The organism is Burkholderia anthinoferrum (genome assembly GCF_002925705.1).
GTDB lineage: Bacteria > Pseudomonadota > Gammaproteobacteria > Burkholderiales > Burkholderiaceae > Burkholderia > Burkholderia semiarida.
This window is the reverse complement of sequence record NZ_LFZP01000045.1, coordinates 115,344-170,586: the sequence shown is the minus strand read 5'-3', so window position 1 is coordinate 170,586 and position 55,243 is coordinate 115,344. Positions and strand designations below refer to the sequence as shown.

General features: G+C 66.5%; 58 protein-coding genes, 1 tRNA gene, 1 pseudogene and 1 riboswitch (2 of these 61 only partly in view). Of the genes and pseudogenes, 45 read left to right on the top strand and 15 right to left on the bottom strand.

The genetic code is table 11. The features are described from left to right. The 3 genes in view from ugpE to ugpQ are tightly spaced (at most 32 nt apart) and all read left to right on the top strand, a layout consistent with a single transcriptional unit that may run on beyond the window. On the top strand, window positions 1–751 hold the 3' portion of the coding sequence (gene ugpE / locus C5F75_RS17310) for a sn-glycerol-3-phosphate ABC transporter permease UgpE (RefSeq protein WP_059577311.1). The gene continues 95 nt to the left of window position 1, outside the view; the window shows 751 of its 846 coding nt (coding positions 96–846); its start codon lies off the left edge, out of view; its stop codon occupies window positions 749–751. Window positions 752–783: 32 nt separating this feature from the next. Further along, window positions 784–1,869, top strand: coding sequence for a sn-glycerol-3-phosphate import ATP-binding protein UgpC (locus tag C5F75_RS17305; protein WP_059640200.1), 1,086 nt, complete (start codon window positions 784–786; stop codon window positions 1,867–1,869). A 27-nt stretch (window positions 1,870–1,896) separates the two neighbouring features. Next, a complete protein-coding gene (gene ugpQ / locus C5F75_RS17300) occupies window positions 1,897–2,667 on the top strand; it encodes a glycerophosphodiester phosphodiesterase (RefSeq protein ID WP_104012482.1) in 771 nt (256 codons plus the stop codon). A gap of 176 nt (window positions 2,668–2,843) precedes the next feature. Here ugpQ and C5F75_RS17295 read toward each other — a convergent pair whose 3' ends face one another. Further along, entirely contained in the window at window positions 2,844–3,575 is a 732-nt protein-coding gene (locus C5F75_RS17295; protein WP_059577302.1) for an OmpW/AlkL family protein, read from the bottom strand. A 193-nt stretch (window positions 3,576–3,768) separates the two neighbouring features. Here C5F75_RS17295 and C5F75_RS17290 point away from each other — a divergent pair, with 193 nt between their 5' ends. From C5F75_RS17290 to thpR, 5 genes are all read left to right on the top strand, one after another. Beyond that, window positions 3,769–4,482, top strand: a complete 714-nt coding sequence (locus tag C5F75_RS17290; protein WP_027783329.1) for a transposase — start codon at window positions 3,769–3,771, stop codon at window positions 4,480–4,482. Window positions 4,483–4,770: 288 nt separating this feature from the next. Further along, window positions 4,771–9,474, top strand: coding sequence for a glutamate synthase-related protein (locus C5F75_RS17280; RefSeq protein ID WP_104012481.1), 4,704 nt, complete (start codon window positions 4,771–4,773; stop codon window positions 9,472–9,474). Window positions 9,475–9,559: 85 nt separating this feature from the next. Continuing rightward, window positions 9,560–11,026 carry a glutamate synthase subunit beta gene (locus C5F75_RS17275; protein ID WP_104012480.1) on the top strand — a complete coding sequence of 489 codons (1,467 nt, stop codon included), beginning with the start codon at window positions 9,560–9,562 and terminating at the stop codon, window positions 11,024–11,026. Between the two features lie 308 nt (window positions 11,027–11,334). Continuing rightward, entirely contained in the window at window positions 11,335–12,825 is a 1,491-nt protein-coding gene (locus tag C5F75_RS17270) for an alanine/glycine:cation symporter family protein (protein ID WP_059577291.1), read from the top strand. Beyond that, a complete protein-coding gene (thpR, locus tag C5F75_RS17265) occupies window positions 12,822–13,388 on the top strand; it encodes an RNA 2',3'-cyclic phosphodiesterase (RefSeq protein WP_059577289.1) in 567 nt (188 codons plus the stop codon). Before C5F75_RS17270 ends, thpR begins: the two co-directional genes overlap by 4 nt. A gap of 100 nt (window positions 13,389–13,488) precedes the next feature. Here the strand turns inward: thpR and C5F75_RS17260 are convergent. The 4 genes and pseudogenes from C5F75_RS17260 to C5F75_RS17245 all read right to left on the bottom strand — a co-directional run bounded on the left by C5F75_RS17260 (window position 13,489) and on the right by C5F75_RS17245 (window position 18,729). After that, window positions 13,489–14,772 (bottom strand): annotated as a pseudogene (locus C5F75_RS17260) (D-amino acid dehydrogenase). A gap of 25 nt (window positions 14,773–14,797) precedes the next feature. Further along, window positions 14,798–16,060: an MFS transporter gene (locus C5F75_RS17255; RefSeq protein ID WP_104012479.1), complete on the bottom strand. Its 1,263-nt coding sequence runs from the start codon at window positions 16,058–16,060 to the stop codon at window positions 14,798–14,800. Window positions 16,061–16,186: 126 nt separating this feature from the next. Beyond that, a complete protein-coding gene (locus C5F75_RS17250; protein ID WP_104012478.1) occupies window positions 16,187–16,963 on the bottom strand; it encodes an SDR family NAD(P)-dependent oxidoreductase in 777 nt (258 codons plus the stop codon). Beyond that, window positions 16,960–18,729: an ABC transporter ATP-binding protein/permease gene (locus C5F75_RS17245; protein WP_059577278.1), complete on the bottom strand. Its 1,770-nt coding sequence runs from the start codon at window positions 18,727–18,729 to the stop codon at window positions 16,960–16,962. The genes C5F75_RS17250 and C5F75_RS17245 overlap by 4 nt, the downstream gene beginning before the upstream one ends. A gap of 271 nt (window positions 18,730–19,000) precedes the next feature. After that, window positions 19,001–19,124, top strand: a riboswitch (TPP riboswitch). 225 nt (window positions 19,125–19,349) lie between these two features. Between C5F75_RS17245 and C5F75_RS17235 the strand changes: the two genes are divergently transcribed. The 29 genes from C5F75_RS17235 to tatC all read left to right on the top strand — a co-directional run bounded on the left by C5F75_RS17235 (window position 19,350) and on the right by tatC (window position 40,891). Then, window positions 19,350–20,486: an FAD-dependent oxidoreductase gene (locus C5F75_RS17235; protein ID WP_104012477.1), complete on the top strand. Its 1,137-nt coding sequence runs from the start codon at window positions 19,350–19,352 to the stop codon at window positions 20,484–20,486. 32 nt (window positions 20,487–20,518) lie between these two features. Beyond that, the gene (gene thiS / locus C5F75_RS17230) at window positions 20,519–20,716 is read left to right on the top strand and encodes a sulfur carrier protein ThiS (RefSeq protein ID WP_027783340.1); all 198 of its coding nucleotides are present in this window, start codon (window positions 20,519–20,521) and stop codon (window positions 20,714–20,716) included. 38 nt (window positions 20,717–20,754) lie between these two features. Continuing rightward, window positions 20,755–21,570: a thiazole synthase gene (locus tag C5F75_RS17225; RefSeq protein WP_059577272.1), complete on the top strand. Its 816-nt coding sequence runs from the start codon at window positions 20,755–20,757 to the stop codon at window positions 21,568–21,570. Continuing rightward, on the top strand, window positions 21,567–22,694 hold the full coding sequence (gene thiE / locus C5F75_RS17220) for a thiamine phosphate synthase (protein ID WP_104012476.1): 1,128 nt from the start codon (window positions 21,567–21,569) through the stop codon (window positions 22,692–22,694). Before C5F75_RS17225 ends, thiE begins: the two co-directional genes overlap by 4 nt. Before the next feature lie 84 nt (window positions 22,695–22,778). Beyond that, window positions 22,779–23,600 (top strand): ABC transporter ATP-binding protein, encoded by an 822-nt coding sequence (locus C5F75_RS17215; RefSeq protein WP_006477138.1) that lies wholly within the window; start codon window positions 22,779–22,781, stop codon window positions 23,598–23,600. Then, the gene (mlaE, locus tag C5F75_RS17210; RefSeq protein ID WP_050013133.1) at window positions 23,597–24,364 is read left to right on the top strand and encodes a lipid asymmetry maintenance ABC transporter permease subunit MlaE; all 768 of its coding nucleotides are present in this window, start codon (window positions 23,597–23,599) and stop codon (window positions 24,362–24,364) included. The genes C5F75_RS17215 and mlaE overlap by 4 nt, the downstream gene beginning before the upstream one ends. Before the next feature lie 24 nt (window positions 24,365–24,388). Continuing rightward, window positions 24,389–24,949 (top strand): outer membrane lipid asymmetry maintenance protein MlaD, encoded by a 561-nt coding sequence (mlaD, locus tag C5F75_RS17205; protein ID WP_059577270.1) that lies wholly within the window; start codon window positions 24,389–24,391, stop codon window positions 24,947–24,949. A gap of 32 nt (window positions 24,950–24,981) precedes the next feature. Beyond that, the gene (locus tag C5F75_RS17200) at window positions 24,982–25,944 is read left to right on the top strand and encodes an MlaA family lipoprotein (RefSeq protein WP_059640236.1); all 963 of its coding nucleotides are present in this window, start codon (window positions 24,982–24,984) and stop codon (window positions 25,942–25,944) included. A 111-nt stretch (window positions 25,945–26,055) separates the two neighbouring features. After that, entirely contained in the window at window positions 26,056–26,685 is a 630-nt protein-coding gene (locus C5F75_RS17195) for an MlaC/ttg2D family ABC transporter substrate-binding protein (protein WP_059577402.1), read from the top strand. Further along, window positions 26,682–26,957 (top strand): STAS domain-containing protein, encoded by a 276-nt coding sequence (locus C5F75_RS17190; RefSeq protein ID WP_099316008.1) that lies wholly within the window; start codon window positions 26,682–26,684, stop codon window positions 26,955–26,957. Before C5F75_RS17195 ends, C5F75_RS17190 begins: the two co-directional genes overlap by 4 nt. Window positions 26,958–27,149: 192 nt before the next feature. Next, window positions 27,150–28,076, top strand: a complete 927-nt coding sequence (locus C5F75_RS17185) for an ABC transporter ATP-binding protein (RefSeq protein WP_011694114.1) — start codon at window positions 27,150–27,152, stop codon at window positions 28,074–28,076. After that, window positions 28,073–28,894, top strand: a complete 822-nt coding sequence (locus tag C5F75_RS17180; RefSeq protein ID WP_226094291.1) for an ABC transporter permease — start codon at window positions 28,073–28,075, stop codon at window positions 28,892–28,894. Before C5F75_RS17185 ends, C5F75_RS17180 begins: the two co-directional genes overlap by 4 nt. A gap of 56 nt (window positions 28,895–28,950) precedes the next feature. Continuing rightward, complete coding sequence (locus C5F75_RS17175; RefSeq protein WP_006477131.1) at window positions 28,951–29,190, top strand: BolA family protein; 240 nt, start codon at window positions 28,951–28,953, stop codon at window positions 29,188–29,190. 14 nt (window positions 29,191–29,204) lie between these two features. Further along, the gene (murA, locus tag C5F75_RS17170; RefSeq protein ID WP_059640178.1) at window positions 29,205–30,554 is read left to right on the top strand and encodes a UDP-N-acetylglucosamine 1-carboxyvinyltransferase; all 1,350 of its coding nucleotides are present in this window, start codon (window positions 29,205–29,207) and stop codon (window positions 30,552–30,554) included. After that, complete coding sequence (gene hisG / locus C5F75_RS17165) at window positions 30,551–31,204, top strand: ATP phosphoribosyltransferase (RefSeq protein ID WP_034209773.1); 654 nt, start codon at window positions 30,551–30,553, stop codon at window positions 31,202–31,204. Before murA ends, hisG begins: the two co-directional genes overlap by 4 nt. 24 nt (window positions 31,205–31,228) lie before the next feature. Continuing rightward, a complete protein-coding gene (hisD, locus tag C5F75_RS17160; RefSeq protein WP_104012475.1) occupies window positions 31,229–32,545 on the top strand; it encodes a histidinol dehydrogenase in 1,317 nt (438 codons plus the stop codon). Window positions 32,546–32,686: 141 nt separating this feature from the next. After that, on the top strand, window positions 32,687–33,760 hold the full coding sequence (hisC, locus tag C5F75_RS17155) for a histidinol-phosphate transaminase (protein ID WP_059577259.1): 1,074 nt from the start codon (window positions 32,687–32,689) through the stop codon (window positions 33,758–33,760). 65 nt (window positions 33,761–33,825) lie between these two features. After that, complete coding sequence (gene hisB, locus C5F75_RS17150) at window positions 33,826–34,413, top strand: imidazoleglycerol-phosphate dehydratase HisB (protein ID WP_006477126.1); 588 nt, start codon at window positions 33,826–33,828, stop codon at window positions 34,411–34,413. Window positions 34,414–34,474: 61 nt separating this feature from the next. Next, the gene (locus C5F75_RS17145; RefSeq protein ID WP_060315496.1) at window positions 34,475–35,095 is read left to right on the top strand and encodes a MarC family protein; all 621 of its coding nucleotides are present in this window, start codon (window positions 34,475–34,477) and stop codon (window positions 35,093–35,095) included. Next, complete coding sequence (gene hisH / locus C5F75_RS17140) at window positions 35,092–35,733, top strand: imidazole glycerol phosphate synthase subunit HisH (RefSeq protein WP_059577249.1); 642 nt, start codon at window positions 35,092–35,094, stop codon at window positions 35,731–35,733. The genes C5F75_RS17145 and hisH overlap by 4 nt, the downstream gene beginning before the upstream one ends. 164 nt (window positions 35,734–35,897) lie before the next feature. Further along, window positions 35,898–36,653 carry a 1-(5-phosphoribosyl)-5-[(5-phosphoribosylamino)methylideneamino]imidazole-4-carboxamide isomerase gene (gene hisA, locus C5F75_RS17135; protein WP_059577248.1) on the top strand — a complete coding sequence of 252 codons (756 nt, stop codon included), beginning with the start codon at window positions 35,898–35,900 and terminating at the stop codon, window positions 36,651–36,653. A 105-nt stretch (window positions 36,654–36,758) separates the two neighbouring features. Further along, window positions 36,759–37,532: an imidazole glycerol phosphate synthase subunit HisF gene (gene hisF / locus C5F75_RS17130; protein ID WP_039366643.1), complete on the top strand. Its 774-nt coding sequence runs from the start codon at window positions 36,759–36,761 to the stop codon at window positions 37,530–37,532. Then, window positions 37,532–37,948 (top strand): phosphoribosyl-AMP cyclohydrolase, encoded by a 417-nt coding sequence (hisI, locus tag C5F75_RS17125; protein ID WP_059577245.1) that lies wholly within the window; start codon window positions 37,532–37,534, stop codon window positions 37,946–37,948. Before hisF ends, hisI begins: the two co-directional genes overlap by 1 nt. After that, window positions 37,945–38,310 carry a phosphoribosyl-ATP diphosphatase gene (locus C5F75_RS17120; RefSeq protein ID WP_027783358.1) on the top strand — a complete coding sequence of 122 codons (366 nt, stop codon included), beginning with the start codon at window positions 37,945–37,947 and terminating at the stop codon, window positions 38,308–38,310. Before hisI ends, C5F75_RS17120 begins: the two co-directional genes overlap by 4 nt. A gap of 70 nt (window positions 38,311–38,380) precedes the next feature. After that, complete coding sequence (locus tag C5F75_RS17115) at window positions 38,381–38,773, top strand: DUF4870 family protein (RefSeq protein ID WP_059236499.1); 393 nt, start codon at window positions 38,381–38,383, stop codon at window positions 38,771–38,773. Between the two features lie 31 nt (window positions 38,774–38,804). Continuing rightward, window positions 38,805–39,170, top strand: coding sequence for a histidine triad nucleotide-binding protein (locus tag C5F75_RS17110; protein ID WP_027783360.1), 366 nt, complete (start codon window positions 38,805–38,807; stop codon window positions 39,168–39,170). A gap of 94 nt (window positions 39,171–39,264) precedes the next feature. Then, the gene (gene tatA, locus C5F75_RS17105; RefSeq protein ID WP_006477115.1) at window positions 39,265–39,495 is read left to right on the top strand and encodes a Sec-independent protein translocase subunit TatA; all 231 of its coding nucleotides are present in this window, start codon (window positions 39,265–39,267) and stop codon (window positions 39,493–39,495) included. A 26-nt stretch (window positions 39,496–39,521) separates the two neighbouring features. Continuing rightward, window positions 39,522–40,061 carry a Sec-independent protein translocase protein TatB gene (tatB, locus tag C5F75_RS17100; RefSeq protein ID WP_059577243.1) on the top strand — a complete coding sequence of 180 codons (540 nt, stop codon included), beginning with the start codon at window positions 39,522–39,524 and terminating at the stop codon, window positions 40,059–40,061. Window positions 40,062–40,102: 41 nt separating this feature from the next. Next, a complete protein-coding gene (gene tatC, locus C5F75_RS17095) occupies window positions 40,103–40,891 on the top strand; it encodes a twin-arginine translocase subunit TatC (protein ID WP_059577240.1) in 789 nt (262 codons plus the stop codon). A gap of 194 nt (window positions 40,892–41,085) precedes the next feature. Here tatC and C5F75_RS17090 read toward each other — a convergent pair whose 3' ends face one another. Beyond that, window positions 41,086–42,291 carry a S1C family serine protease gene (locus C5F75_RS17090; protein ID WP_059577237.1) on the bottom strand — a complete coding sequence of 402 codons (1,206 nt, stop codon included), beginning with the start codon at window positions 42,289–42,291 and terminating at the stop codon, window positions 41,086–41,088. Between the two features lie 21 nt (window positions 42,292–42,312). On the opposite strand from C5F75_RS17090, the gene C5F75_RS17085 reads away from it, so the two are divergent. From C5F75_RS17085 to C5F75_RS17045, 8 genes are all read left to right on the top strand, one after another. Then, window positions 42,313–43,059, top strand: coding sequence for a Nif3-like dinuclear metal center hexameric protein (locus tag C5F75_RS17085; protein ID WP_104012474.1), 747 nt, complete (start codon window positions 42,313–42,315; stop codon window positions 43,057–43,059). A 218-nt stretch (window positions 43,060–43,277) separates the two neighbouring features. Next, window positions 43,278–43,898, top strand: coding sequence for a ubiquinol-cytochrome c reductase iron-sulfur subunit (petA, locus tag C5F75_RS17080; protein WP_006491868.1), 621 nt, complete (start codon window positions 43,278–43,280; stop codon window positions 43,896–43,898). After that, window positions 43,898–45,280, top strand: coding sequence for a cytochrome b (locus C5F75_RS17075; protein WP_059577232.1), 1,383 nt, complete (start codon window positions 43,898–43,900; stop codon window positions 45,278–45,280). The genes petA and C5F75_RS17075 overlap by 1 nt, the downstream gene beginning before the upstream one ends. A 21-nt stretch (window positions 45,281–45,301) precedes the next feature. Then, entirely contained in the window at window positions 45,302–46,060 is a 759-nt protein-coding gene (locus C5F75_RS17070; protein WP_060009428.1) for a cytochrome c1, read from the top strand. Between the two features lie 94 nt (window positions 46,061–46,154). Next, the gene (locus C5F75_RS17065) at window positions 46,155–46,766 is read left to right on the top strand and encodes a glutathione S-transferase N-terminal domain-containing protein (RefSeq protein ID WP_006400565.1); all 612 of its coding nucleotides are present in this window, start codon (window positions 46,155–46,157) and stop codon (window positions 46,764–46,766) included. A 70-nt stretch (window positions 46,767–46,836) separates the two neighbouring features. Further along, entirely contained in the window at window positions 46,837–47,358 is a 522-nt protein-coding gene (locus C5F75_RS17060) for a ClpXP protease specificity-enhancing factor (RefSeq protein WP_059640166.1), read from the top strand. Window positions 47,359–47,376: 18 nt separating this feature from the next. Further along, window positions 47,377–47,452 (top strand) — tRNA-Thr (locus C5F75_RS17055). A gap of 174 nt (window positions 47,453–47,626) precedes the next feature. Continuing rightward, window positions 47,627–48,844: a tyrosine-type recombinase/integrase gene (locus C5F75_RS17045; protein ID WP_104012473.1), complete on the top strand. Its 1,218-nt coding sequence runs from the start codon at window positions 47,627–47,629 to the stop codon at window positions 48,842–48,844. Between the two features lie 615 nt (window positions 48,845–49,459). Here the strand turns inward: C5F75_RS17045 and C5F75_RS17035 are convergent. From C5F75_RS17035 to C5F75_RS36375, 9 genes are all read right to left on the bottom strand, one after another. After that, a complete protein-coding gene (locus C5F75_RS17035) occupies window positions 49,460–52,321 on the bottom strand; it encodes a DUF927 domain-containing protein (protein WP_181035434.1) in 2,862 nt (953 codons plus the stop codon). 124 nt (window positions 52,322–52,445) lie between these two features. Beyond that, window positions 52,446–52,772 (bottom strand): hypothetical protein, encoded by a 327-nt coding sequence (locus C5F75_RS17030; protein WP_104012471.1) that lies wholly within the window; start codon window positions 52,770–52,772, stop codon window positions 52,446–52,448. 9 nt (window positions 52,773–52,781) lie between these two features. Beyond that, window positions 52,782–53,129, bottom strand: coding sequence for a hypothetical protein (locus tag C5F75_RS17025; RefSeq protein ID WP_009908645.1), 348 nt, complete (start codon window positions 53,127–53,129; stop codon window positions 52,782–52,784). Beyond that, entirely contained in the window at window positions 53,122–53,334 is a 213-nt protein-coding gene (locus C5F75_RS17020) for a hypothetical protein (protein ID WP_006765346.1), read from the bottom strand. The genes C5F75_RS17025 and C5F75_RS17020 overlap by 8 nt, the downstream gene beginning before the upstream one ends. Next, window positions 53,327–53,629, bottom strand: a complete 303-nt coding sequence (locus tag C5F75_RS17015) for a hypothetical protein (protein WP_104012492.1) — start codon at window positions 53,627–53,629, stop codon at window positions 53,327–53,329. The genes C5F75_RS17020 and C5F75_RS17015 overlap by 8 nt, the downstream gene beginning before the upstream one ends. Then, window positions 53,622–53,798 carry a hypothetical protein gene (locus C5F75_RS17010; protein ID WP_076903401.1) on the bottom strand — a complete coding sequence of 59 codons (177 nt, stop codon included), beginning with the start codon at window positions 53,796–53,798 and terminating at the stop codon, window positions 53,622–53,624. Before C5F75_RS17010 ends, C5F75_RS17015 begins: the two co-directional genes overlap by 8 nt. 361 nt (window positions 53,799–54,159) lie before the next feature. After that, complete coding sequence (locus tag C5F75_RS17000) at window positions 54,160–54,438, bottom strand: hypothetical protein (protein WP_089466514.1); 279 nt, start codon at window positions 54,436–54,438, stop codon at window positions 54,160–54,162. Continuing rightward, the gene (locus tag C5F75_RS16995; protein ID WP_089466515.1) at window positions 54,435–54,656 is read right to left on the bottom strand and encodes a helix-turn-helix transcriptional regulator; all 222 of its coding nucleotides are present in this window, start codon (window positions 54,654–54,656) and stop codon (window positions 54,435–54,437) included. The genes C5F75_RS17000 and C5F75_RS16995 overlap by 4 nt, the downstream gene beginning before the upstream one ends. Before the next feature lie 116 nt (window positions 54,657–54,772). Continuing rightward, window positions 54,773–55,243, bottom strand: partial view of a hypothetical protein gene (locus C5F75_RS36375; protein WP_144030052.1) — the 3' portion only. It continues 60 nt past the right edge of the window; the window shows 471 of its 531 coding nt (coding positions 61–531); its start codon lies off the right edge, out of view — the gene reads right to left on this strand; it ends in the stop codon at window positions 54,773–54,775.

Below are 55,243 nucleotides of genomic sequence, written 5' to 3'. Positions count from 1 at the left end.
CGCGGCGACGATGAACGCGCAGGAAGTGTTCACGGTGCCGCTGTCGCTCGTGCCGAGCACGCACCTGTTCGAGAACGTCGCGTACATCTGGGGGCACGGCAGCGGCGGCACGACGGCGCCGTTCGGCCGCCTCCTCGTGAACAGCTTCGCGATGGCGCTCGGGATCGCGGTCGGCAAGATCGCGGTGTCGATCCTGTCCGCGTACGCGATCGTCTATTTCCGCTTTCCGTTTCGCAACACGGCGTTCTGGCTGATCTTCGTCACGCTGATGCTGCCGGTGGAAGTGCGGATCTTCCCGACCGTGCAGGTCGTGTCGACGCTGCACCTGACGAACACCTATGCGGGGCTCACGCTGCCGCTGATCGCGTCGGCGACCGCGACGTTCCTGTTCCGCCAGTTCTTCATGACGCTGCCCGACGAGCTGATGGATGCCGCGCGCATCGACGGCGCGGGGCCGCTGCGCTTTTTCTGGGATGTCGTGCTGCCGCTATCGAAGACGAGTATCGCGGCGCTGTTCGTGATCACGTTCATCTACGGCTGGAACCAGTATCTGTGGCCGATCCTGATCACGACGGAAGCGTCGCTGTCGACGGCCGTGGTGGGCATCAAGACGATGATCGCGAGCGGCGACGCCGCGACCGAATGGCAATACGTGATGGCGGCGACGCTGCTGGCGATGGTTCCGCCGCTCGTCGTCGTGCTGGCGATGCAGCGCTGGTTCGTGCGCGGCCTCGTCGATTCCGAGAAATGAACGACCGACGGTAACCGGGAGAAGGACCAGGTATGGCTGCGCTGAGCTTGAAGGGCGTCAGGAAATCCTACGACGGCAAGCAGCACGTGCTGCACGGCATCGACGTGGAGATCGCCGACGGCGAATTCATCGTGCTGGTCGGCCCGTCGGGCTGCGGCAAGTCGACGTTGCTGCGGATGATCGCGGGGCTCGAGAGCGTGACCGACGGCGAGATCGCGATCGGCGACCGGGTCGTCAACGCGCTGGAGCCGAAGGACCGCGACATCGCGATGGTGTTCCAGAACTATGCGCTGTACCCGCACATGACGGTCGCGCAGAACATGGGCTACGGGCTGAAGATTCGCGGGATCGAGCGCGCGACGATCGATTCGCGGGTGGCCGCGGCCGCGAAGATCCTCGAGCTCGAGCCGCTGCTCGCGCGGCGGCCGCGCGAACTGTCGGGCGGCCAGCGGCAGCGCGTCGCGATGGGGCGCGCGATCGTGCGCGAGCCGTCGGTATTCCTGTTCGACGAGCCGTTGTCGAACCTCGACGCGAAGCTGCGCGTGCAGATGCGGCTCGAGATCCAGCGGCTGCACGCGCGGCTCGCGACGACGAGCGTGTACGTGACGCACGACCAGATCGAGGCGATGACGCTCGCGCAGCGCGTGATCGTGATGAACCGCGGCTACGCGGAGCAGATCGGCGCGCCGGTCGACGTGTACGAGAAGCCGGCGACGGTGTTCGTCGCGGGGTTCATCGGCTCGCCCGCGATGAACCTGCTGCATGGCCGGCTGTCGGAAGACGGCGCGACCTTCACCGTCGCGGGCGGCGGTCCGGCTTTGCCGGTCGCCGGCGCGCCCGGCATCGGCAGCGAGATCGCCACCGGGCGCGACTGGGTGCTCGGCGTGCGTCCCGAACACATGACGCCGCAGCCGGGCGCGGCGCACGCGACGCTGCCGGTCGATTCGTGCGAACTGCTCGGCGCGGACAATCTCGCACACGGCCGCTGGGGCGATCACGACGTCGCGGTGCGCCTGCCGCACGCGGACCGCCCCGCGCGCGGCACGGCGCTGGCGGCCGCGCTGCCCGCGCACCGGCTGCATTTCTTCGATCCCGAGACCGGCAGGCGCGCCGGCTGAAACCGTTCGACCGACGGGAGACCGACGATGACGATCCGTACCGACTGGCCCTATCCGCGCGTCGTCGCCCATCGCGGCGGCGGCACGCTCGCGCCGGAGAACACGCTGGCCGCGCTCGACGAGGGCGCGCGGCGCGGTCACCGGATGGTCGAGTTCGACGCGAAGCTGTCGGCCGACGACGTGACCTTCCTGCTGCACGACGACACGGTCGACCGGACGTCGAACGGCCATGGCGCGGCGGCAGGCATGCGTTATGCGGCGCTGGCCGCGCTCGACGCGGGCGCGTGGCGCGATGCGCGCTTCGCGGGGGAGCGGATGCCGACGCTCGAGGCGGCGGCGGCGCGCTGCATCGCGCACGGGCTGGCCGCGAACGTCGAGATCAAGCCGTGCCCGGGGCGCGAGCGCGAAACCGGGCAACGCGTGGCGGCCGACGCGGCCGCATACTGGCGCGATGCCGCCGTGGCGCCGCTGCTGTCGTCGTTCTCGTTCGACGCGCTGCGACAGGCACGCGCGAGCGCGCCCACGCTGCCGCGCGGGATGCTCTACGAAGTCGTGCCGGACGACTGGCGCGCGCAGGTGATCGACGCGCTCGACTGCGTATCGTTGCACGCAGACCACACCCGGCTCGACGAACCGCTCGTTCGCGCGATCAAGCGCGCCGGATTGCGCATCCTGGTTTACACGGTGAACGACCTCGAACGGGCGCGCGAGCTCGCGCGCTGGGGCATCGATGCCGTCTGCACGGACCGTATCGACCTGATCGCGCCCGATGCGCTGGACGACATCGACATCGTCTGACCGCCACGGCGGCGGCGGCGTCCGGTGAAACCCTTGCCCGAAACGTGCCCGACGCGAAAAAACGACGCCCCGGCGGGATGCCCGCCGGGGCGTTTTGCATCGTGGAGACGTTACGCCAGGAAAATTCCGCTACAAATTGCAGCAGGATTAACCATTCCCCAAATATTCGACTACGCTTAGAAGCGATAGCCGACGTTCAGGTACGTGACGATCGGGTTCAGCGAGATGTGGGCCTTCGACGTTTCCGTCAGCGTGCCGACCGGCGTGCGGCGGGCCGTCGTGAAGGTCGCGGTCACGCTGACCGGGATGTACGAGAGCGACAGGCCGGCGAACCAGTGTTTCGTGAAGTTGTACGTGAAGCCGGCGTTGAAGACGGGCGCCCACTGGTTGCTGGTCGTCGCGCTGGTCGGGCCGCCGAGCACGCCGTTCTCGAAGCTGCCGTTCGTGATCTTCGCGCCGGTGAACCAGACGTACGTCGCGCCGATGCCGACATACGGACGGAACTTCGCGTTGGCGTCGTTGAAGTGGTAGCGAAGCAGTACGGCGGGGCTCCACTGGTACGCACGGCCGAGCACGCCGAATCTTTCGAACTGACCCTTGCCGGTGATGTCGAACTTCGGCGGTATCCCCATGACGAGCTCGGTGGAGATATGGTCGGTGACGAAGTAGCCAGCCGCGAGCCCGAGCGTATCGGCGTCGTTGATGCCGGCGCCGGTGTTGGGAATCGACTGGTTGATGGGCGTGCCGCCTACGCCATAGACGAACAGCGGGTCGCTGCTGTCCTGCGGCGAAAGGTGCAGCCAGCCGGTGCTGACGTAGAAATCGCCTGCGGATTGTGCGTGTGCCGGACCGCCCGCTAACGTGAATGCGAGCGCTGCGGCCCCCGTAATGGCCAGTTTTCGTTTCATTGTGTCTCCTCCGATCAAAGGCGTGCTCATTATGACGACTGCGTTTAAAACCAAACAAGCTCGTAAGTTAGAGTTTTCACCCTAGGATTCGCACGACCGTACGCTTCTGCGCCCTGACAGGACAGGCATTCTACGCAGGTGCGCATTTTCGGACCTCCGGGTATTTCCTAACGCGTTCAAACGGACATTCAGCATGGCACGGTTAGCACGACTCTACGTTCCCGACCAGCCGCAGCACGTGATACTGCGCGGCCTGGATCAGCAACCCGCGTTCGTCGACGACCAGGACTACGAACTCTTCATCGATTGCCTGAAGGCCGCCGCACGCGATCATCACCTGTCGGTGCATGCCTACGTGCTGCTGCCGCGCCAGGTGCAACTGCTCGTGACGCCGAGCGACGAGGCCAGCCTGCCGAAGGCGATGCAGGCCGTCGGCCGTCGCTACGTCGCGCATTTCAACCGGCGCTATTCGCGGCGCGGCACCCTGTGGGAAGGCCGCTATCGCGCGACGGTGATCGAAGGCGAGCGCTATTTCCTGCTCGCGAGCCGCGTGGTCGAGATGAGCCCGGTGCGTTCGCAGCTCGTCGCGACGCCCGAGGCCTATCGCTGGTCGAGCTACCGGCATCACGTCGGGCTCACCGTCGACAGCCTGATCACCGACCATCCGCTCTACTGGGCGCTCGGCAACACGCCGTTCGACCGCCAGCGCGCGTACAAGGAGCTGTGCGAGCAGCCGCTCGACGAGCGGCAGGCCGACCAGTTGCAGCAGGCGACGCTGAAGGGCTGGGTGCTCGGCGGCGAGAATTACCGCGAGTGGGCGGCGCGCACCGCCAACCGGCGCGTCTCGCCGTTGCCGCGCGGACGCCCCAGAAAGGTGCGCGAGAACACGCCGCCGATCCAGCAGTAATGCCGGAAAGGCGGGCCAGGAGCGGCGCTGCGGGCGCCGCTTCTTTTTGCACCAAAACGATACGTCCCCAATAAAACGGCACCGGATCGAGGCATTGGTTTAATTGGGGTTCGATCAAGCGGTTTTTGTTGCTATTCCCTTGATTCGTCGCGTATATTCCGAATTCCGGTGGCCCGGGCGAAGCTTGCCCAACCACTGTCGGCCGCGCCGTCTCCCTCGGGAAGCGGGATCGACGGCAACAAGAAAACGGTTCAACGGCCTCCAGGCCCCCTTTACGACGGTGTCCCCATGAACGACCACCAGCAGCCGCTCGCCGCGGTGCCCGCCGCACAAGGTCTGTACGACCCGCAAAACGAACACGACGCCTGCGGCGTCGGTTTCGTCGCTCACATCAAAGGCAAGAAGAGCCACGAGATCATCCAGCAGGGCCTGAAGATCCTCGAGAACCTCGATCACCGCGGCGCGGTCGGCGCCGATCCGCTGATGGGCGACGGCGCGGGCATCCTGATCCAGATTCCGGACGCGTTCTATCGCGAGGAAATGGCGAAGCAGGGCGTCGACCTGCCGCCGGCCGGCGAATACGGGGTCGGGATGATCTTCCTGCCGAAGGAAAACGCGTCGCGTCTCGCGTGCGAGCAGGAGCTCGAGCGCACGGTGAAGGCCGAAGGCCAGGTCGTGCTCGGCTGGCGCGACGTGCCGGTCGACCATGCGATGCCGATCTCGCCGACGGTCAAGGCGAGCGAGCCGCTGATCCGCCAGATCTTCATCGGGCGCGGCAAGGACATCATGGTGACGGACGCGCTCGAGCGGAAGCTGTACGTGATCCGCAAGACGGCGAGCCACCGCATCCAGGCGCTGAAGCTCAAGCACGGCAAGGAATACTTCGTGCCGTCGATGTCGGCGCGCACGGTCGTCTACAAGGGCCTGCTGCTGGCCGGCCAGGTCGGCGTGTACTACCGCGACCTGCAGGACGAGCGTGTCGTGTCCGCGCTCGCGCTCGTGCACCAGCGCTTCTCGACCAACACGTTCCCGGCGTGGGAACTCGCTCACCCGTACCGGATGATCGCGCACAACGGCGAGATCAACACCGTGAAGGGCAACGTGAACTGGCTGAACGCGCGTACCGGCGCGATCGCGTCGCACGTGCTCGCCGACGATCTGCCGAAGCTGTGGCCGCTGATCTACCCGGGCCAGTCGGACACCGCCTCGTTCGACAACTGTCTCGAGCTGCTGGTGATGGCCGGCTACCCGCTCGTGCACGCGGTGATGATGATGATCCCGGAAGCGTGGGAACAGCACACGCTGATGGACGAGAACCGCCGTGCGTTCTACGAATATCACGCCGCGATGATGGAGCCGTGGGACGGCCCGGCCGCGATCGCATTCACCGACGGCCGCCAGATCGGCGCGACGCTCGACCGTAACGGCCTGCGCCCGGCGCGCTACATCGTGACCGACGACGACCTCGTCATCATGGCGTCGGAAGCCGGCACGCTGCCGATCCCCGAATCGAAGATCGTCAAGAAGTGGCGCCTGCAGCCGGGCAAGATGTTCCTGATCGACATGGAACACGGCCGCATCATCGACGACAAGGAACTGAAGGACAACCTCGCGAACGCGAAGCCGTACAAGAGCTGGATCGACGCCGTGCGCATCAAGCTCGACGAGATCGAGCCGAAGGCCGAGGAAGTCGCGGCCGGCCGCACGCAGGGCGCCGCGCTGCTCGACCGCCAGCAGGCGTTCGGCTACACGCAGGAAGACCTGAAGTTCCTGATGGCGCCGATGGCGCAGCAGGGCGAGGAAGCCGTCGGTTCGATGGGCAACGACTCGCCGCTCGCGGTGATGTCGAACAAGAACAAGACGCTCTATCACTACTTCAAGCAACTGTTCGCGCAGGTGACGAACCCGCCGATCGACCCGATCCGCGAGAACATGGTGATGTCGCTCGTGTCGTTCATCGGCCCGAAGCCGAACCTGCTCGACACGAACAACATCAACCCGCCGATGCGGCTCGAAGTGTCGCAGCCGGTGCTCGACTTCAAGGACATCGCGAAGATCCGCGCGATCGACCAGTACACGGGCGGCAAGTTCAGCGCATACGAGCTGAACATCTGCTATCCGGTCGCGTGGGGCAAGGAAGGCATCGAGGCGCGCCTCGCGTCGCTGTGCGCGGAAGCCGTCGACGCGGTGAAGTCGGGCTACAACATCCTGATCGTGTCGGACCGCAAGACGGATGCCGAGCACGTCGCGATTCCGGCGCTGCTCGCCACGTCGGCGATCCACACGCACCTCGTCCAGCAAGGGCTGCGCACGAGCACGGGCCTCGTCGTCGAGACGGGCTCCGCCCGTGAAACGCACCACTTCGCGCTGCTCGCGGGCTACGGCGCGGAAGCCGTGCACCCGTACCTCGCGATGGAAACGCTCGCGAAGATGGCCGAGGGGCTGCCGGGCGACCTGTCGCCGGAGAAGGCCGTCTACAACTTCACGAAGGCGGTCGGCAAGGGCCTGCAGAAGGTGATGTCGAAGATGGGCATCTCGACGTACATGTCGTACACGGGCGCGCAGATCTTCGAAGCCCTTGGCCTGTCGAGCGACCTCGTCGAGAAGTACTTCAAGGGCACGGCGTCGAAGGTCGGTGGCATCGGCCTGTTCGAAGTCGCGGAAGAGGCGATCCGCCTGCACCGCGACGCATTCGGCGACAACCCGGTGCTGCGCGACATGCTCGACGCGGGCGGCGAGTACGCGTACCGCGTGCGCGGCGAAGACCACATGTGGACGCCGGATTCGATCGCGAAGCTGCAGCACGCGACGCGCAGCAACTCGTACCAGACGTACAAGGAATACGCGCACCTGATCAACGACCAGACCAAGCGTCACATGACGTTCCGCGGCCTGTTCGAGTTCAAGGTCGAGCCGACCAGGGCGATCCCGATCGAAAACGTCGAGCCGGCGAAGGAGATCGTCAAGCGCTTCGCGACGGGCGCGATGTCGCTCGGTTCGATCAGCACCGAAGCGCACGCGACGCTCGCGGTCGCGATGAACCGGATCGGCGGCAAGTCGAACACCGGCGAAGGCGGCGAGGACGAAAAGCGCTATCGCAACGAACTGCGCGGCATTCCGATCAAGGCGGGCGAGACGCTGAAGTCGGTGATCGGCGACGAGATCGTCAGCGACATTCCGCTGAAGGACGGCGATTCGCTGCGCTCGAAGATCAAGCAGGTCGCGTCGGGCCGCTTCGGCGTCACCGCCGAGTACCTCGCATCGGCCGACCAGATCCAGATCAAGATGGCGCAGGGCGCGAAGCCGGGCGAAGGCGGCCAGCTGCCGGGCCACAAGGTGTCCGAATACATCGGCAAGCTGCGTTACTCGGTGCCGGGTGTCGGCCTGATCTCGCCGCCCCCGCACCACGACATCTACTCGATCGAGGATCTGGCGCAACTGATCCACGACCTGAAGAACGTGAACCCGAGCGCGAGCATCTCCGTGAAGCTCGTGTCGGAAGTGGGCGTGGGCACGGTCGCGGCCGGCGTCGCGAAGGCAAAGGCCGATCACGTCGTGATCGCCGGCCATGACGGCGGCACGGGCGCATCGCCGCTGTCGTCGGTCAAGCACGCGGGCACGCCGTGGGAACTCGGCCTCGCCGAAACGCAGCAGACGCTGGTGCTGAACCGCCTGCGCGGCCGCATCCGCGTGCAGGCCGACGGCCAGATGAAGACGGGCCGCGACGTCGTGATCGGCGCGCTGCTCGGCGCGGACGAATTCGGCTTCGCGACGGCGCCGCTCGTCGTCGAGGGCTGCATCATGATGCGCAAGTGCCACCTGAACACGTGCCCGGTCGGCGTCGCGACGCAGGACCCGGTGCTGCGTGCGAAGTTCAAGGGCCAGCCCGAGCACGTCGTGAACTACTTCTTCTTCGTCGCCGAGGAAGTGCGCGAGATCATGGCGCAGCTCGGCATCGCGAAGTTCGACGACCTGATCGGCCGCGCCGACCTGCTCGATACGCGCAAGGGCATCGAGCACTGGAAGGCGAAGGGCCTCGACTTCTCGCGCGTGTTCTACCAGCCGGAAGAGTGCGAGGACGTCGCGCCGCGTCACGTCGACGTGCAGGATCACGGCCTCGAGCGCGCGCTCGACCACGTGCTGATCGAGAAGGCGAAGGCCGCGATCGAGAACGGCGAGCATGTGTCGTTCATCCAGCCGGTGCGCAACGTGAACCGGACGGTCGGCGCGATGCTGTCGGGCGTGATCGCGAAGAAGCACGGCCACGACGGCCTGGCCGATGACGCGGTGCACATCCAGCTGAAGGGCACGGCCGGCCAGAGCTTCGGCGCGTTCCTCGCGAAGGGCGTGACGCTCGACCTCGTCGGCGACGGCAACGACTACGTCGGCAAGGGCCTGTCGGGCGGCCGGATCATTATCCGTCCGACCAACGACTTCCGCGGCAAGTCCGAGGAAAACATCATCTGCGGCAACACGGTGATGTACGGCGCGATCGAAGGCGAAGCCTTCTTCCGCGGCGTGGCCGGCGAGCGCTTCTGCGTGCGCAACTCGGGCGCGACGGCGGTCGTCGAAGGCACGGGCGACCACGGCTGCGAATACATGACGGGCGGCACGGTCGTCGTGCTCGGCGAGACGGGGCGCAACTTCGCGGCCGGCATGTCGGGCGGCCTCGCGTACATCTACGATCCGGAAGGCACGTTCGCGGCGAAGTGCAACAAGTCGATGGTCGCGCTCGAGCCGGTGCTGCAGCAGGCCGAGCAGGAGCGCACGGTCGACCGCGCGCTCTGGCACGCAGGCACGACCGACGAAGCGCTGCTCAAGGGGCTCGTCGAGCGTCATTTCCAGTTCACGGGTTCGCCGCGCGCGAAGTCGCTGCTGGAAAACTGGGACGCGGCGCGCCGCCAGTTCGTGAAGGTGTTCCCGCACGAATACAAGCGCGCGCTGGGCGAGATCGGTGCGAAGAAGGCGGCGAAGGAAGTGCTGGCCGCCTGAGCGACGAACGACATAGCGAATGCCGCGCGCGCCTGACGGCCGCGCGCGGCTCCCCCACCCGATACACCGAACAGAAGAGCACCTTATGGGCAAGGCAACCGGTTTTCTGGAGTTCGAACGCCGCCACGAGGCGTACGAAGCACCGCTCACGCGCGTGAAGCACTACAAGGAATTCGTCGCGGCACTGACCGACGCGGACGCGAAGGTCCAGGGCGCGCGCTGCATGGATTGCGGCATCCCGTTCTGCAACAACGGCTGCCCGGTCAACAACATCATCCCGGACTTCAACGATCTCGTTTACCGCCAGGACTGGCAGCAGGCGATCGAAGTCCTGCACTCGACCAACAACTTCCCGGAGTTCACGGGCCGCATCTGCCCGGCGCCGTGCGAAGCGGCGTGTACGCTTGGGATCAACAACGATCCGGTCGGCATCAAGTCGATCGAGCACGCGATCATCGACAAGGCCTGGGCGGAAGGCTGGGTGAAGCCGCAGCCGGCCGCGCACAAGACGGGCAAGAAGGTCGCGGTCGTCGGTTCGGGCCCTGCGGGCCTCGCCGCCGCGCAGCAGCTCGCGCGTGCCGGTCACGACGTGACGGTGTTCGAGAAGAACGATCGCATCGGCGGCCTGCTGCGTTACGGGATTCCCGACTTCAAGCTCGAGAAGTGGCTGATCGACCGCCGCATGCGTCAGATGGAGGCGGAAGGCGTGACGTTCCGCACCAGCGTGTTCATCGGCAAGGATCCGCTGCCCGAGTCGATCGGCAGCCTCGCGAAGGAAACCATTTCGCCGGACACGCTGAAGGAAGAATTCGACGCGGTCGTGATCGCCGGCGGTTCGGAAACGCCGCGCGACCTGCCGGTGCCGGGCCGCGAGCTCGCGGGCGTGCATTTCGCGATGGACTTCCTGCCGCAGCAGAACCGCGTGAACGCAGGCGACAAGCTCCCCGACCAGTTGCTGGCGAAGGGCAAGCACGTGATCGTGATCGGCGGCGGCGATACGGGTTCGGACTGCGTCGGCACGTCGAACCGTCACGGCGCGAAGCAGGTCACGCAGTTCGAGCTGCTGCCGCAGCCGCCGGAAGAGGAAAACAAGCCGCTCGTGTGGCCGTACTGGCCGATCAAGCTGCGCACGTCGTCGTCGCACGAGGAAGGCTGCGAGCGCGACTGGGCGGTCGCGACGAAGCGTCTCGAAGGCAGGAACGGCAAGGTCGAGAAGCTGATCGCGGTGCGCGTCGAGTGGAAGGACGGCAAGATGCAGGAAGTGCCGGGTTCCGAGTTCGAGATGAAGGCCGACCTCGTGCTGCTCGCGATGGGCTTCACGCAGCCGGCGGCGCCGGTGCTCGACGCGTTCGGCGTCGCGAAGGATGCGCGCGGCAATGCGCGCGCGGCGACCGAAGGCGATCGTTCGTACTACACGTCGGTCGACAAGGTGTTCGCGGCAGGCGACATGCGTCGCGGCCAGTCGCTCGTGGTCTGGGCGATCCGCGAAGGCCGCCAGTGCGCGCGCTCGGTCGATGCGTACCTGATGGGGCATTCGGAACTGCCGCGCTGAGTCGAAGCGCGAGCGGGTTTCGTGAAAGCCGGGCGTCCGAGAGGGCGCCCGGTTTTTTTTATGGTCTGCGCATGGCGGGGCCGATGTTCTTCAGCTTCCGAGGCCGGCCGCGCGCTTGTCCGCGATGCCGGCCCTCCTCGCCATTTGCCCATAGCGTCGCCTAATCTGATGACATCCGGCGTCGATTTTTCGTCATCTCAATTTCTTTCATTTTGTAATAATCCTTGAAAACTGTCATATCATGTTGCCCCTCCGGCCGCATTCGCGCGGTCGCCGCACATGACTGACCGTATTTACAAGGATTCTGGATGGAAGCATTCGTGCAAGGGCTGATCGACGCCGTCAACGGCGTGTTGTGGAACTACGTGCTGATCGCACTGCTGCTCGGCGTGGGCGCGTGGTTCACGCTGCGGTTCCGGATGATCCAGCTGAAGGCGCTGCTCCTGAGCGTGAAGCTGGTCGGCAGCAAGGGCGAGCCGGGCAGCATCTCGTCGTTCCAGGCGTTCGCGACCGGGCTCGCGAGCCGCGTCGGCACCGGCAACATCGCCGGCGTCGCGGTCGCGCTGACGGTCGGCGGGCCGGGCGCGATCTTTTGGATGTGGATGACCGCGCTCGTCGGGATGTCGTCCGCGTTCGTCGAGGCGACGCTCGCGCAGATCTTCAAGGTGTCGCACCCGGACGGCAGTTATCGCGGCGGCCCCGCGTACTACATCCAGACGGGCCTGCGCTCGCGCGGCTTCGGCGTGCTGTTCTCGCTGTCGCTGATCCTCGCGTTCGGCTTCGTGTTCAACGCGGTGCAGGCCAATGCGATCGCCGACGCGTTCCATACGTCGTTCGGCTGGAGCCGCGAGACGGTCGGCCTCGGCCTCGTGCTGCTGTCCGCACCGATCATCTTCGGCGGCATCCGCCGCATCGCGACGGTCGCGCAGGTGATCGTGCCGCTGATGGCGATCGGCTACCTCGCGCTCGCGGTCTACGCGGTCGCGACGCACATCGCGCTGGTGCCCGGCGTGATCGCGCTGATCGTGAAGAGCGCGTTCGGCCTCGAGCAGGCGGCGGGCGGCCTGACGGGCTATGCGGTCAGCCAGGCGGTCGCGATGGGCGTGAAACGCGGGCTGTTCTCGAACGAAGCCGGCATGGGCAGCGCGCCGAACGCGGCGGCGACCGCCAGCACGCGGCATCCGGTCGTGCAGGGGCTGATCCAGATGCTCGGCGTGTTCGTCGACACGATCGTGATCTGCAGCGCGACCGCGTTCGTGATCCTGCTGTCCGGCCAGTACGAGCTGGGCACCGGCATGGAAGGCGCGGCGCTCACGCAGCGCGCGATCGCGGGCCACGTCGGCGACTGGGGCGGCATCTACATGGCGTTCGCGATCTTCTTCTTCGCGTACTCGTCGGTGATCGGCAACTACGCGTATGCGGAAGGCAACGTCGAATTCATCACGAAGCGGCGCGGCGTGCTGCCGCTGTTCCGCATCGCCGTGCTCGGCATGGTGATGTTCGGCAGCGTCGGGCAACTGCCGCTCGTATGGGCGATGGCCGATACGAGCATGGGGCTGATGGCGATCATCAACCTGATCGCGATCCTCGCGCTTGGCAAGTACGCGCACGCCGCGTGGGCCGACTATCGCCGCCAGCGTGCGGCAGGCGTCGCCGATCCGGTGTTCACGCGCAACACGATCCCCGAACTCGCGCGCGTGCTGCCGGCCGACGTGTGGGGCGAGCACGGCCCGTTGCCGCAGCGTCCGGCGGCGGCCGATGTGGCGCGCGCGCCGCGCGCGGTGGCGAACGAGTCATGAACGGCGACCGGCTGCGCGTGTTCGTCGCGCTGATGCCCGATGCGGCATCGCGCGACGCGCTGCACGCGTTGCCGGTCACCCGTGGCGCGCGGCGCCCGCTGCCTGCGCAATTGCATATGACGCTCGCGTTCGTCGGCGCGATCGAACGGGCGCGGTGCGACGCGCTGGCCGCTTGCTTGCCGGCGCTCGCGGCCGAGCATGCGCTGCCGTCGATGCCGGTCGAACGGATCGCGTGGTGGCCGAGCCTGCCGCGCGCACGGCTGATCGTCGCGGAACTGGCCGCCGAACCGGCGTGCGCGGCGTTGAATGCCGCGCTGTCGGCGACGCTGCGCGAGCTTGGCGTGCCGGCCGACCGGCGGCCGTTCCGCCCGCACGTGACGCTCGCGCGGCTGCCGCACGATGCGCTCGGGCAGCCGGCGCACGGCGGTGCGGTGAAACGGCCGGTCGCGTTGCGGTTCGACGCGCTCACCCTGTTCGAAAGCCGGCTGTCGCACGAAGGTGTGTCGCATCGGCCGATCGTGTCGGTGCCGATTGCACGGGCGGACGGCGCGGCAGCGGGTTGAGCCGGACCGGCGATGCCTCGCGCGGGCCGGTCACGCTTGCGGTGATGTCGCAGCCAGGCGTGTCGCGGCATCGCGTCGCCAATGCTGCCCGAGGTCCGGGCTAGCGCCCGTAGCGCGCGAGCGTCAGCCCGGCCAGATCGATCTCCGGCGTCCGTCCGGTGACGAGATCCGCGACCACCTGTCCCGACCCCATCGACATCGCCCAGCCCGTCGAGCCGTGGCCGACGTTGAGCCAGAGGCCGTCGATTCCGCTCGCGCCGAGCAGCGGCGGGCCGTCGGGCGTCATCGGCCGGCGGCCGACCCAGAAACGCGCCGACGCGCGATCGGCCGCGTGCGGGAACCAGTCGTCGAGCACCTTCATCAGCGTATCGAGCGCCTGCTGCCGCAATGCCGCGCGGCGGTTGCCGAGCTCCGCGGTGCCGGCGACGCGCAGCGTCGGGCCGAAGCGCGTGATCGCGGTCTTCAGCGATTCGTCCATCAGCGCGGCGCACGGCGCCTTTTCATCGTCGACGACCGCGAGCGTGGCCGAGTAGCCCTTCACCGGATACAGCGGCACGTCGATGCCGTGCGGCCGCAGCAGGCCCGCGCTGTCGACGCCGAGCGCGACGACGATCGCGTCGGCGGCGAGCAGCGCATCGCGCCGGGCGGCGGCGCCTGGGCCGAGCGAGTCGACCCGCACGCCGCGCACCTTGCCGCTCGCGACATCGAGCGCGCGAATCGCGGTGCGAAACCGGAACGTCACGCCGTTCGCTTCGCACAGCGCCCGCAATTCGCGCGTGAAGCGCGCGCAGTCGCCCGCTTCGTCGTCGGGCAGGTAGATACCGCCGACGGGCGGCTGCCGCGCTCAGCGCAGGCCCGGTTCGATCGCGGTGCAGCCGGCGGCATCCAGTTCGCGAAACGCGATGCCGGCGTCGCGCAGCACCTTCAGCGCGGGCTGCGCCATCTCGACGTCGAACGCGCCGCGCAGCAGTTGCAGGTAGCCGCGGCTCGCGCCGTAGTCGAATGGATGACGTTCGCGAAACGCATGCAGGCACGCGCGGCTGTAATACGCGATGCGCTGCATCCGCTGCTTGTTCACGCGAAACCGCTCGAATTCGCATTCGCGCAGCCAGCGCGCGATCCAGCGCCACTGCGCGGCATCGAGCGTCGGCCGGAAGATCAGCGGCGACGCGGGCTTGAACAGATATTTGAGGATCTTGCCGGGCATCCCGGGCGCGGCCCACGGCGTCACGTAGCCGGGCGCGATCACGCCTGCGTTGCCGAGGCTCGTCGCTTGCGCGACGTCGGCCTCGCGTTCGATCACGGTGACGTCGCAGCCTGCTTCGCGCAGGTGCCAGGCGGTGGTGACGCCGATCACGCCGGCGCCGAGAACGATCACGTGCATGCGGTGTCCGGAACGAAACGGTGGCTCACGACGCGACGGCCGGATCGTCGGCGAGCGACTTGCCGCGCGTTTCCGGCAGCACGAGCGCCGCGACGATCACGAGCAGGTAACCGCCGCCCGCGACGAGGCCGATCGCCTTCACGAGCGACATCGACTGCGACAGCGCGCCGACGAGAATCGGGAAGAACGAGCCCAGCCCGCGGCCGAGGTCGTAGCAGAAGCCCTGGCCCGAGCCGCGGATCGCGCCCGGATACAGCTCCGACAGATACGCGCCGACGCCCGCGAAGATGCCCTGCACGACGATGCCGAGCGGGAAGCCGAGCAGCAGCATCGCGGTATCGGTGATCGGCAGCATCGTGTACGCCATGCCGAGCGAGAACGAGCCGACCGCGAACAGGATGAACGACGCGCGGCGGCCGAGCCGGTCGGACAGGATCGCGCCGACCACGTAGCCGACGAACGAACCGACGATCAGCACGACCAGATAGCCGCTCGTGTTGAATACCGACAGGTGGCGCACGGTTTTGAGATAGGTGGGCAGCCACGTCGTGATCGCGTAGTAGCCGCCGAGCATGCCGGTGCACAGCGCGCTGCCGAACAGCGTCGCACGCAGGTGCGGCGGCGAGAAGATCTCGAGGAAATGGCCCGACACGCGGCCTTCGTCGCGCGCGCGGCGCGTGGCCGTGTAGATGTCGGGATCGCTGACGTTGCGGCGGATGTAGAGAATCCACAGCGCGGGCACGATGCCGATCCAGAAGCACGCGCGCCACGCGACCTGCTCGGGCAGCAGCGCGAAGAACGCCCAGTAGAGGATCGCGGCCGCGCCCCAGCCGAACGACCAGCTGCTCTGCACGGTGCCGACGGCCTTCGCGCGATGCTCGGGCGAGCGGATCGTCTCGGCCATCATGATCGTCACGACCGACCATTCGCCGCCGAAACCGAAACCCTGCAGCGTGCGCGTCGCAAGGAGCTGCCAGAACGAATGCGTGAAGCCGGACAGGCACGTGAACAGCGCGAACGTCGCGATCGTCCACTGCAGCACGCGCACGCGGCCGTAGCGGTCGGCGAGGATGCCGGCGACCCAGCCGCCGATCGCCGACGAGATCAGCGAGCTCGTCGCGATCATCCCGGCCTCGCTCTTCGTCATGCCCCAGGTGGCGATCAGCGTCGGAATGAGGAACGAATAGATCATGAAGTCGAACGCATCGACCGCATAGCCGCCGAAGCCGGCATACAGCGTCCGGCGTTCGCGCGTCGATAGTTCGTTGAACCACTGGAATGCCTGCATGCTTGCCGCCCCCTGTCGCCTCGTCTGGTCCCGCGCTGCCGCGTCGCGGCTATTTTACGGGCGCGTTCTTGCGCGCCAAAAAGGCGGATGCAGGGGCGTGCGGAAAAGCAGGAGGACGAAGACGCGTCAGAGCGTCAGGCCGCCATCGACGTGGATGACCTGGCCGGTGATCTGGCGCGCCGCGTCCGACAGCAGGAACGCGATCAGCGCGGCGACGTCGCCGGGCTCGGCGATCCGGCCGAGCGGCGTCGCCTGTTCGGCCTGCGTCCACGCGGCGGCGTTGCCGGCGCTCGGCCCGTGATCCTTGCGCGTGAAGCCCGGCGCGACCGCGTTGACGGTGATGCCGTGCGCGGCGAATTCGGCGGCCGCGGTGCGCACCAGCGATTCGAGCGCCGCTTTCGCGGCGGCGGTGGCCGCGAACGGCGCATCGGCGCGGTAGCGGTGCGCGACGAACGAACTGACCGCGACGATCCGCGGTGCGGCCGACGCTTCGAGCAGCGGCCGCGCGCGGCCCGCGAGCGCGGAGAATGCGCCGGGCATCGCCGCGAAGGCGGACGCGAGCGCGCCCGCGGAAAGATCGGAAAAGGATTGCCGTGCGGCGAAACCGGCGTTCGCGACGAGTTGATCGAGCCCGCCGAAGCGCGTGGCGGCTGCGTCGACGAGCGCGGCGGCAACACCCGGCTCGCCGAGATCGCCGGTCAGCGTCAGGCATTCCGCGCCGGCCGCCGTGCACGCATGGGCGACGTCGGCGAGCCGCGCGCGTGCCGCATCGTCCGCGCCGCGCGCATGCAGCGCCAGCGCGACGCCGGGCGCCGCGAGCCGCCGCGCGAGCGCCGCGCCGATCCCCGAACCTGCGCCGGTGATCAGCGCGATCCGTGCGACGTGCGCGGCGCGTGCGCTCACGCGGCGACCTTGTCGTCGTCGTTCACGCGCTCGACGTTGATCGTGCCGACGTGGAACGCGGCGAGCGACTCGCGGTGCGCGATGCTGACGATCGCTGCCTTCGGCAGCCGTTCGGCGAACAGGTGATAGAGGCGCGCTTCGTTGTCGGCGTCGAGCGCGCTGGTCGCTTCGTCGAGGAACAGGAAGTCGGGCTTGTGCAGCAGCACGCGCGCGCCGGCCAGACGCTGCTGCTCGCCCGGCGACAGCACGCGGGTCCAGTGCGCGGTTTCGTCGAGGCGCTCGACGTAATCCTCGAGGCGGCACGCGCGCAGCGCGTCGCGGCACGCTTCGTCGCTGAACGTGTCGGGCGTCGCCGGGTAGGTGAGCGCGGCTTTCAGCGTGCCGATCGGCAAGTAGCTCGTTTGCGGCACGAACATCATCCGCGCGCCGACCGGCGCGTCGATCGCGCCGTCGCCGAACGGCCACAGGCCCGCGAGCGCGCGCATGAACGTGCTCTTGCCTGAACCGGACTTGCCGACCACGAGCCAGCGCGAGCCGGGCTCGATCGTGACGTCGCCGATGTTGGCGAGCGCGTTGCCGTTCGGCAGCGCGAGCTTGAGCGACGACGTGGACAGCTTCGCGGCGTCGATGTAGTGCAGGTTGATGCCGCCGTGCTCGGTCGCGGGCGACAGGCTTTCCTTCAGGTGCGACGTGCCCATCACGCGCTTGAATTCGCGCAGACGGTTGACGGTGGCGCGCCATTCGACGAGCGAGCCGTAACTATTGATGAACCACGAAAACGAGTCGCTGACACTACCGAAGGCCTGCGAAATCTGCATCAGTGTTCCGAACGAGAAGGCACCTGCGAAGTATGCGGGGGCCGCTGCGATCAACGGAAAGATATTCGCGACTTGGCTGTAGAAATTCAACACGAAGTTCAGCCGCATTGTGTACTTCATCAGTCGCCACCAGTTGTCACGGATTCGACCGAAAAGTTGTCGCGCATTATTGCCTTCGAAATCGGCGCCGTCATAGAACGCGATCTGTTCGGCGTTTTCTCGTACGCGAATCATACCGAAGCGAAAGTCGGCTTCGACACGCTGTTGCTGGTAGTTGATCGACACAAGCGGATGGCCGGCCCGATGCATTAGGTAAGAGCCAACTAGCGCATATATTGCAGCGACCCACACCATGTAGCCCGGAATGACGATAGACGTACCACCGATCGGAACGGTCAGCGGACCGGCCAGGGTCCACAGGATCACGGTGAATGACGCAAGCGATGCAACAGTCGACAACAGATCAAGCGACAGCGAGAGCGAAGTGGTTGCGAACGCTTGAAGGTCATCGGTGATGCGCTGGTCGGGGTTGTCGGTCAATCGGTCCCGCTCGATCCGATAGAACGCACGGTCATTCAACCATTCATCGAGGAATCGGTTAGTGAGCCATTGCCGCCAGCGGAACGAAAGCATCTGGGTCAGATAGCGGCGGAACACGAACAGAATAATGGCGCCAAACGCGATGGCACAGAATTCCAGCATCAGATGTGGAAAGTGCTGTGCATCCTTTGCCTGCAATGTGTTCGTGAATCGTCCGTACCATCCGTTGAAGCGCACGCTTAGCCATACGCTCGCGAAGTTCATTGTGATGATCGTGACCAGCAGCCCCCACGCGATTTTCCATTCGGACGACACCCAGTAGGGCTTGATGAGGCTCCATGCGGATACCGGGCGCTCGTCCTGCGGCGCGTCGGAGGCGGAGCGGACGGGATCGATCGATTGGGTCATGTGCTTCCTGATGATGAGCCGGCGCGCGGGCCGGGTGAAACCGGGGCGCGCGCCGCGATACGGCATGCCGGGGCGCGGCGCCGACTGACGGCGGGCGTCCGGATGGTCGCCCGTGCGTCTTAAACGGCACTTAAAAACCGGCGGTGACGCGGCAACCGGCCGCTCGCGCGGCCGGCCTGCGGGCATTGTGCCAGAGCGGCGCAACACGCCGGCGAATTTGCCGCAACGGGGACAGTTTGCGGCGCTTTCCGCTTTTATGGTCTAATGGCCGACGACGAAACAGGGGTGCTTCGTGACGCAGCCGGCGGATGTTCCGGGCAGCGCGGCGAGGCTGAGAAAGACCCTTCGCACCCGATCCGGGTAATACCGGCGAGGGAAGTTTCTGATCCCGCCGGGCCGCGCTGGCCGCCATCCCACATGGTCAGCGCCCGAGTCCCGCCCGGCCGGCCTTTGCTGCCGGTTTCGTCCTTTTGGGTACGCGCATTGCGCGTTACGGAAGGAATGATGACCGCACAATCTTCAGTCTTTTGCCCGGTTCCCGGCCCGATGTCGCGTGCGTTCGCATGCGGCGGCGCGCACGCGTCGACGTTCGTCGCGCGTGAGCGCGCGGAGGGCGGGCGATGAACGTCCGGGACGCACGGCCCGATTTCGCGGTGCTCGGCGGCGGCCTCGTCGGCCGCCTGATCGCATGGCGGCTCGCCGGCGACGGCCTTCGCGTCGCGCTCTACGAGCGCGGCGGCCCGGACGGCGAGCAGTCGGCCGCGTGGGTCGCGGCCGCGATGCTCGCCCCGCTCGCGGAAGCCGCGAGCGCGGAGCTGCTGATCACCGAGCTCGGCGCCGCGTCGCTCGCGCGCTGGCCGCAGTGGCTAGCGGAACTGCCCGACCCCGTCTTCTTCCAGCATCACGGCACGCTCGTCGTCTGGCATCAGGCCGACCGCGCGGAGGCGCCGCTGTTCGAGCGGCGCGTGCGTGCGAACGCGCCGGCCGAGCTGTTCGATGGCGGCTTCGTGACGCTGGCCGGTGCGCAGGTCGACGCGGCCGAACCCGCGCTCGCGGGCCGCTTCGCACGCGGGCTGCTGCTGCCGCGCGAAGGCCAGCTCGACAACCGTCAGGCGCTGCGCGCGCTGGCGGCGGGCCTCGCGCAGCGCGGCGTCGAAACGCACTGGCACGCGTCGGTCGACGACACGAACCCGCCCGCCGCGCATTTCACGATCGATTGCCGCGGGCTCGGCGCGAAACCCGCGCTGCCGGCGCTGCGCGGCATCCGCGGCGAGGTCGCGCGCGTGCATGCGCCCGGCATCGGGCTCACGCGGCCCGTGCGGCTGCTGCATCCACGCTATCCGCTGTACGTCGCGCCGAAGCAGGACGATCTCTATGTGATCGGCGCGACCGAGGTGGAGGGCGAGGACATGTCGCCCGTCAGCGTGCGTTCCGCGCTCGAACTGCTGAGCGCGGCGTTTTCCGTGCATCCGGCGTTCGGCGAGGCACGCATCCTCGAACTCAACGCGCAATGCCGGCCGACGCTGCCCGATCATCGCCCGGCCGTGATCTGGGACGGCGCGTCGACGCTCGCCGTCAACGGCCTGTACCGGCATGGCTTCATGATCGCGCCGGAAGTCGCGCAGGCGGCCGTCGCGTTCGCGCAGGCCGCGCTCGGCGGCGCGCTCGGCGATCCCGACGCGTTCGCCGCGTGGCGCGCCGCCGCCCGCTGGCCGACCCTGCTTCATCACCGTAACGACGCGCGCCAGCCGGCCTGACGCGCGCCGCCGACCGAATCCGACCGAGCCTCATGGATATCCAGATCAATCAACAGACCCTGACGCTGCCCGACGGCGCGACGGTGGCCGACGCATTGGCCGCGTACGGCGCGCGTCCGCCGTACGCGGTCGCGCTGAACGGCAACTTCGTCGCGCGCACGCAGCATGCGGCGCGCGCGCTCGCGGCGGGCGACAAGCTCGACGTCGTGCACCCCGTCGCGGGCGGCTGAGCGCCGCCGGTTCGTCCCCGCTCTTCCAGGAAAACGACATGACGTCCCCCACCTCCGCCGACGCGCTCACGCTGTACGGCGTAACCTTCGCAAGCCGCGTGCTGCTCGGCACGTCGCGCTATCCGTCGCTGCAGTCGCTGTCCGATTCGATCGCCGCGTCGCGCCCCGGAATGGTGACGGTCGCGCTGCGCCGGCAGATGACGGGCGGCACGGCCGAAGCCGGCTTCTTCGACCTGCTCAAGCGCCACGCGGTGCCGCTGCTGCCGAACACGGCCGGCTGCCAGACCGTCGCCGAAGCGGTGACCACCGCGCACATGGCGCGCGAGGTATTCGATACCGACTGGATCAAGCTCGAACTGATCGGCGACGACTACACGCTGCAGCCCGACCCGGTCGGGCTGATCGAAGCCGCGGCGCAACTGGTCAAGGACGGCTTCAAGGTGCTGCCGTACTGCACCGAGGATCTCGTGATCGGCCGGCGCCTGCTCGACGTCGGCTGCGAGGCGCTGATGCCGTGGGGCGCGCCGATCGGCACCGGCAAGGGCGTCGTGAATCCGTACGGTCTGCGCGTGCTGCGCGAACGGCTGCCGGACGTGCCGCTGATCGTCGACGCGGGGCTCGGCGTGCCGTCGCACGCGTGTCAGGTGATGGAGTGGGGCTTCGACGGCGTGCTGCTGAATACGGCCGTGTCGCAGGCCACGCACCCGGAAATCATGGCGCGCGCGTTCGCGCAGGGCGTCGAGGCGGGCCGCGCCGCGTATCTCGCCGGCCCGATGGATGCGCGCGAGACCGCGCACGCGAGCACGCCGGTCGTCGGGATGCCGTTCTGGCACCAGGACGGGGGCGGCGCATGAGCGCGCGCTTCGCCGATGCGTTCTGGCCGCCCGCCGACGAACTGGCCGAAGCGGCCGAGCGGATTCGCGCACGGCTCGGCGACTGGCCGGAGGGTGGCGCGGCGCCGTGGCGGCTCTGCGTGGCGGCGCCCGACGTGCCGGCCGACGGCGACGTGCTGATCGTGTCGGCGGGCGACCGTGCCGCGCAGGCGCGTGCGTCGGCCGTGTCGCGGCCTGCGTCGCCGGACGCGGTGGCGATCGAATTCGACGAGGGCGGCGCCGTGCTGCATGCGGCCGGCGTGCGCTACGCGCTCGACGCCGCGCATCCGCTCGCGGACGACTGGATCGCGGCGCTCGCCGCGTTCCTCGATTGCGGCTTCGCGCCGGTCGACGCGCTGGTGCTCGCGCTGGCGTGGCGTGACGGCGACGAGACGCGCGCCGCCGACGCATGGCCGGTCGATGCCGCGCGATTCCCGCGTGTCGCCGGGCTGCCGCCTGCGCCGGAACCGGCGTTCGCGCCGTGCCCCGCGCGGCTCGGCCTCTATCCGGTCGTGCCGAGCGCCGCATGGGTCGAGCGCGTGCTCGACGGCGGCGCGCGAACCGTGCAATTGCGCGTGAAGGATGCGGCGCCGGACGCGCTGCGCCGGGAAATCGCGCGCGCGGTCGCGGCGGGGCGCCGCTATCCCGATGCGCGCGTGTTCATCAACGATCACTGGCAGATCGCAGTAGAAGAAGGCGCGTACGGCGTCCATCTCGGCCAGGAGGACCTCGAAACGGCCGACCTGGCCGCGATCGCGCGCGCGGGCCTGCGGCTCGGACTTTCGAGCCACGGTTATTATGAGATGTTGCGCGCGCTGCACGCGCGGCCGAGCTATCTCGCGCTCGGCCCCGTGTACGCGACCGCGACGAAGGCCGTCGCCGCGCCGCCGCAGGGCCTCGCGCGGATTGCCCGCTACGCGCGCTTCGCCCGGGCGCGCGCGCCGCTCGTCGCGATCGGCGGGGTCGGGCTCGACACGCTGCCGGCCGTGCTGGGCACGGGCGTCGGCGGCGTCGCGGTGGTCAGCGCGGTCACGGGCGCGGCCGATTATCGGACGGCGCTTATTGCACTGCAGCAGTGCTTTGCCGGACAATTTGACAATCATTGACCGCAGGGCCCGGAACGGCGTCACGACATCATTCCAATGCAGGCCCTATAATTCGGCGTTCTGCGTAAAAGGACTGTCAGCTCCGTGAGCCCCACTCCTACCGAGACCCTGCTGGAACTTCGCGACGTCGACTTCGGCTATGGCGACCGCCTCGTCCTGTCCAACCTGAACCTGCGCTTCGGGCGCGGGCAGGTCGTCGCGGTCATGGGCGGCTCGGGTTGCGGCAAGACCACCGTGCTGCGCCTGATCGGCGGCCTCGTGCGTGCGCGCCGCGGCCAGGTGCTGTTCGACGGCGCCGACGTCGGCGCGCAAACGCGCGACGGCCTGTACGCGCTGCGCCGCAAGATGGGCATGCTGTTCCAGTTCGGCGCGCTGTTTACCGACATGTCGGTGTTCGAGAACGTCGCGTTCGCGCTGCGCGAGCATACCGACCTGCCCGAAGACCTGATCCGCGACCTCGTGCTGATGAAGCTCAACGCGGTCGGGCTGCGCGGCGCGCGCGACCTGATGCCGTCCGAGGTGTCGGGCGGGATGGCGCGCCGCATCGCGCTGGCGCGCGCGATCGCGCTCGATCCGCAGCTCATCATGTACGACGAGCCGTTCGCGGGCCTCGATCCGATCTCGCTCGGCATCACCGCGAACCTGATCCGCACGCTGAACCAGGCGCTCGGCGCGACGTCGATCCTCGTCACGCATGACGTGCCGGAATCGTTCGCGATCGCCGACTACGTGTATTTTCTGGCCAATGGCGGCGTGCTCGCGCAGGGCACGCCCGACGAGCTGCGCGCGTCGACCGATCCGAGCGTGCGGCAATTCATCGACGGCGCGCCGGACGGCCCGTTCAAATTTCATTACACGAGCCCGCCGCTGGCAGCGGATTTCGGGCTCGGCGGAGGGCGCGCATGATCAGCGCGATCGGACGTTACGTCATCGGCGGCCTCGAGCGGGCGGGCTACGGCACGCGCCTGTTCGTGCGCCTCGTGCTGGAATTCTTCCCGCTGCTGCGCCGGCCGCGGCTCGTCACGAAGCAGATCCACTTCCTCGGCAACTATTCGTTCGTGATCATCGCCGTGTCGGGGCTGTTCGTCGGCTTCGTGCTCGGCCTGCAGGGGTATTACACGCTGAACCGCTACGGTTCCGAGCAGGCGCTCGGCCTGCTGGTCGCGCTGTCGCTCGTGCGCGAGCTCGGGCCGGTCGTCACCGCGCTGCTGTTCGCGGGCCGCGCGGGCACGTCGCTCACGGCCGAGATCGGCCTGATGAAGGCCGGCGAGCAACTTACCGCGCTCGAGATGATGGCGGTCGACCCGATCAAGAACGTGATCGCGCCGCGCATGTGGGCCGGCATCATCGCGATGCCGCTGCTGGCCGCGATCTTCAACGCGGTCGGCGTGCTCGGCGGTTACTTCGTCGGCGTCGTGCTGATCGGCGTCGATCCGGGCGCGTTCTGGTCGCAGATGCAGGGCGGGGTCCAGGTGTGGGCCGACGTCGGCAACGGCGTGATCAAGAGCATCGTGTTCGGGTTCGCCGTGACCTTCATTGCACTGTTTCAAGGGTATGAAGCGAAGCCCACGCCCGAAGGCGTGTCGCGCGCGACCACCAAGACGGTCGTGTTCGCGTCGCTCGCCGTACTCGGCCTCGATTTCCTGCTGACCGCGCTGATGTTCAGCTAAGCCTCAGCCAAGCCAAATTTTGGGATGACGATGAAAAAGACTGCTCTCGACTTCTGGGTCGGCCTGTTCGTGGTGGTGGGCTTCCTCGCGGTGCTGTTCCTGGCGCTGAAGGTCGGCAACATGAGCTCGCTGTCGTTTCAGCCGACCTACTCGGTGAGAATGAAATTCGACAACATCGGCGGTCTGAAGCCGCGCGCGGCCGTGAAGAGCGCGGGCGTCGTGGTCGGCCGCGTGAAGTCGATCGGGTTCGATACCAACACCTACCAGGCGGTCGTCACGATCGACGTCGACGGTCAGTATCAATTCCCGAAGGATTCGTCGGCGAAGATCCTGACGTCCGGCCTGCTCGGCGAGCAATATATCGGCCTCGATCCGGGCGGCGACACCGAAATGCTGAAGGCCGGCGATACCATCACGATGACGCAATCGGCGATCGTGCTCGAGAACCTGATCGGCCAGTTCCTGTACAGCAAGGCCGCCGACGCGGGCGGCGCGAAGCCGGCAGCCGGGGCACCGGCGGCGCCCGCCGCGCCCGCGCCGGTGGCGGTGCCGGCGTCCGCGGTGTCCGGCGCTGCAGCCCAATAACCACACGAGAGAAAGACAAGAGGGTAATGACCATGCACACGATCCGCATCAGGCACGCCGCGCTGGCGGTTGCGGCAGTCGCCGCGTTGAGCGGCTGCGCGACCGTGCAGACGCCGACCAAGGGCGATCCGCTCGAAGGCTTCAACCGGACGATGTACAAGTTCAACGACACGGTCGACACGTACGCGCTGAAGCCGGTCGCGAAGGGTTACCAGTACGTGGTGCCGCAGCCGGTGCGTGACAGCGTGACGAACTTCTTCTCGAACATCGGCGACGTCTACATCGCGGCGAACAACATCGTGCAGTTGCGGATCGCCGACGGCGTCGGCGACATCATGCGCGTCGTGATCAACACGGTGTTCGGCGTCGGCGGCCTGTTCGACGTCGCGACGATCGCGAAGCTGCCGAAGCACACGGCCGACTTCGGGATCACGATGGGCCGCTACGGCATGCCGTCGGGCCCGTACCTCGTGCTGCCGCTGCTCGGCCCGAGCACGCTGCGCGACACGGCCGGCCTCGGCGTCGACTACGTCGGCAACCCGCTCACCTACGTGAAGCCGGACGGCCTGAGCTGGGGCCTGTTCGGCGTGAACCTCGTCAACACGCGCGCGAACCTGCTCGGCGCGGGCGACGTGCTGGATGCCGCGGCGCTCGACAAGTATTCGTTCGTGCGCAATGCGTATCTGCAGCGCCGCCAGATGCTGATCAGCAACGCGCGCGGCGAGGCCGCCGCGACGTCGAGCAACGACGCGCTGCCGAAGTACGACTTGCCGGAAGACGGCGCGGCACCGGCGGCAGCCGGCGCGGCCGGTACGGCGGGCGCGGCGGCGGTGGGCGGGGCGGCGCCGGCGGGCGCATCGGGCGCGGCGGTTGCCGCGCCGGCCTCGGGCACGGCCGAAGCGCCGAACCCGGCCAGCGAGACGAACGTACCGGCGATGCAGGTGGCGCCGCCGTCGCCGGGCGGGCTCCGGTTCCCGAGCATCCGGCTGCACTGACGGGCTTACATTCGTTACAGCCGGAAACGATTCAGTCGGTAGCGTAGGCGAACTTGCGCGTAAGCTACCTGCTCCAACCTTCGCATCGACTCATTCATGCAGGCCACTATGATGAAAAAACTGTTCCTGATCCCCGTTTTCGCGGCGCTGTTCTCGTTCGGCGGCGCAGCTCACGCGCAAGTCGACCAGTCGAACCCGCAAGCGCTGATCAAGACGGCGACGCAGCAGGTCCTCGACGAAGTCAAGCAGCAGACGATCAAGCAGGGCGACACCAACCGCATCATCTCGATCGTCAACAAGGACATCCTGCCGTACACCGATTTCCGCCGCACGACGCAGCTCGCGATGGGCCGCAACTGGCGCACGGCGACGGCCGAGCAGCAGCAGCAGGTTCAGGAGCAGTTCAAGCTGCTGCTGATCCGCACGTATTCGGGCGCACTCGCGCAACTGAAGCCCGACCAGCAGATCCAGTACCCGCCGTTCCGCGCCGATCCGGCCGATACCGACGTGGTGGTCAAGACGGTCGCGATGAACAACGGCCAGCCGGTCCAGATCGATTACCGCCTGTACAAGACGGCGAACGGCTGGAAGGTGTACGACCTGAACGTGCTCGGCGCATGGCTGATCCAGACGTACCAGCAGCAGTTCAACGAGAAGATCCAGCAAAGCGGCGTGGACGGCCTGATCAAGTTCCTGACGCAGCGCAACCAGGAGCTTGCCGCGGGCAAGCAGGCGTCGTGAGCGGCTTCGAAGCCGGCTCCTCGCTGACCGTCGCGAGCGCGAAGTCCGCGCTCGCGGACGGTCTTGCGCGCATCGGCGCGGGCGCGACCGCCGTCGATTGCGCGGCGCTCGCGCAGTTCGACTCGTCCGCGCTCGCCGTGCTGCTCGCATGGCAACGTGCCGCCAAGGCGCGCGGCGTGGCCCTCGACATCCTCAATCTCCCTCCGAAGCTCGCCAGCCTCGCGCGCGCCTACGGCGTCGACGCGCTCATCGAAGGCGCCGGGCGACATTGACCCTGTCCGACCGAAGCCTGCCGCGCCAGCCGGCGCGCGCACGCTTCAGGCCGCGCGCCGTCGGCGCCGGCTCCCCCAGCCGGTTTGCCCTATAATCAAGCGTTTTGCGGGGCAGCCAATCGGCGTCCGGCCCCCATTTTCTTTCGCAGCAAGCACAGAATAGGCGTCGCGGCCGTTGCGTCGCGCACAGTCATGTCAGCCATAGAAATCCGTCACGTCAAGAAGCGCTACAAGTCGCTTCAGGCGCTCAAGGGCGTCAGCCTGTCGGTCGAGGAAGGCGAGTTTTTCGGTCTGCTCGGCCCCAACGGCGCAGGCAAGACCACGCTCATCAGTATCCTCGCCGGGCTCGCCCGGGCCGACGAAGGCAGTATCTCGGTGCGCGGTCACGACGTCGTCCAGGACTTCCGCAACGCGCGCCGCGCCCTCGGCGTCGTTCCGCAGGAACTCGTTTTCGACCCGTTCTTCACCGTCCGCGAGACGCTGCGGATCCAGTCCGGCTATTTCGGGCTGCGCCGCAACGACGACTGGATCGACGAAGTGATGGCCAATCTCGATCTGACCGAGAAAGCCGACGCGAACATGCGTGCGCTGTCGGGCGGGATGAAGCGCCGCGTGCTCGTCGCGCAGGCGCTCGTGCACCGGCCGCCCGTGATCGTGCTCGACGAGCCGACCGCCGGCGTCGACGTCGAATTGCGCCAGACGCTGTGGAAATTCATCTCGCGCCTGAACCGCGAGGGTCACACGATCGTGCTGACCACCCATTACCTCGAGGAAGCCGAGTCGCTGTGCGACCGTATCGCGATGCTGCGCCGGGGCGAAGTCGTCGCGCTCGACCGCACCGACGCGCTGCTGCGCCGCTTCGCGGGGCTGCAGCTGTACCTGCGGCTCGCGACGGGCGCGCTGCCGGCCGAGCTGCGCGGGCTGGAGACCGATCCGGCCGCGCGCGCGCCGGGCGAGCACCTGCTGCGCCTCGCGAGCTACGACGAGGTCGAGCGTATCCTCGCGCAATGCCGCGCGGCCGGCTGCACGTTCGACGAGATCGAGGTCCGCAAGGCCGACCTCGAGGATGTGTTCGTCCAGGTGATGAACGGGGCCGAGGTGATCGAGGGTCTGGCATGAATCAACACTCCCCACGCGAACTGCGTTCGCTGCCGCTCGAAGGGGCGGCCCGGCGCGTGCCGGGAAGCGGGTTTCGGACGCTGTTCTACAAGGAACTGCTGCGTTTCTGGAAGGTGTCGTTCCAGACGGTGCTCGCGCCGATCGTCACGGCGTTGCTGTACCTGACGATCTTCGGCCACGCGCTGTCGGGCCGCGTCGAGGTGTATCCGGGCGTCGAGTACGTGAGCTTTCTCGTGCCGGGCCTCGTGATGATGAGCGTGCTGCAGAACGCGTTCGCGAACAGCTCGTCGTCGCTGATCCAGTCGAAGATCACCGGCAACCTCGTGTTCATGCTGCTGCCGCCGCTGTCGTACCGCGACATCTTCGGCGCCTACGTGCTCGCGTCCGTCGTGCGCGGGCTCGCGGTCGGCACCGGCGTGTTCGTCGTGACGATCTGGTTTATCCCGATGCACTTCGCGGCGCCGCTGTTCATCATGGCATTCGCGCTGCTCGGCTCGGCGATCCTCGGCACGCTCGGCCTGATCGCCGGGATCTGGGCCGAGAAGTTCGACCAGCTCGCCGCGTTCCAGAACTTCCTGATCATGCCGCTGACGTTCCTGTCCGGCGTGTTCTATTCGACGCATTCGCTGCCGCCCGTGTGGCGCGAGGTGTCGCGTCTCAACCCGTTTTTCTACATGATCGACGGCTTCCGTTTCGGGTTCTTCGGCGCGTCCGACATCAACCCGTTCGCGAGCCTCGCGATCGTCACCGGTTTCTTCGTGCTGCTCGCGCTGATCGCGATGCGGCTGCTCGCGACCGGCTACAAACTGCGTCATTGATATCGACAGGCCGCGGCCGCCCCACGGGCGGCGCGCGCCGACAGGAGCCTTACACCATGTTGCCGACTCCCGAACAGGTCAAGCAATACATCGCCGGCGGTCTCGCCTGCACGCATCTGGAAGTCGAAGGCGACGGCCAGCATTTCTTCGCGACGATCGTGTCGGCGGCCTTCGAAGGCAAGCGGCCGATCCAGCGGCACCAGCTCGTCTATGCGGCGCTCGGCGATCGCATGAAGCAGGAAATTCACGCGCTCAGCATGAAGACGCTGACGCCCGCCGAATGGCAGAACGCATAAACGGAAATCACTGAGTGCAAGTCACCGTCAACGAGCGCGACGCCGTCCAGAGCGTCGCCACGGCACACCCGGCCGCCAACGGGGAATCGCAGGGACAGGGGATGGACAAACTCGCGATCGAAGGCGGCAACCGCCTGTCCGGCGAGATCGTCGTGTCGGGCGCGAAGAACGCCGCGCTGCCGATCCTGTGCGCGGGGCTGCTCAGCGCCGAGCCGGTCGAGCTCGACAACGTGCCGAACCTGAAGGACGTGCGCACGACGCTGAAGGTGCTGAACCAGATGGGCGTGAAGAGCGAGACCGACGGCTGCCGCGTGCAGCTCGACGCGTCGCGCGTCGACAACCTCGTCGCGCCGTACGAGCTCGTGAAGACGATGCGCGCGTCGATCCTCGTGCTCGGGCCGCTGCTCGCGCGCTTCGGCGAGGCGAAGGTGTCGCTGCCGGGCGGCTGCGCGATCGGCGCGCGGCCGGTCGACCAGCACATCAAGGGCCTGCAGGCGATGGGCGCGGAAATCAGCATCGAGCACGGCTTCATCGAAGCGCGCGCGAAGCGCCTGAAGGGCGCGCGCATCGTGACCGACATGATCACGGTGACGGGGACGGAAAACCTGCTGATGGCCGCGACGCTCGCCGACGGCGAGACGGTGATCGAAAACGCCGCGCGCGAGCCGGAAGTGAGCGATCTCGCACACTTGCTGGTCGCGATGGGCGCGAAAATCGACGGCATCGGCACCGACCGCCTCGTGATCCAGGGCGTCGAGCGGCTGCACGGCGCGCGCCATGCGGTGATCCCCGACCGTATCGAGGCCGGCACGTTCCTGTGCGCGGTCGCGGCCGCCGGCGGCGACGTGATGCTGACGGGCGTGCGCCCGCACATCCTCGACGCGGTGATCGACAAGCTGCGCGAAGCCGGCGTGTCGATCGAGGAAGGCGACAGCTGGCTGCGCGTGAAGATGGACCGCCGCCCGCAGGCGGTGACGATCCGCACGTCGGAATACCCGGCGTTCCCGACCGACATGCAGGCGCAGTTCATGGCCCTCAATACGGTCGCGACGGGCACCGCGCAGGTCGTCGAAACCATTTTCGAGAACCGCTTCATGCACGTGCAGGAGCTGAACCGGCTCGGCGCGAACATCACGATCGACGGCAACACGGCGCTCGTGACGGGCGTCGACAAGCTGTCGGGCGCGAACGTGATGGCGACCGACCTGCGTGCATCGGCGAGCCTCGTGATCGCCGGGCTGCGCGCCGACGGCGAAACGCTCGTCGACCGCATCTATCACCTGGACCGCGGCTACGACCGCATGGAAGCCAAACTGACCGCCGTCGGCGCGAACGTGCGCCGCCTTTCCGGGAGCCAAGCATGAGCGCGCCGCTGACCCTCGCCCTGTCGAAGGGCCGGATTTTCGAGGAAACCCTGCCGCTGCTGGCCGCCGCCGGCGTGCAGGTGGCCGAGGATCCGGAAACGTCGCGCAAGCTGATCCTGCCGACGACCGATCCGAACCTGCGCGTGATCATCGTCCGCGCGAGCGACGTGCCGACCTACGTGGAATACGGCGCGGCCGATTTCGGCGTGGCCGGCAAGGACGTGCTGGTCGAGCACGGCGGCTCGGGCCTGTACCAGCCGATCGATCTGAACATTGCGCGCTGCCGGATGTCGGTGGCCGTGCCGGCCGGCTTCGACTACGCGAACGCGGTGCGCCAGGGCGCGCGCCTGCGGGTCGCGACCAAATACGTCGAAACGGCGCGCGAACACTTTGCCGCGAAGGGCGTGCACGTCGACCTGATCAAGCTGTACGGCTCGATGGAGCTCGCGCCGCTGGTCGGCCTGGCCGACGCGATTGTCGACCTCGTCAGCTCGGGCGGCACGCTGAAGGCGAACAATCTGGTCGAGGTCGAGGAGATCATGGCGATCTCGTCGCGCCTCGTCGTGAACCAGGCCGCGCTGAAGTTGAAGCGCGCGGCGCTCAAGCCGATCCTCGACGCGTTCGAACGCGCGTCGCAGAATGGCGGTTGAGCGCATCACCGTAACGGAACTCCCATGTCCATCACCATCCGCAAGCTCGATTCGACGAACGAAGGCTTCGGCGCCGCGCTGCGCGCCGTGCTCGCGTTCGAGGCGAGCGAAGACGAAGCGATCGAGCAATCGGTCGCGAAGATCCTCGCCGACGTGAAGTCGCGCGGCGACGCCGCGGTGCTCGAGTACACGAACCGCTTCGACCGGCTGAGCGCGACGAGCGTCGGCGCGCTCGAACTGCCGCAGGACGCGCTGCAGACGGCGCTCGACGGCCTCGCGCCGAAGGCGCGCGCGGCGCTGGAAGCCGCCGCCGCCCGCGTGCGCGCGTACCACGAGAAGCAGAAGATCGAGTGCGGCACGCATAGCTGGCAGTACACGGAAAGCGACGGCACGGTGCTCGGCCAGAAAGTCACGCCGCTCGACCGCGTCGGCCTGTACGTGCCGGGCGGCAAGGCCGCGTATCCGTCGTCGGTGCTGATGAACGCGATTCCGGCGCGCGTCGCCGGCGTCGGCGAAATCGTGATGGTCGTGCCGACGCCGGACGGCGTGAAGAACGACCTCGTGCTGGCCGCGGCGCTGCTCGGCGGCGTCGATCGCGTGTTCACGATCGGCGGCGCGCAGGCGGTCGGCGCGCTCGCGTACGGCACGCAGACGGTGCCGACCGTCGACAAGATCTGCGGCCCCGGCAACGCGTACGTCGCGTCGGCGAAGCGCCGCGTGTTCGGCACGGTCGGCATCGACATGATCGCCGGGCCGTCGGAAATCCTCGTGCTGTGCGACGGGACGACCGATCCGAACTGGGTCGCGATGGACCTGTTCTCGCAGGCCGAGCACGACGAACTCGCGCAATCGATCCTGCTGTGCCCCGACGGCGCGTTCCTCGAGCGCGTCGAGAAGGCGATCGACGAGCTGCTGCCGACCATGCCGCGCCAGGACGTGATCCGTGCGTCGCTCGAAGGCCGCGGCGCGCTGATCAAGGTGCGCGACATGGCCGAGGCGTGCCGGATCGCGAACGACATCGCGCCGGAACACCTCGAAATCTCGGCGCTGGAGCCGCAGCAATGGGGCCAGCAGATCCGCCACGCGGGCGCGATCTTCCTCGGCCGCTACACGAGCGAGAGCCTCGGCGACTACTGCGCGGGCCCGAACCACGTGCTGCCGACGTCGCGCACCGCGCGCTTCTCGTCGCCGCTCGGCGTGTACGACTTCATCAAGCGCTCGAGCCTGATCGAGGTCAGCGCGGAAGGCGCGCAGACGCTCGGCGAGATCGCGTCCGAGCTCGCGTACGGCGAAGGGCTGCAGGCGCACGCGAGGAGCGCCGAGTTCCGGATGAAGGGCTGAGCGCGCAGGGTGCGCGGGGCCGGGCAGGCGCCGATGCGCCGCGCCGGCCGCCCCCGGATCGGGGCAGGGGACCAGTGCAGGGCGGCAGCCGCCGCCTTGCCGACCATTTGACGCCGGCGCGATGCACGCCGGCTTGAAACCATGACGACGCCACAAGACATCATCCGCCGCGACGTGCTCGCGATGACCAGCTATCCGGTGCCGGACGCGAGCGGGTTCGTGAAGCTCGACGCGATGGAGAACCCGTATCCGCTGCCCGAACCGCTCGCCGCGGCGCTCGGCGAGCGGCTCGCGCAGGTCGCGCTGAACCGCTATCCGGCGCCGCGCCCGGCCGCGCTGCTCGACAAGCTGCGCCATGCGATGGGCGTGCCGGCCGGCTGCGACGTGCTGCTCGGCAACGGCTCCGACGAAATCATCAGCATGATCTCGGTCGCGTGCGCGAAGCCGGGCGCGAAGGTGCTCGCACCGGTGCCGGGCTTCGTGATGTACGAACTGTCGGCGAAGTTCGCGCAACTCGAATTCGTCGGCGTGCCGCTGAAGGCCGACCTGACGCTCGACGCCGACGCGCTGCTCGCGGCGATCGCCGAGCACCGGCCTGCGATCGTCTATCTCGCGTATCCGAACAACCCGACCGGCACCCTGTACGACGATGCCGACGTCGAACGGATCGTCGCGGCCGCGCGGCACAGCCTGATCGTGATCGACGAGGCGTACCAGCCGTTCGCCGAGCGCTCGTGGCTGCCGCGCGCCGCCGAGTTCGACAACGTCGTCGTGATGCGCACGGTGTCGAAGCTCGGCCTCGCGGGCATCCGCCTCGGCTATCTCGTCGGCTCGCCCGCGTGGCTGAACGAATTCGACAAGGTGCGACCGCCGTACAACATCAACGTGCTGACCCAGGCGACCGCCGATTTCCTGCTCGACCACCTCGACGTGCTCGACGCGCAGGCGGCCGAATTGCGCGCGGAACGCGCGCGCCTCGCGCAGGCGGTGGCCGCGCTGCCGGGCGCGACGGTGTTCCCGAGTGCCGGCAATTTCCTGCTGGTGCGCGTGCCGGACGCGGCTGCCGTGTTCGATGCGCTGCTCACCGAGCGGGTGCTGGTCAAAAACGTGAGTAAAATGCATCCGTTACTGGCCGAATGCGTGCGGCTGACCGTCGGTTCTCCCGACGAAAACGCTCGCCTCCTGGCCGCCTTGAAACTCGCGCTGCCCGGTTGAGCCCAGGGCGCGGCGGCGCGCGACGATCAATCCCCATTTACATCAGACTCAATCAAGGAATTGCCATGCGTGTGGCGGAAGTCGTTCGCAATACCAGCGAAACGCAGATCCGTGTGAAGCTCGATCTCGACGGCACCGGCCAGCAGAAGCTGGCCACCGGTGTGCCGTTTCTCGACCATATGCTCGACCAGATCGCGCGACACGGTCTGGTCGATCTCGAGGTCGAAGCGCACGGCGACACGCATATTGACGATCACCACACGGTCGAGGATGTCGGCATCACGCTCGGTCAGGCCGTCGCGAAGGCGATCGGCGACCGCAAGGGCATCCGCCGCTACGGCCACTCGTACGTGCCGCTCGACGAGGCGCTGTCGCGCGTCGTGATCGACTTCTCCGGCCGGCCGGGCCTCGAATTCCACGTGCCGTTCACGCGCGCGCGGATCGGCACGTTCGACGTCGACCTGTCGATCGAATTCTTCCGCGGGTTCGTGAACCACGCGGGCGTCACGCTGCACATCGACAACCTGCGCGGGATCAACGCGCATCATCAGCTCGAGACGGTGTTCAAGGCCTTCGGCCGTGCGCTGCGCGCGGCGGTGGAGCTCGACGAGCGCGCGGCGGGGCAGATTCCGTCGACCAAAGGCAGCCTCTGAACCTCCGGACGGACGACGCCAAAGACAACCTCACGGCTTCGGCGCGGCGCGCCGGCTTGCGATGGATCTGCTCAAATCGTTCATCTCGCTGCTCGCGCTGATCAATCCGGTCGGCGCGGTGCCGTTCTTCCTGAGCCTGACGGCGCAGCAGACGGACGGCGAGCGGCGGCGCACGATCCGGATCGCATCGGTGTCGGTGTTCTGCGTGATGACGGTGACCGCGCTGCTCGGGCAGCAGATCATCAACTTCTTCGGCATTTCGGTCGGGTCGCTCGAGGTGGGCGGCGGGATCATCATGCTGCTGATGGCGATCAACATGCTGAACGCGCAGATCGGCAACACGCGATCCACGCCGGAGGAGCGCCACGAAGCCGAGCTGAAGGACAACATCGCGGTCGTGCCGCTGGCGATTCCGCTGCTCACGGGCCCCGGCTCGATCAGCACGGTGATCATCTACGCGGCGAACGCGCATCACTGGTATGAGCGGGCCGGGCTGGTCGCGATCGGCGCGGTCCTGGCTGTTCTGTGTTTCGTCGCGATGCGGCTCGCCGAGCCGATCGCGACCTGGATCGGCCGCACCGGCATCAACATCGCCACGCGGCTGATGGGTCTGATGCTGTCGGCGCTGGCGGTGGAATTCATCGTCGATGGACTGAGGGCGCTACTGCCTGCACTGAGATGAAAACTTCGATTGCGATTGTGGATTATGGGATGGGCAACCTGCGCTCGGTCGCGCAGGCGCTCAAGAAGGCCGAACCGGCCGCCGACGTGGCGATCGTCGACACGCCGGCCGCGATTCGCGCGGCCGACCGCGTCGTGCTGCCCGGCCAGGGCGCGATGCCCGACTGCATGCGTTGCCTCGGCGAATCGGGACTGCAGGAAGCGGTGATCGATGCATCGCGCACGAAGCCGCTGCTCGGCGTGTGCGTCGGCGAGCAGATGCTGTTCGACTGGAGCGCGGAAGGCGACACGAAGGGCCTGGGCCTGTTGCCCGGCAAGGTCGTGCGTTTCGAGCTGGACGGCCGGCTGCAGGACGACGGCTCGCGCTTCAAGGTGCCGCAGATGGGCTGGAACCGCGTGCGCCAGGCGCAGCCGCACCCGCTGTGGGACGGCGTGCCCGACGACGCGTATTTCTACTTCGTGCACAGCTACTACGTGACGCCGGACAACCCGGCGCACACGGTAGGCGAAACGGCTTACGGCGCGCCGTTTACGTCCGCGGTCGCGCGGGACAACCTCTTCGCGACCCAATTTCACCCGGAGAAAAGCGCGGAGGTCGGGTTGCGTCTGTATCGCAACTTCGTGCACTGGAAACCGTAAAACGTGGTGCGCGAGCCACAGTCGACCTGGCCGAACGGCCTGTCGCACGTGGCACGCTCGCTTAAGCGCCGAAAGAGTTGTACTAAACTAGCGAGACGGCGCGGCACCGGTTTGGCCGGTACGCGCCGGATTCTTTTCATTTTCCACGACGACACCCGATTGCTATGTTGCTGATTCCGGCCATCGATCTCAAAGACGGTCAGTGTGTGCGCCTGAAACAGGGCGATATGGACCAGGCCACGATTTTCTCCGAGGACCCGGCGGCGATGGCCCGCAAGTGGGTCGACCTCGGCGCACGGCGGCTCCATCTCGTCGACCTGAACGGCGCATTCGCCGGCAAGCCGAAGAATCTCGACGCGATCGAAGCGATCCTCGACGAAGTCGGCGACGAAATCCCCGTACAGCTCGGCGGCGGCATCCGCAGCCTCGAGACGATCGAGAAGTATCTCGACGCCGGCCTGTCCTACGTGATCATCGGCACCGCGGCCGTGAAGAATCCGGGCTTCCTGCAGGACGCGTGCACCGCGTTCTCCGGCAACATCATCGTCGGGCTGGACGCGAAGGACGGCAAGGTCGCGACCGACGGCTGGAGCAAGCTGACGGGCCACGAGGTGATCGATCTCGCGAAGAAGTTCGAGGACTACGGCGTCGAATCGATCGTCTACACGGACATCGGCCGCGACGGGATGCTGCAGGGCATCAACATCGACGCGACCGTGAAGCTCGCGCAGGCGGTCGGCATCCCGGTGATCGCGAGCGGCGGCCTGTCGAACCTCACGGACATCGAGAGCCTGTGCGAAGTGGAAGAGCACGGCGTCGAAGGCGTGATCTGCGGCCGGGCGATCTACTCCGGCGATCTCGATTTCGCGGCCGCGCAAAAGCGCGCGGACGAACTGAACGGCGAACTCGACAACGCGTAACCGCGGTCGTCCCGTTCGCCGGGGCTGCCCGCGGGCAGCCCCGCCGGAAGCCTCGCGCGAGGCTTCCGTAACCGGCCGTCCCAGCGCGGCATTTGGCGCAACATCATGGCTCTAGCTAAACGCATCATCCCCTGCCTGGACGTGACCGCCGGGCGTGTCGTCAAGGGCGTCAACTTCGTCGAGCTGCGCGACGCCGGCGACCCCGTCGAAATCGCCCGTCGCTACGACGACCAGGGTGCCGACGAACTCACCTTCCTCGACATCACCGCGACCTCCGACCAGCGCGACCTGATCCTGCCGATCATCGAAGCCGTCGCGTCGCAGGTATTCATTCCGCTGACCGTCGGCGGCGGCGTGCGCGCCGTCGAGGACGTGCGGCGCCTGCTGAACGCGGGCGCGGACAAGGTCAGCATGAACTCGTCGGCGGTCGCGAATCCGCAGCTCGTGCGCGACGCGGCCGACAAGTACGGCTCGCAGTGCATCGTCGTCGCGATCGACGCGAAGCGCGTATCGGCCGACGGCGAGACGCCGCGCTGGGAAGTGTTCACGCACGGCGGCCGCAAGAACACGGGCCTCGACGCGATCGAATGGGCGCGCAAGATGGCCGAGCTCGGCGCGGGCGAGATCCTGCTCACGAGCATGGACCGCGACGGCACGAAGTCGGGCTTCGACCTCGCGCTCACGCGCGGCGTGTCGGACGCGGTGCCGGTGCCGGTGATCGCATCGGGCGGCGTCGGCTGCCTGCAGGATCTCGCGGACGGCATCAAGGACGGCCGCGCCGACGCGGTGCTGGCCGCGAGCATCTTCCACTACGGCGAGCACACGGTCGGCGAGGCGAAGCGCTTCATGGCCGATCAGGGCATCCCGGTGAGGCTGTGATGAATACCGAAACGAAATCCCTGCCCGCGTGGCTCGACAAGGTCCGCTGGGACGACAACGGCCTCGTGCCGGTGATCGCGCAGGAAGCGTCGACGAACGACGTGCTGATGTTCGCGTGGATGAACCGCGAGGCGCTCGCGAAGACGGTCGAGACCCGGCGCGCGGTCTACTATTCGCGTTCGCGCAAGCGCCTGTGGTTCAAGGGCGAGGAGTCGGGCCACGTGCAGCACGTGCACGAGGTGCGGCTCGACTGCGACGAGGACGTCGTGCTGCTGAAGGTCGAGCAGGTGTCGGGCATCGCGTGCCACACCGGCCGGCATTCGTGCTTCTTCCAGAAATTCGAAGGTACGGTGGACAGCGGCGACTGGGTCGCGGTCGAGCCGGTGCTGAAAGACCCCGAACACATCTACAAATGACGCAATCGACCGAAGACACGCTGCTGCGCCTCGCGGCCGTGATCGATAGCCGCAAGGGCGGCGATCCCGATCAATCGTACGTGTCGCGCCTGTTCCACAAGGGCGACGACGCGGTGCTGAAGAAAATCGGCGAAGAGGCGACGGAAGTCGTGCTCGCCGCGAAGGACGTGCGCCAGGGCGGCGCGCCGGGCGCGCTCGTCGGCGAGGTGGCCGACCTGTGGTTCCACTGCCTCGTGATGCTGTCGCATTTCGACCTGAGCCCGGCCGACGTGATCGCCGAACTCGAGCGCCGCGAAGGCTTGTCGGGCATCGAGGAAAAAGCGCTGCGCAAGCGTCGCGAGCGCGAGGAAAACGGCGGGTGACGGGCAGGCCCCGCCGCGGTGGCAACAGTGCGGTAAGCTGTAAGAATTGTCATCCAACGGGGGTAGCATCATGAACGATACGTCGAACCAGTTTCCGACGCCGGCGGTGCCGGGCGCAGCGGATGCCGAACGCCTGAACGGGCTGCGCACGCTCACGCACGTGCTCTACGGCCTCTATGCATTTCACTGGCTGACGGGCGGCGTGACGGGCATCATTGCGATCATCATCAACTACGTGAAGCGCGGCGATGTGGCCGGTACGCCGTACGCCGATCACTTCGAGTGGCAGATCCGCACGTTCTGGCGCGCGCTGATCGCGTACGTGATCGGGTTCGCGCTGGCCTTCGTGGTGATCGGATTCGCGGTGATGTTTGTCACATGGATCTGGACGCTGTACCGTATCATCAAGGGTTGGCTGTACCTGAACGACAACAAGACGCTCGATCCGCAGGCGTGGTTCTGACCGGCCGCGGGCGGGCGTTTGCAGGAGCAACATGAGTCACGATCCGAATTGCCTGTTCTGCAAGATCGCGGCAGGCGAGATCCCGAGCACGAAGGTGCACGAGGACGACGAATTCGTCGCGTTCCGCGACATCCGCCCGGCGGCCGACACGCACGTGCTCGTGATTCCGCGCCGGCACCTGCCGACGCTGTCGGCGGCAGGTGAGGCCGATGCGCCGATGCTCGGCCGGCTGATGCTGCTCGTCGCGCGTCTGGCCGACCAGCTCGGCGTCGCGTATACGGGCGGCGAAACGGGTTTTCGCACGGTGATCAACACGGGCCCGGGCGGCGGGCAGGAGGTCTACCACCTGCACGCGCATATCCTGGCCGGCCCGCGCCCGTGGCAGCGAATGGGTTGACGACGCGGGGCGTTTCCCCGCATCCGATAGTCGAAGCCGGCGCGTCGCCGGCGATTTGCGCCGCATGGCGGCGTGGTTGAGGAGAGGTTTCATCATGGGTGGATTGAGCATTTGGCACTGGCTGATCGTGCTGCTGATCGTCGCGCTGGTTTTCGGGACGAAGAAGCTGCGCAACATCGGCAACGACCTCGGCAGCGCCGTCAAGGGTTTCAAGGACGGCATGAAGGAAGGCGAAACGCCGGCGGATGCGCAGCAGCTGCCGCGTTCGGGCGCGGTCGACGTCAACGCGAAGGAAACGACGCGTTCCGATTCGAACAAGGCGTAACGCCGGCACGCTGACAGGCATTCTCGATGCTGGATCTCGGTCTTTCGAAGATGGCGCTGATCGGCGTCGTCGCGCTCGTGGTGCTCGGCCCCGAGCGCCTGCCGCGCGTCGCGCGTACGGCAGGCGCGCTGTTCGGCCGCGCGCAGCGGTACATCAACGACGTGAAGGCCGAGGTCTCGCGCGAAATCGAACTCGACGCGCTGCGGACGATGAAGACCGATTTCGAATCGGCCGCGCGCAATGTCGAGACGACGATTCACGACAACCTGCGCGAGCACGAGAAGGAACTGAACGACACGTGGCATTCCGCGGTCGGCGGTCTTGACGGGGCGTCCGGCGACGCCGGTTCCGTCGGTTCCGCGGGTTCCGACACGCCCGCGGCGCCGTCGTGGCGAGGCAGTTCGACCGCGCTTGCGCCGAAGCGTCGCAACTGGCGCATCAAGCAGGCGGCGACACCTGTCTGGTACAAGCGCGCGACCACCCGCCGCACGCACGTGCAGTCGGGCGCCGCGCGTGTCGCGCGCCACCAGCCGGCCAGCCTGCGCCGGCCGACGCGCTTCTTCTGAGTCGAGCGCATGCTCGCTTGTCAATCCTACCGAGGGCCGGTGTGAGCGACCCCCAGCAGAACCCGGGCGACGCCCCGGAAGAAACCTTCATTTCCCATCTCGTCGAGCTTCGCGATCGCATCATTCGCGCGGGGCTGGCCGTGATCGTCGTGTTCGTCGGGCTCGTCTACTGGGCGCCGGACATCTTCAAGCTGCTCGCGCGGCCGCTGATGGACAACCTGCCGAAAGACGGCAAGATGATCGTCACCGACGTCACCGGCTCGTTCTTCGTGCCGATGAAGGTCACGATGCTCGTCGCGCTCGTGATCGCGCTGCCGATCGTGCTGTACCAGATCTGGGCGTTCGTCGCGCCGGGGCTGTACCAGCACGAGAAGAAGCTCGTCGCGCCGCTCGTCGGCAGCAGCTACTTCCTGTTCCTGTGCGGGATGGCGTTCGCGTACTTCCTCGTGTTTCCGACGATCTTCCGGGTGATGGCGCACTACAACGCGCCGCTCGGGGCCGAGATGACGACCGACATCGACAACTACCTGAGCTTCGTGCTGGGGATGTTCATCGCGTTCGGGGTCACGTTCGAGGTGCCGATCGTCGTCGTGCTGCTCGTCCGCATGGGCGTGCTGTCCCTGAAGAAGCTGAAGGAGATGCGGCCGTACGTGATCGTCGGCGCATTCGTGGTCGCGGCGGTCGTCACGCCGCCGGACGTGTTCTCGCAACTGATGCTCGCGCTGCCGCTGATCGTGCTGTTCGAGATCGGGCTGCTGGCCGCGCGGTTCTTCGTACCGAAGAAGCCGGTGGAAGAGGGCGAGGCAGGCAACGGCGAAGCCGCGAGTTGACCGCGCCGCCGCGTGGCGCTGCGGCCAGGTCGGCGTGGGCCCGGTACCGCGGTTGGCCGCCGGCCGGTGCGTGGCATAGCCATCTTCCCGGCACCAGGCATCGTTTGAAGCAAGGTAAAAGGGCAGCCGGCCGGCTGCCCTTTTTCAATTCCGCATCGCGTCTGACCGGCAGGCGGCGTGCCGCCCGCCGACCGTCATTCGCTGTCGCTGTCCTGCTCGTCGAGTGCCTGTTTCGGCGGTGGCGGGCGCTTGCCGATCACGACGTTCACGTCGAACTGCTTGCCCTTGCGCACGACGTGCACCTTGGTGGGCGTGCCCGGCTTGATCTGCGCGACGACGTTCAGCAGCTTCGTCGTGTCGGTGATGTCCTCGCCGTTGACGCTCACCAGGATGTCGCCCGGCCGGATGCCGGCCTTGTCGGCCGGGCCGCCCTGCAGCACGCCCGCGACGATCGCGCCCGATTTCTGCTGGAGCCCGAACGACTCGGCGATTTCCGGCGTGACGTCCTGCGGCTCGACGCCGATCCAGCCGCGCGTGACCGAGCCCGTGGTGATGATGCTTTCGAGCACCGTGCGCGCGGTCGAGACCGGAATCGCGAAACCGATGCCGAGCGAGCCGCCGGAGCGCGAGTAGATCGCCGTGTTGATGCCGAGCAGGTTGCCGTTCACGTCGACCAGCGCGCCGCCGGAGTTGCCGGGGTTGATCGGCGCGTCGGTCTGGATGAAGTTCTCGAACGTGTTGATGCCGAGGTGGTTGCGGCCGAGCGCGCTGATGATGCCCATCGTGACCGTCTGGCCGACCCCGAACGGGTTGCCGATCGCGAGCACGACGTCGCCGACGCGCGACTGGTCGGAGCGCCCGAGCGTGATCGTCGGCAGGTTCGTCATGTTGATCTTCAGCACCGCGAGGTCGGTTTCGGGATCGCTGCCGATCACCTTCGCGGTGGCCGTGCGGCCGTCGGCGAGCGCGACTTCGATCTGGTCGGCGCCGTCCACGACGTGCTGGTTCGTTAGAATGTAACCTTCAGGGCTCACGATGACGCCCGAGCCGAGGTTGGCGGCCGGCTCGTCCTGCTGCTTGCGGGCGTTGCGGTCGCCGAAGAAGTAACGGAACAGCGGATCCTTCGCGCGCGGGTCGGGCGGCAGCGAGCCGTCCTTGCTGGAGAACACGTTGACGACGGCCGGCATCGCCTTCTGCGCGGCTTCGGCATACGACGTGGTTGCCGGTGCGCCGCCGATGCCCGGCGCGACTTCGCGCAGCGCGACGATCGGCGTGGCGAGCTGCTTGCCGAGCTGTCCTTGCCGTTGCAGCCATTGCGGCTTGAGCGTCACGACGATGAACATCAGCGCGAGCAGTACGGTCACCGCCTGCGCGAAGAACAGCCAGAAGCGTCTAAGCATCTGAATGGATTAGAGGTTTATATGGATCGGATCGAACTCGAATTGTACTTGAACAATACCCTTGAAACCGCGCGCTTCAAGGACTATTGCCCGAACGGCCTGCAGGTCGAGGGGCGCCGCAAGATCGAGAAGATCGCCACCGGCGTGACGGCGTCGGTCGCGCTCCTCGAAGCCGCGCTCGAATGGGGCGCGGATGCCGTGCTCGTCCATCACGGCTATTTCTGGCGCAACGAGGCGCCGCAGATCACCGGCCGCAAGTATCAGCGCCTGAAACTGCTGCTCGCGAACGACCTGAACCTGTTCGCGTTTCACCTGCCGCTCGACGCGCACCCCGAATTCGGCAACAACGCGCAGCTCGGCGAGAAGCTCGGGCTGATCGGCGAGCAGCGTTTCGGCGAAGGCGATCTCGGCTGGATGGCGACGCTGCCGATGCCCGTCACGCTCGAGCACTTCGTCGCGAAGGTCGAGCACACGCTCGGCCGCACGCCGCTCGTGCTCGGCGATCCGGACACGCAGGTGCGCCGCATCGCGTGGTGCACGGGCGCCGCGCAGAGCTATTTCGATGCGGCGATCGACGCCGGGGCGGACGTGTTCCTGACCGGCGAGGTATCCGAGTCGACCACGCACGCGGCGGCGGAAAGCGGTGTCGCGTTCGTTGCGGCGGGGCACCATGCGACCGAACGCTACGGAATCCAGGCGCTGGGGCGCCACTTGTCCGAGGAATTCGATCTCGAACACCTTTTTATCGATATTCATAATCCGGTCTGAGCGCCGGATTTGCGGCGGTGCATCGAAATTTCGCAATGTAGCATTCGCTTAAAAGCGAAATGATTTAATTGCTCCGATAGTGGGGGATAACCCTTAACTATCAAACACTTCGAAGGGATTTTCATCTCCGGGCCTTGTAAATGACGACTCCATTCGAGCAAACTAGCGGCGGAATGGAAAGTCGTGACGGAAAATCCAACTCAGAAGTGGGGCGTGTGATGCGAGACAAGGAAGAGAAACGCGTCGACAGCGGCCGCCGTACCTGGCTGATTGCGACATCCGTAGCAGGTGGCGTAGGAGGCGTCGCCACCGTCATACCTTTCGCGGCGTCGCTTGCGCCGTCCGCGAAAGCAAAAGCGGCCGGTGCGCCGGTCGAGGTCGACATCAGCGGCCTGAAGCCCGGCGAAATGGTCACCGTGCCGTGGCGCGGCAAACCCGTCTGGATCCTGAATCGCACCGATTCGATGCTGGCCGACGTCGTCAAGGCCGACAAGGAAGTGGCCGATCCGGCCACGAAATCCCCGTATTCGATGCCGTTGCCCGCGTATTGCGCGAACGAATATCGGTCGCGGGCCGATCGCAAGAACATTCTCGTCGTGATGGCCGTGTGTACGCACCTCGGCTGCACGCCTAGCCAACGCTTCACGCCGGGTCCGCAGCCGAACCTGCCGGACGACTGGCCGGGCGGTTTCCTGTGCCCGTGCCATGGTTCGACCTACGACCTCGCCGGCCGCGTGTTCAAGAACAAGCCGGCGCCTCAGAATCTCGACATCCCGCCCTACATGTTCACGTCGGCGACGACCCTCGTGATCGGCAAGGACGAGAAAGGAGAAGCGTGATGGCCGCCGACAACAACGAAGTCTCCACGACAGGTTTCACCGGCTGGATCGACCAGCGCTTCCCGTTCACGTCCACCTGGAAGAAGCACGTATCCGAGTACTACGCGCCGAAGAACTTCAACTTCTGGTACTTCTTCGGCTCCCTCGCGCTGCTGGTGCTCGTCAACCAGATCGTCACCGGCATCTTCCTGACGATGAACTACAAGCCCGACTCGATGCTCGCGTTCGCGTCGGTCGAGTACATCATGCGCGAGGTGCCGTGGGGCTGGCTGATCCGCTACATGCACTCCACCGGTGCATCGATGTTCTTCGTGGTCGTGTACCTGCACATGTTCCGCGGGCTGCTGTACGGCTCCTACCGCAAGCCGCGCGAGCTCGTCTGGATCTTCGGCTGCGCGATCTTCCTGTGCCTGATGGCCGAGGCATTCTTCGGCTACCTGCTGCCGTGGGGCCAGATGTCGTTCTGGGGCGCGCAGGTGATCGTGAACCTGTTCTCGGCGATTCCGTTCGTCGGCCCGGACCTGTCGCTGTGGATTCGCGGCGACTACGTCGTGTCCGACGTCACGCTGAACCGCTTCTTCGCATTCCACGTGATCGCGATTCCGCTCGTGCTGGTCGGCCTCGTGATCGCGCACCTCGTGGCGCTGCACGAAGTCGGGTCGAACAACCCGGACGGCATCGAGATCAAGGCGAAGAAGGACGAGAACGGCATCCCGCTCGACGGCATCCCGTTCCACCCGTACTACTCGGTGCACGATTTCCTCGGCGTGTGCGTGTTCCTGATGGTGTTCGCGCTGATCGTGTTCTTCTCGCCGGAGATGGGCGGCTACTTCCTCGAGGCGAACAACTTCGTCCCGGCGAACCCGCTGCAGACACCGCCGGAGATCGCGCCGGTCTGGTACTTCACCGCGTTCTACGCGATGCTGCGCGCGACCACCGACCCGTTCAAGATCGTGCTGATGATCGTGATCGCGCTGCTCGGCGTGCTCGCGCTGATCCGCGCGCGCGGCAAGTGGAAGATCGGGCTGCCGGTGCTGGCCGCCGCGATCGTCGTGTTCATGTACCTGACGGAGTCGAAGTTCTGGGGCGTCGTCGTGATGGGCGCGGCGGTGATCACGCTGTTCTTCCTGCCGTGGCTCGACCGCAGCCCGGTGAAGTCGATCCGCTACCGGCCGCTGTTCCACAAGGTGTTCCTCGGGATCTTCGTCGCGGCGTTCCTGACCCTCGCGTTCCTCGGCACGCGGCCGCCATCGCCGGCGGCGACGCTAATCGCGCAGGCCTGTGCGTTGATCTATTTCGCGTTCTTCCTCGGCATGCCCGTCTGGACGCCGCTTGGCACGTTCAAGCAGCCGCCGGAACGGGTGCGCTTCAAGCCCCATTAACGTGAGCGAGGAGAGAACGACATGAAGAAACTGCTTTCGACACTCGCGCTGATCGGGGCGACCGCGTGTGCGCTGCTGGCGGCGCCGGCCGTGCGGGCGGAGGGTAATTTTCCGCTCGACCGGGCGCCCGATAACACGGAAAATCTCGTTTCGCTTCAGCACGGCGCGCAATTGTTTGTAAACTATTGCCTGAACTGCCACAGCGCGAACCTGATGCGCTACAACCGTCTGACGGATCTGGGCATATCCCAGAAGGAGATCGAAAAGAATCTCCTGTTCACGACCGACAAGGTCGGGAACACGATGTCCGTCGCGATGCGGCCCGACGACGCGAAGAACTGGCTCGGCACCACGCCGCCCGACCTGTCGGTCGAGGAGCGTGCACGCGGCCGCGACTGGCTGTACACGTATCTGCGCAGTTTCTACCGCGACGATACGCGGCCGACCGGCTGGAACAACGCGGTGTTCGAGAACGTTGGCATGCCCCATGTGTTGTGGCAGTTGCAGGGGCAGCGCGTAGCCAAATTCGAAGACAAGACGGACGAGGAGACGGGCGAGAAGGCCCACGTGCTCGTCGGCTTCCAGCAGGTCACGCCGGGCACGCTTTCGTCGCCTGACTATGACGCTGCGGTGGCCGACCTGGTGGCCTATATGACATGGATGTCCGAGCCGGCCCAGCAGACCCGCAAGCGCCTTGGCGTGTGGGTGCTGATCTTTCTCGGTGTCCTGACTTTCCTGGCCTGGCGGCTGAATGCCGCGTACTGGAAAGATATCAAGTAAACACGCCTGACCGGCGTGGGGCCGGCGCAAGGCGGAACCCGTGAAAGGGGTTGCGCCGCGTGCCGGCCCTCGGCTTTTTTGAGGAAACGCAAATATGATGGTTCTGTATTCCGGCACAACTTGCCCGTTCTCCCAGCGTTGCCGGCTGGTGCTGTTCGAGAAGGGCATGGACTTCGAAATCCGCGACGTCGACCTGTTCAACAAGCCGGAAGACATTTCGGTGATGAACCCGTACGGTCAGGTGCCGATCCTCGTCGAGCGCGACCTGATCCTGTACGAATCGAACATCATCAACGAGTACATCGACGAGCGCTTCCCGCATCCGCAACTGATGCCGGCCGACCCGGTGCAGCGCGCCCGCGCGCGTCTGTTCCTGCTCAACTTCGAGAAGGAACTGTTCGTCCACGTCAGCACGCTCGAGAACGAGAAGGGCAAGGCGGCGGAGAAGAACCACGAGAAGGCACGCCTCGCGATCCGCGATCGCCTGACGCAGCTCGCGCCGATCTTCGTGAAGAACAAGTACATGCTCGGCGAAGAGTTCTCGATGCTCGACGTCGCGATCGCGCCGCTGCTGTGGCGCCTGGATCACTACGGCATCGAGCTGTCGAAGAACGCCGCGCCGCTGATGAAGTATGCCGAACGGATCTTCAGCCGTCCGGCCTACATCGAAGCACTGACGCCGTCCGAAAAGGTCATGCGTCGCTAATGTTGCAATGAAGGCATGACGGAGCGGTGGCGCGGCGTGCCGCGCGCCCGCTCCGGGTTCGAGGATTGTGATGCAAGAGATTTCAACGAAGCCGTATCTGCTGCGCGCGTTGTACGAGTGGTGCACCGATAACGGTTACACGCCGCATATCGCGGTGAGGGTCGACAACTCGACGCGCGTGCCGCGTCAGTTCGTGCGTGACGGCGAGATCGTGCTCAACATCAGCTTCGAGGCGACGAGCCAGTTGCAGATGGGCAACGAGTGGATCGAGTTCACGGCCCGGTTCTCCGGGAAGGCGCACAAGATCGAGATTCCGGTGGCCAACGTGCTCGCGATCTATGCGCGCGAGAACGGGCAGGGCATGGCGTTCCAGGTCGATGCGGTCGCGGGCGAAGGCGAGGATTCGGGCGCGTTCGACGATGACGCCGCGTCGGCCGATGATGCGCCGCGTGACGAGTCCGTATCGCCGTTGGCGCCCGTCGCCGACAGCGGCGCGAACGAGGAACCGTCCGAAGGCGCCGACGAACCGCCGAAAACCGACGGCGACGGCTCGAAAGGCGGGAGCAGACCTCGCCTCAAGATCGTGAAATGAGGTAGAATCTCGCGCTACGCCGGCTTAGCTCATCTGGTAGAGCAGTTGATTTGTAATCATCAGGTGGCGGGTTCGAGTCCTGCAGCCGGCACCAAACACTAGTTTCAAGTAGTACCCGGAAGTCCCAAAACCCGCGTCCAGCCTAGCGCTGACGCGGGTTTTTTGTTTCAGGACGTCCCGTGAGGGGCCGGGGCATCCCCAAAATTTGGGGGTAAGATTCGGGGTATGACTTCCGGGATTTGGGGGTATGCCGTACCCCCGACGAACAATGAAAACCAAACCTCTTACCGACGCCAAGTGCCGCAACGCTAGATTCGATGAGGCCGGGGGAAACAAACTCTTCGACGGCGGCGGCCTGTATCTCGATCTGCGCTCCAGTGGTTCGAAGAAATGGCGGCTCAAATACCGGTTCAATGGCAAAGAAAACCTGCTGACGTTCGGCGACTATCCCTCGACGTCGCTCGCTGATGCTCGGTTGAGGCGTGACGAAGCGAAGCGGCTGTTAGCGGAAGGGAAGAACCCTGCGTTCGAGCGTGACGTCGAGAAGCAGACGCGCGCCATTGCCGCACAGAACACCTTCGAGGCCGTCGCGCTGGAGTGGTACGAGGCGCAGCAAGCGACATGGAGCGCTTCGCACGCGAACCGAGTCAAGAAGCAGCTCGATCGCGAGGTGTTTCCCCTGATCGGCCAGCGCCCGATTTCTTCGATCGGCGCCCCGGATTTGCTCGCGGTCATTCGACGAATCGAAGGACGAGAGGCGTTCGAGACGGCGCGCAAGACGTTGCAGACATGCGGCCAAGTCTTTCGCTATGCCGTTGCAACGAGCCGTGCCGAGCGAGATCCGTCGCCGGACCTGCGAGGCGCATTGAAGGCGGTGCCCGTCAAGCATATGGCGCGAGTCGGCGAAAGCGAGCTGCCGGAGTTGCTTCGCTCGATCGCTTCCTATGAAGGCGAGCCCGAGACCCGGCTCGCTTTGCGATTCCTGGCATTGACGTTCGTTCGCACCATCGAGCTGCGGCAGGCCGAGTGGACGGAGATCGACTTGGAGCGCCGAGAGTGGCGCATTCCGGCCGAGAAGATGAAGATGCGCCGCGTGCATATCGTGCCGCTCGCCGAGCAGACGATCGCGCTGCTTTCCGAGCTGCGCGCGCTGACGGGCCATCGTCGCTGGCTGTTCCCGAACAGCCGCAGACCGTTGCAGCAGATGAGCGAGAACACGATCCTGTACGCGCTATATCGGATGGGCTATCGCAGTCGCATGACCGGGCACGGGTTCCGTGGTCTTGCCTCAACGATCTTGAACGAGAAGGGCTTCAATTCCGACTGGATCGAGCGTCAGCTCGCGCACTCCGAGCAGGACGGTGTGCGGGCGGCATACAACCACGCCGAGTATCTGTCCGAGCGCCATCGCATGATGCAGTGGTGGGCGGACTATCTCGACAAACAGGGTGGGGCGAAGATCATCCCGATCGCGGCTGCAAGATAGACCCGTGCCACCACGCGTATGACCCCCTTGCCGCGCACCTCCCACCGATTTTTCAGAGTTGGCATCGCTCTGCCGGCTCCATGCATCTCGGTATGAATATGACCCCCCTTAGGCGCGCCGGAAGTAGGAAAAACACGCGGGTGTGAGCCCCCGCGTCTTTGGCCTAGACGCAGGGTCCCCCGCATTCCGGCCACCCCGACACTTGCGGCCGGCGCAACAATGCTCGATCGGGGCGCATCGCGAACACCCCCCTCGAAAACACGTCGTCAATGCCCTTGGAATCCCTGAGAGCCGCGCCCGGCTTGGCTTCAAGGTTGATGCAGTCGGTCAATGCCCGTCCGCTCAGTGCAAAACGAGTTGGAGATTTGGAGATAAACGCCTGAATCGGCCGCAAAGCCTTGTGGGGTAAGGCTTCGCATGTCTCCAAACGATTTGGAGAACGCTGGAGATACTGGAGATAAACCAGCCCGGATTGTTACATCCTAAGCAAGAGTTGCGGCAGCCGCCCGCCCAGTTCCATCTGGAGCGTATCGCTCAAAGTAACTTTGACGCACGGGCCAAAAATGCCGCGCAAAGGAATGCCCGCCACCGTCCTCCCGGACGGCGGCGGCGCTTTCACAGCTCAAGCGTGAAGATGGACGGCAACACGCGATAGACCATGAACTTGCCGTGACCGGGGATGTATTCCTGCCGGTACGGATAGCCGTCGCTACGCGGCATCAGCACGCCCCGCTTCATCAGTGCCTTGGCGACGATCTTGTGATCGAAGCCGGCGCACACGTCCTTGCGAAACACGGCCGCTTCGATCAGGTATTCCGTCTCGACGCTTTCCGCGTCGTCGGCGCTCATCTTGCCGCCGAACTCGGCGTAATACTCACGATCGGATGCGATGGGCGTGCGCCGCTCGTCGCGCTTCACGTGCTGCTTGAAACCCGCTCGATGGGGCACGTTCGGCCGATGGTCGTCCTGCGCCCGGTTCATCCACACGAAACGGTTGTCGCCGTGTGCGGCGAGGAAGTGCTGTACCTGCCGCACGGCTTCGGCTTCGTCCGAGTTGCCGGTGCCGCCGCGCAGTTCGAGCCAGCCGTCGAAGCAGCGACGCGCAGCCTCGACCGCTTCGCCCTGCGGCCAGCCGGTCAGCCCGTGCGCCGTCGCCAGTTCGCCGGCCACCGCGACGAGGCAGAACCGCTTGGCGACGCGCGCGACCTGCGAATGCGAGCCGTCCGGCACCCATTGCCCGACCAGCTCGTCGACGCGCATGCGCAGATGCTCGGCCAGCTCGCCGGCCTGCGACGACGCCCACTCGATAAACGCGGGGCCGGCCGTGCCGTAGTGCATGCCGGCGTGCCGCTCTAGATGCTCGATCAGCGCGGCCGGCGTCGGGAAGCCGTGCAGCTTCTCCACCACGCCCATTTCGCCAACCTCGGCCGGGATCGCGGGCAAGCGCACCTCTATACCGCCTTTCATGGGCTTGTTGCCCTCGGCCATCAGCGCGGACACGCTCTTTTCGCCGTTCGACAGGAACAGCAGCCGCCACGTGAGCACGGGCTTGGCCGAGCCGCTACGCGACGCGCGCGCCTTGCCCGACTCGTTCGCGAGCATGTAGATCACGTCGCCGACCAGGCGCGGCTCGACCTGCCCGATTTCATCGAGAATCAGCAGCGCGTCGCTATGCTGCGTGGCGACGGCTTCGAGCGCGTTGTCGGTCGCCTTCCAACTGCGCACGTAGTCCGGCGAGCCGAACACGGACGCCGCGATGACGCCGCCTGTCGACTTGCCCTTGGACGTCGTGCCAAGCAGGTGGAAGCCGCCCGACTGGAGCCCGGAGAAGTGCAGCAGCGGACCAGCGAAGGCGGTAGCGACGCAGAACAGCAGCCGGCTATTGCCGACGCAGTAGGCCGCAACCTCGCGTTGCCAGTCGTCTAGCGTGCCGCGCTCCTTGAACTGGCTCTGGATCGGCGTATCGGCCTGATAGATCAGCGCCTCTTTGCCAGTGCCGATGACGCGATCGGGCAGCACGAACGCGCCGTGATGCCAGCCGACACGCGGCACGCAGCGCACGCGCTCGTCCGGCTGCGCCATCTGGACATAGTTGGCGATCTGCGTGCGTGCGATCTGCGTCACGCCGAGCTTCACGCCCATATCGAGCAGCATGCGGCGCAGCTCCGTACCGTCGCCGGCAAAGAGGCCGGCCGGCACCGCCCATCGTTTCAGGATCCCGTCGCGGTCGGTGAATTCGAGCAGGTAGCCCCACCCGCTGTTCATCTCGTTCCGCGTCTCCGCAATCACATCGATGCGCGTACTGACCCAATGCGGCGGCAGCGGATCGCCCTGATTGTTGAAGCCGTGAAACCACACGCCCTTGTCGTCGACGACGAACCGCGACTTGCCGTCCTGCGCGCGGGCCGTTTTCGGGCGCTTGGCGGGCTTCGCGGCGGCTGGAGCGGCCTTGCCCTTGCTGACGTCAGCCGAGCCGGCCGGCGCGAGTGCAGCACGCACGGCGGCGGCCACCGCATCCGGGCCGACGTGCGCAGCCAGGTCGTTGAAGTCGGTCCCGTTCGCCGGGCGGTTCGGACCGAAGTCGGGTACGGCGACGATGCCGGCGACGGCCTCGGCCGCCGCGCGGGCCTTCGTCACGCCCGGATTGCCCTTCGTCGCGTGGTCGTCGTCGGCGCACACGACGATGCGCGCGTCCGGATACTGGCCGCGCAGCGCCGTCGCGACCGCGTGCAGGTTACCGGCGTCGAACGCGACGGCGGCCGGATAGCCCGTCGCGGCCGCGAGCGTCGCGCACGTGGCGTAACCCTCGCCAATCAGCAGCGTGGACGGCGCGGAAGATAGCGGACCGCCGATCAGCGAGAAGCAGCCCGCCTTGCGGCCGTTCGGCAGATAGCGTTTCTGGCCGTCCGTCAGGACGAACTCCAGCGTCCACAGCTTGCCGTCCGCGTCACGCGCCGGGATGACGAGTGCGCCGTCGCACGCGGCCGTGCCGATGCACAAGCCGCCGCGATAGACGCGCAGTGCGTCGACCGGAATGCGCTTGCGAACGAGGTAAGGGTGATCGGCCGGCGCAGGCTCGGCCGCCGACCAGATCGATTCAGCGAGCGCCGACGCAGCTTGCTGCTTCTCGGTCAGTTCGGCCAGCTCGGCCGCTTCGCGTGCCGCGCGCTCGGCCTTTTGCCGCTCGCGTTCCGCTGGATCGACCGGCTTGGCTCGATGCGCACGCGGATCGAAGCCGCCTTGTTTGGCAAGGTGGAACAGCGTGTTGATAGTGATCTTGCCGCCCTTGAACGACTTCCACACATCGCGCGCGTCCTTGGCATTGTAGTTCTGCGCGCCTTGGCCCCATTCGTTCCAGAGGGCGAAGCCCTCCTCGCCAAACTCGGCCTTGAGCGCCATCCCCACCTGACTCCACGTGTCGCGGTCGTCGGGCGGAACATAGCCGAGCGCGACTCTCGCCCGCTCAAATTCGGACATGGGTGCGTTACTCATAGGTTCCCACTGGGCGCGTCGGTCGATTTCCGATTAGTAGTCCATATCGGGTAAGCAGCTACCCGACGCGCGAAGAATTGAATGATGCGACGATGCCTAGCGGCGGGCGTCAGCCGGCCGCGCGAGGCACCGACAGAACCGCCCCGCCGGCCGTGACGTCGTTGCTGTAGACGTAGCGGCCGAGCCGCGACTCGCCAAGGGCGTCGTTGGCGGCCTCCAGCGCCGCGCCGATCGACGGCAGGGACGCACGGAACAGGCTTAGCACAAGCCAGTAGTCGTCATCGGACATGGCTTTGTCGGCCGCCCAATGCAGGCTGTCCAGCAGCTCCATGGCATCGCTGATCCGCGTGCCGATGCGGTTGTGATCGGGGCGGTTCACCTCGGCCACTAAGTGCGACGCGAGCGGTTGCACGGCATTCTTGTTCGTCTTTGCCATGACCGCCCCTCAGTGCGTCGTGCGCGGTTCGCGCGTGACGAGGCCGAGGGCCGCGAACAGGTGCTGTTGCACGCGCCCCATCAGGCCGGCTGCAAACGCTTGCCGGCTAATCGTCACGCGGTGTGCGTCGACGTCGCCTGCGTCCTGCATGGCGGCTTCCATGCCGCGCGCGAACGCGGCGGCCTGATGCGCCGCGTAGTCGTGCAGCCGCACGTCGCCTTTTAGGTCGAGCCATGCGTCGGCGCAGATCGCGCCGAGGTCGACGGCGAATTGCAGCTCGATCGGTGCGCCCGTATCCAACGGCGGTGCGTTGTCGAATCCGTCGACAACCGCGGTTCGGATGCGCTGGTCAGTCATGGCACACCTCCGGCTGCGCGGTGCGGCGCATTTCGGCCGAATACCGGCTTGCAACGCTTTGCCCCATGTCGACGAGCGCGCGTTCGTAGGTGCCCTCCGCAAGATGCGAACGGACGGCATCGAACAGGGCTTCGAGCTGGGCGAATTGATGGGCCGCGCACATGGCGATCATCGTGACTTCGTTCGGCAGGCGGTATTTAGACATGGCGCGCCTCCAGAATCGATGCGAGGAGTTGCCCGACGTCGATCGTGCAATCCAGCTCCGCTTCGCCGCGAATCGGCGTGAGGTTCCAGTCATAGACGGCCGCATGCATGAAATCGCCAGACCGGCGACCGCAGACGCTGCGCCCCGAGACGGGGCCGCCCAAGATCCGCACGCGCCAATCGTGATCGGGCGTCGGCTGAGCCGATGCCACCTCAACCAGCATGCCGATACGCGAGCGAGCATCACACTTCGTGACGATCGCCAGATCGCCGATCTTGCAGCGCAGGTCAGCCATGACGCACCTCCGCACGGACGAGCGCTGCGATTGCGGCCAGTGCCGCGCCGGTTGCGTCGAGCGCATCCTGATACGTGCTGGCGGTTGCCGCGTCGCGCAGTGCTGCGCGGACGATGGATCGAATGAGGTGGGATTGCTGCCCGGTATGGGCGTGCGTGGACTGGCGCAAGATGCGACCTCCGACGTTAGCGTTTCGGAAGCCCGCGCCCCACTGCAAATTGGGGTGGGCGGGCGAATAGCAGGGTTTGCAGACCGGAACGTCGGCACCGGCAGGCCGAAGCCTCCCCACCATCGCCCACCCATTGAAAAAGGCGTGCAAAGGCACACGGACGTAAAAAAGCCGCTCATTGGCGGCCGTCCGCCGACATTTTCCGGGCTGCAAATCCCGGGCCGCTGCTGTTTCAGCGACGCCCACAGGATACTGCGCACCGCTGCGATGTGCAAATCGATGAAGGGACGGAGCAGAAACGGCGACGGACGATGCCACCGTCCCGCACCACTCGTCGCGGCAAAGTGACTTTGGTTGGACATCACGCCGGGGCCTTCGGATCGAGCATGAAAACCGCATGCTTCAGGAGTTCGACCGCGCGCTTAGCACGAGACGGAATACGCTCGGCGTCGCGCTCAAACACGGTCGCCGCCGTCGCGATCCAGCAAGCCGCTTCGCGCCGCACTTCGTCCGTGCAGCGCCCGCGCGCTTCGGACAAGCGCTCACGCTGGCGCTCCAGCTCACTTTCGTAAAATGCCGCGTCGGCTCTCTTTTTCTCTGCTCGTGCTGCTGCGCGCACGTTTAATGAGTCGGTCGTCATTGTGTCTGGCTCCGATTCGCACGTGCGGCGAGCCATGCCTCGACGTCCCGTTCGAGCCAGCCAACAGCCCGCACGCCAAGCGGAATGGGGCGAGGAAACGTCCCAGCCTGAATTTGCCGATAAATCTCGCTTTTGCTTAATCCGATGCGTTCGGTAAGTGGACGCAGGCGAACAACTCGATTTGCGGTGAGGGAAGGGTGCGGGTTTTGTACTTCCATTTGCGCTCCGGTGAAATGGAACCGCGCGGGACTGCACGGCACGAGAGTAGTGTCGTCATTTCCACGGCAGCGCAAACGTCAGGTTTAGGGCAGCTATATCTATAGGGTCGATGTTTCTACCTTGACACCGGGGCCCCTCTCATGATCGGCAACACTCGATAGTCGTGTTCTATATATCGACGAGCTGCATCGAGCGCGTTTCTTGCATCTTGAACATAGTCGATGTCATCGACGTCCATCTTTTCGCTCATGAACTGATCTGCCAATTCATTCAGTGCCAGCGCTTCGGATAACCCAAGGTCTTTCATTGCACGAAACCCGTCGAATGCACGCAGATATCGAGGTAACAAACTCCATCGAGGTCTAGCAGCTTTCCGCGCAGCAGGGAGTTTAGATTGCTGGAATTCAAGCACGGATTTCACTTGCTCTAGCTGCCGAGAAATTGGCATAGAGGCATCAAAAATCACCCTGTACTCCGTATCGCGCAACGGTCGGTCAAAGTATCGTGACGAGTCTACAGGGCCACTAATGAACCCGCATGGCGCATCAAATTCCATGTTCACGAATTGTTGGGTTCCATCATCCAG

Excerpts from the sequence above, each read along its gene's own strand:
- C5F75_RS17305 (WP_059640200.1), top strand. The coding sequence starts at position 784 with ATGGCTGCGCTGAGCTTGAAGGGCGTCAGGAAATCCTACGACGGCAAG.
- ugpQ (WP_104012482.1), top strand. The coding sequence starts at position 1,897 with ATGACGATCCGTACCGACTGGCCCTATCCGCGCGTCGTCGCCCATCGC.
- C5F75_RS17295 (WP_059577302.1), bottom strand. The coding sequence starts at position 3,575 with ATGAAACGAAAACTGGCCATTACGGGGGCCGCAGCGCTCGCATTCACG.
- C5F75_RS17290 (WP_027783329.1), top strand. The coding sequence starts at position 3,769 with ATGGCACGGTTAGCACGACTCTACGTTCCCGACCAGCCGCAGCACGTG.
- C5F75_RS17280 (WP_104012481.1), top strand. The coding sequence starts at position 4,771 with ATGAACGACCACCAGCAGCCGCTCGCCGCGGTGCCCGCCGCACAAGGT.
- C5F75_RS17275 (WP_104012480.1), top strand. The coding sequence starts at position 9,560 with ATGGGCAAGGCAACCGGTTTTCTGGAGTTCGAACGCCGCCACGAGGCG.
- C5F75_RS17270 (WP_059577291.1), top strand. The coding sequence starts at position 11,335 with ATGGAAGCATTCGTGCAAGGGCTGATCGACGCCGTCAACGGCGTGTTG.
- thpR (WP_059577289.1), top strand. The coding sequence starts at position 12,822 with ATGAACGGCGACCGGCTGCGCGTGTTCGTCGCGCTGATGCCCGATGCG.
- C5F75_RS17255 (WP_104012479.1), bottom strand. The coding sequence starts at position 16,060 with ATGCAGGCATTCCAGTGGTTCAACGAACTATCGACGCGCGAACGCCGG.
- C5F75_RS17245 (WP_059577278.1), bottom strand. The coding sequence starts at position 18,729 with ATGACCCAATCGATCGATCCCGTCCGCTCCGCCTCCGACGCGCCGCAG.
- C5F75_RS17235 (WP_104012477.1), top strand. The coding sequence starts at position 19,350 with ATGAACGTCCGGGACGCACGGCCCGATTTCGCGGTGCTCGGCGGCGGC.
- thiS (WP_027783340.1), top strand. The coding sequence starts at position 20,519 with ATGGATATCCAGATCAATCAACAGACCCTGACGCTGCCCGACGGCGCG.
- C5F75_RS17225 (WP_059577272.1), top strand. The coding sequence starts at position 20,755 with ATGACGTCCCCCACCTCCGCCGACGCGCTCACGCTGTACGGCGTAACC.
- thiE (WP_104012476.1), top strand. The coding sequence starts at position 21,567 with ATGAGCGCGCGCTTCGCCGATGCGTTCTGGCCGCCCGCCGACGAACTG.
- mlaE (WP_050013133.1), top strand. The coding sequence starts at position 23,597 with ATGATCAGCGCGATCGGACGTTACGTCATCGGCGGCCTCGAGCGGGCG.
- mlaD (WP_059577270.1), top strand. The coding sequence starts at position 24,389 with ATGACGATGAAAAAGACTGCTCTCGACTTCTGGGTCGGCCTGTTCGTG.
- C5F75_RS17200 (WP_059640236.1), top strand. The coding sequence starts at position 24,982 with ATGCACACGATCCGCATCAGGCACGCCGCGCTGGCGGTTGCGGCAGTC.
- C5F75_RS17195 (WP_059577402.1), top strand. The coding sequence starts at position 26,056 with ATGAAAAAACTGTTCCTGATCCCCGTTTTCGCGGCGCTGTTCTCGTTC.
- C5F75_RS17185 (WP_011694114.1), top strand. The coding sequence starts at position 27,150 with ATGTCAGCCATAGAAATCCGTCACGTCAAGAAGCGCTACAAGTCGCTT.
- C5F75_RS17180 (WP_226094291.1), top strand. The coding sequence starts at position 28,073 with ATGAATCAACACTCCCCACGCGAACTGCGTTCGCTGCCGCTCGAAGGG.
- C5F75_RS17175 (WP_006477131.1), top strand. The coding sequence starts at position 28,951 with ATGTTGCCGACTCCCGAACAGGTCAAGCAATACATCGCCGGCGGTCTC.
- hisG (WP_034209773.1), top strand. The coding sequence starts at position 30,551 with ATGAGCGCGCCGCTGACCCTCGCCCTGTCGAAGGGCCGGATTTTCGAG.
- hisD (WP_104012475.1), top strand. The coding sequence starts at position 31,229 with ATGTCCATCACCATCCGCAAGCTCGATTCGACGAACGAAGGCTTCGGC.
- hisC (WP_059577259.1), top strand. The coding sequence starts at position 32,687 with ATGACGACGCCACAAGACATCATCCGCCGCGACGTGCTCGCGATGACC.
- hisB (WP_006477126.1), top strand. The coding sequence starts at position 33,826 with ATGCGTGTGGCGGAAGTCGTTCGCAATACCAGCGAAACGCAGATCCGT.
- C5F75_RS17145 (WP_060315496.1), top strand. The coding sequence starts at position 34,475 with ATGGATCTGCTCAAATCGTTCATCTCGCTGCTCGCGCTGATCAATCCG.
- hisH (WP_059577249.1), top strand. The coding sequence starts at position 35,092 with ATGAAAACTTCGATTGCGATTGTGGATTATGGGATGGGCAACCTGCGC.
- hisA (WP_059577248.1), top strand. The coding sequence starts at position 35,898 with ATGTTGCTGATTCCGGCCATCGATCTCAAAGACGGTCAGTGTGTGCGC.
- hisF (WP_039366643.1), top strand. The coding sequence starts at position 36,759 with ATGGCTCTAGCTAAACGCATCATCCCCTGCCTGGACGTGACCGCCGGG.
- hisI (WP_059577245.1), top strand. The coding sequence starts at position 37,532 with ATGAATACCGAAACGAAATCCCTGCCCGCGTGGCTCGACAAGGTCCGC.
- C5F75_RS17120 (WP_027783358.1), top strand. The coding sequence starts at position 37,945 with ATGACGCAATCGACCGAAGACACGCTGCTGCGCCTCGCGGCCGTGATC.
- C5F75_RS17115 (WP_059236499.1), top strand. The coding sequence starts at position 38,381 with ATGAACGATACGTCGAACCAGTTTCCGACGCCGGCGGTGCCGGGCGCA.
- C5F75_RS17110 (WP_027783360.1), top strand. The coding sequence starts at position 38,805 with ATGAGTCACGATCCGAATTGCCTGTTCTGCAAGATCGCGGCAGGCGAG.
- tatA (WP_006477115.1), top strand. The coding sequence starts at position 39,265 with ATGGGTGGATTGAGCATTTGGCACTGGCTGATCGTGCTGCTGATCGTC.
- tatB (WP_059577243.1), top strand. The coding sequence starts at position 39,522 with ATGCTGGATCTCGGTCTTTCGAAGATGGCGCTGATCGGCGTCGTCGCG.
- C5F75_RS17090 (WP_059577237.1), bottom strand. The coding sequence starts at position 42,291 with ATGCTTAGACGCTTCTGGCTGTTCTTCGCGCAGGCGGTGACCGTACTG.
- C5F75_RS17085 (WP_104012474.1), top strand. The coding sequence starts at position 42,313 with ATGGATCGGATCGAACTCGAATTGTACTTGAACAATACCCTTGAAACC.
- petA (WP_006491868.1), top strand. The coding sequence starts at position 43,278 with ATGCGAGACAAGGAAGAGAAACGCGTCGACAGCGGCCGCCGTACCTGG.
- C5F75_RS17075 (WP_059577232.1), top strand. The coding sequence starts at position 43,898 with ATGGCCGCCGACAACAACGAAGTCTCCACGACAGGTTTCACCGGCTGG.
- C5F75_RS17070 (WP_060009428.1), top strand. The coding sequence starts at position 45,302 with ATGAAGAAACTGCTTTCGACACTCGCGCTGATCGGGGCGACCGCGTGT.
- C5F75_RS17065 (WP_006400565.1), top strand. The coding sequence starts at position 46,155 with ATGATGGTTCTGTATTCCGGCACAACTTGCCCGTTCTCCCAGCGTTGC.
- C5F75_RS17060 (WP_059640166.1), top strand. The coding sequence starts at position 46,837 with ATGCAAGAGATTTCAACGAAGCCGTATCTGCTGCGCGCGTTGTACGAG.
- C5F75_RS17045 (WP_104012473.1), top strand. The coding sequence starts at position 47,627 with ATGAAAACCAAACCTCTTACCGACGCCAAGTGCCGCAACGCTAGATTC.
- C5F75_RS17035 (WP_181035434.1), bottom strand. The coding sequence starts at position 52,321 with ATGTCCGAATTTGAGCGGGCGAGAGTCGCGCTCGGCTATGTTCCGCCC.
- C5F75_RS17030 (WP_104012471.1), bottom strand. The coding sequence starts at position 52,772 with ATGGCAAAGACGAACAAGAATGCCGTGCAACCGCTCGCGTCGCACTTA.
- C5F75_RS17025 (WP_009908645.1), bottom strand. The coding sequence starts at position 53,129 with ATGACTGACCAGCGCATCCGAACCGCGGTTGTCGACGGATTCGACAAC.
- C5F75_RS17020 (WP_006765346.1), bottom strand. The coding sequence starts at position 53,334 with ATGTCTAAATACCGCCTGCCGAACGAAGTCACGATGATCGCCATGTGC.
- C5F75_RS17015 (WP_104012492.1), bottom strand. The coding sequence starts at position 53,629 with ATGGCTGACCTGCGCTGCAAGATCGGCGATCTGGCGATCGTCACGAAG.
- C5F75_RS17000 (WP_089466514.1), bottom strand. The coding sequence starts at position 54,438 with ATGACGACCGACTCATTAAACGTGCGCGCAGCAGCACGAGCAGAGAAA.
- C5F75_RS16995 (WP_089466515.1), bottom strand. The coding sequence starts at position 54,656 with ATGGAAGTACAAAACCCGCACCCTTCCCTCACCGCAAATCGAGTTGTT.